Raw genomic sequence first — 57,671 nt, 5'->3', positions numbered from 1 at the left:
ATAGCCCTGGACGACTTCGGCACCGGCTACTCCAACCTGGCCAACCTGCGCCGGCTGCCGGTGAGCGTGCTCAAGCTGGACCGTTCCTTCACGCAGGGCATGCAGCAGTTCCCGGCCGACCCCGTCGATCTGAAGATCGTCGAGGGCATCGTCGCCCTCGCCCACAGCCTGAACCTGGCGGTCACCGTGGAGGGCGTGGAAACCGGCGCCCAGGCCGAACAACTCCGCGTCCTCGGCTGCGACACGGCCCAGGGCTGGTACTACGCCCGCCCCGGCCCCCCGGACCGCCTGCACGACCTGGCCCTGGCGGACACGACGAGTTGACCGGCACCGCCGGTGGCCTTTCGGGGGCGCGGGCGCGACACGGTCGGGGTCCTGCCGACACCCCGTCGGCAGGACCGCGAACGCGTCACTCGAACCCGTCTCACTCAAACCCGCGGCACCGCCGCCACGTCCCTGGGAGCGGACACCGCCTCAGCGCTCCAGCAGCATCCGCTGGAGTTCCCTCGCGGCCCTCGGCGGAGCCACATCGCTGCGGTGGGCCAGCGCGATCGTACGGTGCAGTCCGGGGCGGGCCAGCGGGGTGACCCGCAGGCCGTGGCCTGAGCGCGTCGCGACCATGCGCGGGACGACGGCCACCCCGAGCCCCGCCCGCACGAACCCCAGCACCGCGTCCATCTCGCCGCCCTCGACGGCCAGGTCCGGCTCGAAGCCCTCCGCGCGGCACGCGGCGACCGTCAGCTCCCGCAGGTCGTAGCCGTGCCGGAACATCACCAGGCGCTCACCCTCCAGGTCCGCGATGCCGACCGGGCGCCGGCCCGGTCCGCCGGGCGCCGGCGCCTCCGGCGAGGAGACCACCACCAGGTCCTCGCGCAGCAGCTCCACCGTGGTCAGGGCGGGCGACGGGGTGGGCAGCGGAAGCACGACCAGCGCCAGGTCGAGGGCGCCGCGGGCCAGCTCCCGCACCAGGTCGTGGGAGCCTCCCTCCTCGACCAGCAGCCGGATGCCCGGGTAGCGGTCGTGGAAGGCGCGCAGCACGTCCGGCAGCAGGCCGGTGCACAGGCTCGGGGTGGCGCCGAGCCGCACCCGGCCCCGGCGCAGCTGCACCAGTTCCTGCACCTCGTGCCGCGCCGTGTCGGCGTCGGCGAGGATGCGCCGGGCCAGCGGCAGCAGCGCCTCCCCGGCGTCGGTGAGCGTGATGTTGCCCCGCGCCCGCAGGAACAGGTCGGCCCCCAACTCCCGCTCCAGCGCCTTGATCTGCTGCGACAGCGACGGCTGGGCGACATGGACGAGATCGGCCGCGCGGGTGAAGTGCCGGGTCTCGGCGACCGCCACGAAGTACTGGAGCTGCTGGAACTGCACGAGACCAGCATAGCCAGTCCCTATCGAAACGAGCCGTACCATGTCTTGGACCGATGGGGTCCTTCGGCCCTAGCGTGCTGAGTCATGGCACTGGCAACGGAGACGGACCGACGGCCGTCCATGGCACGCACCGTGTGGGGCTCGACCGTCGGCAAGAAGACCGTGATGGCGGTCAGCGGCCTGATCATGCTGCTGTACCTGGTCGTCCACATGATCGGGAACCTGAAGATCTTCTTCGGGGCGGGCGAGTTCAACCACTACGCCCACTGGCTGCGCACGGTCGGCGAGCCGTTCATGCACTACGAGTGGACGCTCTGGCTGGTCCGCGCGGTACTCGTGGTCGCCGTCGTCGCCCACGCCGTCTCCGCCTACCAGCTCAGCCGCCGCGACATCAGGGCGCGGCCCAGCAAGTACGTGCACGCGAGGCCGAGGGCCAGTTACGCCACCCGCACCATGCGCTGGGGCGGGATCATCCTCGCCCTGTTCATCGTCTGGCACATCCTGGACCTGACCACCGGCACCGTGCACTCCGGCGGATTCCAGCCGGCCCACCCGTACCAGAACGTCGTGGACACCTTCTCCACCTGGTACGGCAACGTCATCTACATCGTCGCCATGCTGGCGCTCGGCCTGCACATCCGGCACGGCTTCTGGAGCGCCGCCCAGACCCTCGGCGTCGGCAGCCGCACCCGCGACCGTGCCCTCAAGACCGCCGCCAACGTTCTCGCACTGCTGCTCACGGCCGGCTTCATCGCCGTCCCGGTGGGCGTCATGACCGGAGTGGTGAGCTGACATGACCTCCTACGCCGACTACGCGACCGGTGCGCCGGTCGCCGACACCAAGGCCCCCACCGGGCCGATCAACGAGCGCTGGGACAAGCGCCGCTTCGAGGCCAGGCTGGTCAACCCCGCCAACCGGCGCAAGCACACGGTCATCGTGGTCGGCACCGGCCTCGCGGGCGGCTCGGCCGGCGCCACCCTGGCCGAACAGGGCTACCACGTCGTCCAGTTCTGCTACCAGGACTCCCCGCGCCGCGCCCACTCCATCGCCGCGCAGGGCGGCATCAACGCGGCGAAGAACTACCGCAACGACGGCGACTCCGTCCACCGCCTCTTCTACGACACCGTCAAGGGCGGCGACTTCCGCGCCCGCGAGTCCAACGTGCACCGCCTCGCGCAGATCTCGGTGGAGATCATCGACCAGTGCGTCGCGCAGGGCGTGCCGTTCGCCCGCGAGTACGGCGGACTGCTCGACACCCGCTCCTTCGGCGGCGTCCAGGTCTCCCGCACCTTCTACGCCCGCGGCCAGACCGGCCAGCAGCTCCTGCTCGGCGCCTACCAGGCACTGTCCCGGCAGATCGCCGCGGGCAACGTCGAGATGCACCCGCGCACCGAGATGCTCGACCTGATCGTCGTCGACGGCCGGGCCCGCGGCATCGTCGCCCGCGACCTGATCACCGGGAAGATCGACACGTACTTCGCGGACGCCGTCGTCCTCGCCTCCGGCGGCTACGGCAACGTCTTCTACCTGTCGACCAACGCCATGAACTCCAACGCGACCGCCGTCTGGCGGGCGCACCGGCGCGGAGCGTACTTCGCCAACCCCTGCTTCACCCAGATCCACCCCACGTGCATCCCGCGCACCGGCGACCACCAGTCCAAGCTCACCCTGATGAGCGAGTCGCTGCGCAACGACGGCCGCATCTGGGTCCCGAAGGCCAAGGGCGACAACCGCCCGCCGAACGAGATCCCCGAGGACGAGCGCGACTACTACCTGGAGCGGATCTACCCCTCCTTCGGCAACCTCGTCCCCCGCGACATCGCCTCCCGCGCCGCGAAGAACGTCTGCGACGAGGGCCGCGGCGTCGGCCCCGGCGGCCAGGGCGTCTACCTGGACTTCGCGGACGCGATCAGGCGCATGGGCAGGGGGAAGGTCGAGGAGAAGTACGGCAACCTCTTCGACATGTACGAGCGGATCACCGCGGAGAACCCGTACGAGGTGCCGATGCGGATCTACCCCGCCGTGCACTACACGATGGGCGGCCTGTGGGTCGACTACGACCTCCAGACCACCGTCCCCGGACTGTTCGCGATCGGCGAGGCCAACTTCTCCGACCACGGCGCCAACCGCCTCGGCGCCTCCGCGCTGATGCAGGGCCTGGCCGACGGCTACTTCGTCCTCCCGGCCACGATCAACGACTACCTGGCCCGCAACCCGCACCAGGAAGCCGTCACCGAGGACCATCCCGCCGTCCAGGAGACCGTCGCCGAGACCGAGGACCGCCTCAACCTGCTCCTGTCCGTCGACGGCGACCGCACCCCCGACTCCTTCCACCGCGAAGTCGGCGAACTGATGTGGGAGTTCTGCGGCATGGCCCGCACCGAAGAGGGCCTGCGCAAGGCACTGGACCGCATCCCGCAGATCCGCGAGGAGTTCTGGCGGCGCATCAAGGTGCCCGGCACCGGCGAGGAGTTCAACCAGTCCCTGGAGAAGGCCAACCGCATCGTCGACTACCTGGAGCTCGCCGAGCTCATGTGCCTCGACGCGCTGCACCGAGCCGAGTCCTGCGGCGGTCACTTCCGCGAGGAGTCCCAGACCCCCGACGGCGAAGCGGCCCGCAGGGACGAGCAGTTCTCCTACGCGGCGGCCTGGGAGTTCACCGCCACGGGCGAACCGCCCACCCTGCACAAGGAAGACCTGGTCTTCGAGTACGTCCACCCCACCCAGCGGAGCTACGCATGAGGCTCACCCTGCGCGTATGGCGGCAGAAGAACGCCGACGCCGACGGCGCCATGTCCACCTACGAGGTGGACGACATCTCGCCCGACATGTCCTTCCTGGAGATGCTGGACGTCCTCAACGAACGGCTCATCCTCTCCGGCGAGGACCCCGTCGCCTTCGACCACGACTGCCGCGAGGGCATCTGCGGCGCGTGCAGCCTGGTCATCAACGGCGACGCGCACGGCCCCGAACGCACCACGACCTGCCAGCTCCACATGCGGTCCTTCAAGGACGGCGACACGATCGACATCGAGCCGTGGCGCGCCGCCGCCTTCCCGGTGGTGAAGGACCTGGTGGTCGACCGCTCGGCCTTCGACCGGATCATCCAGGCCGGCGGCTACGTCACCGCCCCCACCGGAGCCGCGCCCGAGGCCCACGCCACGCCCGTACCCAAGCCGGACGCCGACTTCGCCTTCGAGCACGCCGAATGCATCGGCTGCGGCGCCTGCGTCGCCGCCTGCCCCAACGGCGCGGCGATGCTGTTCACCTCCGCCAAGATCAACCACCTCAACGTGCTGCCGCAGGGAGCGCCCGAGCGCGAGACCCGCGTCCTGGACATGGTGGCCCAGATGGACGAGGAGGGGTTCGGCGGCTGCACCCTGGCCGGCGAGTGCGCCACCGCCTGCCCCAAGGGCATCCCCCTCGTGTCGATCACCAGCATGAACAAGGAGTGGCTGCGCGCGACCCGCAAGGCGTCCAAGCGGTAGCCCATCGCAGAACGTTCGCCGAGGGGGCGGACGGGCGGGGCCGGGAGTGGTGCTCATCCCCGGCCCCGCCTCGAATTCTCCTGAGGGCAACCGCCCGCGCCGTTCAACATCCCCACATCCGTTCTCCCGGCACAGGTCACGCGGACGCAAGCCGGCATCGGAAGAACAGGGACGACGGACCGCACCGCCGGTCCGCCGTCCCTCTTCCGTACCGGGTCCACGACCAGGAGAGAACATGACCGGCGTCTCCACCCTCGAAAGCCCCCCGCAGCCCGCGCCGCCCACCCGTTACACCGTCGCCCTCGCCCGTGACGAGGCGGATGTGCGGGCCGCGCAGCGGCTGCGGCACGACGTCTTCGCCGGGGAGATGGGCGCCCTGCTGTCCACCCCGCAGCCGGGACACGACGTCGATCCCTTCGACGCCTACTGCGACCACCTGCTCGTGCGCGACACGACCACCGGCCAGGTCGTCGGCACCTACCGGCTGCTCCCGCCGGAGCGCGCCGCGATCGCCGGACGGCTCTACGCGGAGGGCGAGTTCGACCTCACCGCGCTGGCCCCGATCCGCCCCGGCCTGGTGGAGGTGGGCCGCTCCTGCGTGCACCCCGACCACCGCGACGGCACGGTGATCGGGCTGATCTGGGCCGGGCTGGCCCGCTACATGGTGGACCGCGGCCACGAGTGGCTGGCCGGCTGCTGCTCCATACCGCTCGCCGACGGCGGCGCCCTCGCCTCCGCCACCTGGGAGCGGGTGCGCGAGAAGAACCTGGCACCTCAGGAGCGCCGGGTGCGCCCGCTGCTCCCGTGGATCCCGCGGACCGACCTCCCGGCCGCCCCCCCGCACCGAGCTGCCCGCCCTCCTGCGCGGCTATCTCCGGCTCGGCGCCCAGGTCTGCGGCGCTCCCGCGCACGACCCCGACTTCGGGGTCGCCGACCTCTACGTCCTCCTCTCGATGCGCCGGGTCAGCCCCCGCTACCTGCGGCACTTCCTCTCCCTCGTACCGGCCTGATGAGCCTCTGGCTGCCCAGCGCGCCCTGCACCCCGAGCGCGTGCGTGGAGACGGAAACGAGGTACACGACAGCCGTACCGCGCGCCGTGGTGCGGCTGACGCTGGTCGTGTTCCTCGTACTCGCCGGGGTCGCGCTGTCGCCGCTGGGCGCCAGGATCCCCGCCGGCTGGGTGCGGCGCTGGTCCCGGGCGGTCGTCAGGGCCTCCGGGGTCCGGGTCCGCATCACCGGCACCGCTCCGCCCACCGGCGGCCTCCTGCTGGTCGCCAACCACATCTCCTGGCTGGACATCCCGCTGCTGGCCGCCGTGCGCCCGGCCCGGATGCTCGCCAAGACGGAGATCCGCGGCTGGCCGGTGGCCGGCGCGCTCGCCGCGCGCGGCGGCGCCCTGTTCATCGAACGGGACCGTCTGCGCGCCCTGCCCGCGACGGTGGCGCACATCGCCGGGGAACTGCGCGCCGGCGCCGCGGTCGCCGCCTTCCCCGAGGGCAGCACCTGGTGCGGCCGCGCCCAGGGCACCTTCCACCGAGCCGTCTTCCAGGCCGCCCTCGACGCCGGGGTCCCGGTCCAGCCGGTCCGCATCCGCTACCTGAGCCACTCCGGGGGAGCGGCCAGCACGGCCCCCGCCTTCGTCGGCGACGACTCCCTGATCACGTCCCTGTGGCGGGTGGCCACGGCACGCGACCTGGTGGCCGAGGTCGACGTGCGCCCCGTGCTTCCCCCGGGCACCTGCCCCGACCGCCGCACGCTGGCCCGCGCGGCGCAGCAGGACGACCCCGGCGGCGAAGACCGGGGTGCCGGCCCGCGCTCCACGGCAACCTGCGAGCACGCGACCGCTGTTCACGTGGCTGCCACCCCGGTGCCCCGGCCCCGAGTGCCGTCGCAGGAGCGGCGCGCGGTGTTCGGGGACCTGGTGTAGCCGAGGTCGAAAATCCCGGGCAGCACCAGCATCCGACCGTGCTCGTCCGCCTCACGTACGGGGGCGTTGACCCTCATGTACGGGGGCGCTGGGCGGCCGGGCCTGGCGCCGGGCCCTCGCCGTTCCGCCGTACCACCCGTGCCAGATAAGGAGCCGTGGCGCTGCCCGCCGCCCGGGCGACCTCGGCCGGCGGGCCCGCCGCCACGATCCGGCCGCCCTCGTCGCCGCCGCCCGGCCCGAGATCGACGACCCAGTCGGCGCCGGCCACGACGGACATGTCGTGCTCGACGACGATCACGGTGTGCCCGGCGTCGACCAGACCGTGCAACTGCCGCATCAGCACCTCGACATCGGCCGGGTGCAGACCGGTCGTCGGCTCGTCGAGGAGGTAGAGGGTGTGGCCGCGGCGGCCGCGTTGCAGTTCACTCGCGAGCTTGACGCGCTGGGCCTCACCGCCGGACAGCTCGGTGGCGGGCTGACCGAGGCGCAGATAGCCGAGGCCGACGTCGAGCAGGGCGCCGAGACTGCGGGCCACGGCCGGGACGTCGGCGAAGAACTCCGCCGCGCTCTCCACCGTGAGGCCGAGCACCTGGCCGATGTTCAGCCCCCGGTACGTCACTTGGAGCGTCTCGGGGTTGTAGCGTGCCCCGCCGCAGTCCGGGCACGGGGTGTACGTGCTCGGCAGGAACAGCAGTTCCACGCTGACGAACCCCTCGCCCTGGCAGGTCTCGCACCGGCCTCCCGCCACGTTGAAGGAGAACCGTCCGACCCCGTAACCGCGCCCGCGCGCCTCGCCGGTGTCCGCGAACACCTTCCGCACCACGTCGAACAGCCCCGTGTAGGTGGCCAGGTTGGAACGCGGAGTGCGCCCGATCGGCTTCTGGTCCACCGAGACCAGCCGCCCGACCCCTGCCAACTCCGGCGTGATCGCACCGATGAGCGTGGACTTGCCCGACCCCGACACCCCGGTGACCGCGGTGAACGCGCCGAGCGGGAACCGCGCCGTCACGGCCCGCAGGTTGTGCCGGGTGACCGGCCCCACCGTCAACTGGCCGCGCGCACGGCGCACTTCCCGCACCGGCGCGGGGGAGCGGTCGAACAGGAACCGGCCCGTCGCCGACTCCGCGACCTGCGCCAGCTCGGCGACCGGCCCGCTGTGCAGTACCCGCCCGCCGCGCTCACCGGCCAGCGGACCGACGTCGACGACCCAGTCGGCACCGCGTACCACGTCGAGATGGTGCTCCACCACGAACACCGAGTTGCCCGCCGCCTTGAGCCGCTGCAACACCGTGAGCAGGGCCTCGGTGTCCGCCGGGTGCAGCCCCGCGGACGGCTCGTCGAGCACGTACACCACCCCGAAGAGCCCCGACCGGAGCTGTGTGGCGAGCCGCAGCCGCTGCAACTCGCCCGCCGACAGCGTGGGCGTGGACCGGTCCAGGCTGAGGTAACCGAGCCCGAGCTCCACGACGGGCACGATGCGTGACCTCAGATCCTCGGTGAGGACGCGAGCGGCCTCGGACGTGCCCCGCAGGTGCCCGGCGAGTTCGGTCAGCGGCAGTGCGGCCAGCTCAGCGATGGTGTGCCCCGCGAAGGTCACGGCCAGCGCCTCGGGCCGCAGCCGGCTGCCGCCGCAGGCCGGGCAGGGCGCGGCGGTGAGGAACCGCTCGGCCCTGGCCCGCAGGGCAGCGCTCTTCGAATCGGCGAAGGTCTTCATCACATACCGCCGGGCGCTCATGTACGTGCCCTGGTAGGGACGTTGGATCCGCTCGGCGTCCCGCACCGGGTGCACGGTCACCACCGGCTGCTCGTCCGTGAACAGGATCCACTCCCGCTGCCCGGCGGGCAGTTCACGCCACGGCCGGTCCACGTCGTAGCCCAGCGCGTCGAGGATGTCCCGCAGGTTCTTGCCCTGCCAGGCACCCGGCCAGGCGGCGATCGCGCCCTCACGGATCGACAGCGAGGGGTCGGGCACCAGCAGCGACTCCTCCGTCCGGTGCACCTGCCCGAGACCGTGGCACTGGGGGCAGGCCCCGGCCGCCGTGTTCGGCGAGAACGCGTCCGAGTCCAGCCGCTCGGCCCCCGGCGGATAGTCCCCGGCCCGGGAGAACAGCATCCGCAGCGAGTTCGACAGGTTGGTGACGGTGCCCACGGAGGACCGCGACGTCGGCGCCGCGCGCCGCTGCTCCAGCGACACGGCCGGCGGCAGCCCGGAGATCTCCCCGACCTTCGGCGCCCCCACCTGGTGGATCAACCGCCGCGCGTAGGGCGCCACCGACTCGAAGTAGCGCCGCTGAGCCTCCGCGTAGATCGTCCCGAACGCCAGCGACGACTTCCCCGACCCCGACACCCCCGTGAACACCACGAGCGCGTCCCGCGGAACGTCGACGTCCACCCCTCGGAGGTTGTGCTCACGAGCACCACGGACACGGACGTACGGGTCGTGAGGGCTGTGCATGGAGGGGCTCCGTACGAGGCGCGGGCGGCAGGGGGGCAAACCCCGCAATTCTATGCAACCCGCGGCCGGCCGCCCGGCAGGGGCGGAAGAAGTGTCGGTGACGTGGACGGGGTGTGCTCGTTGGGCTGTCCGGGGGAGCCGCGAGCCGCCGCACGAAGACGTTGTCAACGGACCTGAGTGATCACGTTGCCGCGAAGAGACCCGTCAGTGAACACCAGCCAAGAAAAGGGAAGTGATGCCGCATGAGCCTGCGAGACGATCTCCGTGAAGCTCGCCCGGTCCGTTCCGTCGGAAGGTACGTTCCCGCCAGAGGAATCTATACGGAGTCGGCTCGGCTTCAACGGCTCGACTGGATCCGCTCCGTGACCGGGACCGGTCTGCCTTCCATGGATCGGACGCGACTCGACGCCGGGAGACTGACCGGGAACATCGAGGGGTTCGTCGGAAGCGTCGAGATCCCGGTCGGCCTGGCAGGGCCGCTGCTGTTCCGCGGGGAGAACGTACAGGGCGAGATCTACGCGCCCATGGCGACCACCGAGGGCGCCCTGGTCTCTTCGGCGACCCGTGGATCGCTGGCCGTCACCATGGCGGGCGGTGTCAGCACCTGTGCCGTCGCGCAGAGCATGACCCGCGCACCGGTGTTCGCCTTCTCCAGGATGCCGGCAGCCAGGCTTTTCGCGTTGACGATCAGCCAGTACCTCAACGATCTGCGAACCGTCGTCCGGCAGGTGTCGAAGCACGCCGAACTCGTCTCGATCGAGCCCGCCGTGCTGGGCAGGACCGTCCACCTGAAGTTCACCTACACCACCGGTGACGCGGCCGGCCAGAACATGACCACTGCCTGCACCTGGCATGCCTGCCAATGGATCCTGGAACAGGGCCACTTGGTGGACAGCCAGGAACTGGAGTCCTTCATCATCGAGGGAAACACCTCCGGCGACAAAAAGGCGTCCTTCCAGAGCATGACGGAAGGCCGCGGAATCCGGGTGACCGCCGACTGCGTCCTTCCCGAAGGCATCGTCAAGCGTGTCCTGAACACGACGCCGGATGAACTGACCATGGGCTACCACCACATCGCGTCCGGGGCCGTCCACGGCGGAGTGCTGGGCTCCACCGCGAACGCCGCCAACATCGTGGCGGCCATTTTCACCGCGACGGGTCAGGACATCGCATGCGTTCACGAGTCGAGCGTGGGGCAGTTCATCCTCGAACGGACATCGGACGGCGGCGTCTATGCCAGCATGACCCTCCCCGGACTGGCGCTCGGGACGGTCGGCGGCGGCACCCACCTTCCCGCCCAGCGCGAACTCCTGGAGATGATGGGCTGCACGGGGAAGGGAAGCGCCGTCCGCCTGGCCGAGGTGATCGCCGGTTTCGCACTCGCCCTCGACCTCTCGACGGTCTCGGCGGCCGTCTCCGGGCATTTCGTCAGCGCCCACGAACGACTCGGGCGCAACAGACCCGGTGCGGTCCCCTGCGCGTAACCGTCCCCTCACGCCCCGCTCGCGCCGCAGGACAGCCCGACGATCCCCGCACGCCGCTGCCCGCCCGTTCCCAGCGTGCGTGGGGCGGGCGCGGGAGACAAGTTGCCGTCCACACCACACTCTTGGAGGGCCGAGTGCCAACCACAAGCTCAAGCACGGAACGGCTCACCCTGGCTCTCGTCGCGGGATGCGCCGGGTCGGGCAAGTCGGAGGCCGGCAAGTTGCTGGCGGCGGCCCACACCCAGTACGACCACTGAGAACAGCAAGCGACAAGGAGCGTCCGGAAGTGGGCGGCACCGTCCGCACACCTGGGTGTTGAGTCAGAAAGTCGACGTCCACCCATCGCAATACTGTGCGAGCGTTGTCGTCAGCCGCCCAGCCCACCCGCGGCGAGCCGGTCGCTCACGTCGCTCACCAGCCGCCGCCCCAGCTGCTCGGCGCGCGAGAGGAGGTCGTCGAAGTCCGTGAGGCGACGGAATGCTGCGGCGTAGGCGGCCTGTTCCGCCAGCGGCAGGGGCAGCACCTGCAGGCGCCGGATGTCCACCCGGGACGAGCTGGAGGCGTGGGTGCCGGCCTGGCGTCCGTTGGCGGGGGCGCGCAGGCAGCCGGCCAGGAAGTGGGCGTCCAGTTTCTCCGGGTCCACCCGCAGCGCGTAGAGCTGCGTGCCCAGTGCCGTCGGCGGCCCCTGGTGCACCCAGGCCTTGAAGGCCCTGATCACGCCAGCGACCACCACGTCGCCCTCCTCGGCCACGGCATGGGCCGACCCTTCGGGGACACGCCCGCTGGGGACGCCGTCCAGGAGCAGGTCGGACACGGTGAGCAGGGGCAGTCCGGCCGCACCGGACGAGGGGGCGCCGTCCGCCGGTTGCTGCCCGGCGATCAGGGTGAGGGCGCCCGCCTTGACGAGGTCACCGACCGTGGCCGTGGTCTGCGGTGTCCGGGGCTGCAGGTCCAGTCCGGCCAGGTACTGTGCGCATCCCGTGAGGTCGGCCAGACGGGTCGTCAGCTCGCGCCAGGAAGCCGCGAGTTCAGCGTGGGAGGGCTCCTTGCCGGAGGCGGCGTAGCGGCCCGGGGTGACGTCGACCTCGTCGTCCAGAAGATCGAGCAGAGGAACCCGTACGGCGCCCTCCGGCGGGTTCCGGTCCGGCTGGTCGACGACTTCCAGGGCGGCGAGGACGAACGATCGGAGGGCCTCCCAGTCGGGTCCGGGCTCGCGCGCACCGGGCCTGGCGAACCGCGTGGCGTCCACCAGGAGGGCGTCCTGCCCGACAGGAGTCGCGGAGGGACTGTCCGGCAAGGCGCGCAGAATCCACAACTGGAGGGAGACGCTGTGCGGTTGCGCGCTCCCGGGCGGCAGCGCCACAACCGCCCGCAGCACACCGGTGCGCAGCAGGGAGGCCCGGATGCGGCGGCCCGCCTTGCGTGAGGCGACGGCGGGCGGCAGGACGACGACCGCCGTCCCGCCGGGCCTGAGGTGGGACAGCAGGTGCTGCACCCAGGCCAGTTCCGGCTCGGTGCGTGGTGGCAGACCGTGCGTCCAGCGCTGGTCCGTTGCCAGTTCCTCGTAGCCCCAGTCGCGCTCGTTGAACGGCGGATTGCACAGGGCTATGTCGGCGAGTGTCCCGGCGAAGCAGTCCTCGCGCAGCGCGTCGGCCGTGGCGACCTCCGTACGGATGTCGCGGTCGTCGGCGATGAAGCCCAGACGGGCGGAGGTCAGCGCTGCGAGCGCCGGGTCCCGTTCGCAGGCGAGCACCGTCAGACCGGTCCCGTCGTACTCGTGGGCGACCGCTGCGGGCAGGTGCCCGGTGCCGCAGGCCGGGTCGAGGACCGTCAGCCCCTCCTCGTCACCGTCGAGCCGGACGGCGAGTGCTGCCCGTGCCATCAGCGCGGCGAGCTGTGCCGGTGTGGTGCTGAGTTGCCGTACATGCGTCTCCAGCCACCGCTGCAGCAGGAACTCGAAAGTCTCGCGAGGGCCCTCCCTGCGCCCCAGCTTGGCCGCCTCGATCACCAACTCACCGGCCTGTGCGGACAGTTGAGGATGAGTGGTCCGCGTCCGGGAGGAGCGCATCCGGCGGGCCGCCTCGGCCACGGCCAGCCCTGACTCGTCCCTGCTGCCCAGCGCCTCGAAACGCGGCCACAGAAGTTCACGGCCGCCGACGTCCTTGAGCTTGCCGTTGTCGCGCAGCCAGTGCTCGACCTCCGCCAGCGAGAACTGCGGACTGACGTCGGTGCCGCCGATACGGGTGGGAAACGAGTCGTGGCGGCGTCGCCAGTTGCTCACCGCGGCGCGGCCGACTCCGGCGATCCGAGCGATTTCGGCCAGGCTGACGGGTACGGCGTCGGTTGTACTCATCGAAGGCTCTCCGGGGTGTGTGGCCGCCGGGCTGGGCGGCGCCCCAGCGGCCGTAGTGCATGGCAGGCTACTACGCTCATTGACTTTGTTCACAGACCGAAGCCCCGAACATCTGTGTGGAAAATGTGGAGGACGGGAAAATGCAGAGCCCCGAGCCGGGAATGGTGCTCCATGACCGCTATCAGCTGGCGTCGATCCTCGGCCGAGGTGTCATGGGCCAGGTGTGGCTCGGTCGCGACGAGCGTCTGGAGCGACCCGTCGCCATCAAGACCGTGGCAGCGGACTTGCTGGCCGTACCGTGGAGCCGTGAGGCGGCCCTGACCCGCTTCCACCGGGAGGCGCGGGCCGCGGCCCGCCTCGACCACGCCAACGTCACGACGGTCTTCGACGCGTCGATCACGGACGACGTCTGCTGGCTGGTGATGGAACTCATCGACGGCACGACGCTGGAGCACCTCTTCGACCAGCACGAGGACGGCCGGCTCGACGTGGCCTCGGCCGCCGCCGTCGCCGCCCAGCTGTGCGCCGGACTGTCCGCGGCACACGCCGCCGGGCTCGTCCACCGCGACCTCAAACCGCAGAACGTCATGGTCCGCCGCGACGGAGTGGTGAAGATCCTCGACTTCGGCCTGGTGAAACTGCTCTCCGACGCCGACCCCCGGCTGACCATGACCGGCGAGGGCGTCGGCAACATCTCCTTCGCGTCGCCCGAGTTGCTGTCCGGCCGCGACCCGCTCGACGGCCGCAGCGATCTCTACGCGGTCGGCTGCCTCCTGCACCACATGCTCACCGGTGACACCCCCTTCGCCACCGACCAGCCGGCCCTCCTCGCCTCCCGCCATCTGAGCGCACCCCCGCCCCTCGTCGCCGACGCGGGCGTCAAGGTGCCCCGCGACCTGCAGGAGCTGATCACGGCGCTGCTCGCCAAGAGCGCGGACGACCGTCCCTCCTCCGCCGCCGAGGTCTACGCGGCCCTGGGCCCCCACCTGCCGGACCCGGACCCCGCACGCGCCACCCGTCCCGGGCTGCCCGAAGATCCCCGGCGCCCGTTCCTGCTCCCGCAGGGTCCGAGGCCCGTGTGAACGATGAGACAATGACCACTCCGGCCGGGCGGCGCCGCGAAGCTCCCGGCCAGGGGCTGGGAGGGGCGCCCGCGGGCGCCGGGACTGGAGACGGGCGCAATGCGGCGAAGCCTGGGACGGTACGAACTCACGCGTGAACTGGGCCGGGGCGGCATGGGGGTCGTATGGGCGGCGTACGACGCCGCCCGCGGCCGCGACGTAGCGGTCAAGGTCCTCGCGCCGCGCGGCCGGGGCGGCGAACCCAGCACCCTGGAGCGCCGCTTCCTCCGCGAAATCCGCCTCACCAGCCGCCTGCACCACCCGGGCATCCCCACCGTCCACGACCACGGCAGCCACGACGGCGAGCTGTACCTGGTCATGGACCTCGTCCCCGGCAGCGCTCTCGACGCCGTCCTCAAGCGGGACGGCCCGCTGCCCGTCGAGCAGGCCGCCGACATCGCACGGCGCACCGCCGAGGTCCTCGGCCACGCCCACGGCCAGGGCGTCGTGCACCGCGACCTCAAACCCTCCAACCTGATGATGACCCCCGACGGGGAGATCAAGGTCCTGGACTTCGGCGTCGCCGCCGCCCTGGAGCCCGAGCCGGGCGAGACCCGCTTCACCGCGCCCAACGCCACGCCCGGCACGGTCATCTACATGGCACCCGAGCAGGCCGTCGGCAGGACGGTCCCCGCGAGTGACCTGTACTCGCTCGGCTGCGTGCTGTACGAACTGCTCACCGGCGCCCCGCCGTTCACCGACGGCAGCCAGTTCGTGCTGTACCACCGGCACGCCACCGAACCCGTGCCGCCACTCACCGACCGCCGCTCCGACATCCCCGACGGGCTGAGGGCCCTGGTGGACCGGCTGTTGGAGAAGAAGCCCGAGGACCGCCCCGCCTCGGCCTTGGAGTTGGCCGCCCTGCTCGCCGCCTGGACTCCCCGGCGGGCTCCGGCTTCCCCCGCACCGCCCGTGCACCCGCGCCTCACCGAGATCGCCGCCGTGCGCCGCTCCGGACGCCCCGCCCGCGCCCTGGAGGAGTACGAGCAACTCATGGCCACACCGGGCCTCGCACCCGCCGACCTCCTCGCCGCCCGTGCCGGAGCAGCCCTGTGCGCCGGCGCGTTGGGCCGTACCCGAGAAGCCCTGAACGAACTGAAGTCGGTGCTGGCCGAACAGCGCAGCCTGCTCGGCCCGGGTGACCGGGCCGTGCTGGACACCCGCTACGAGATCGCCGTACTCCTGGTCCGCACGGGAGAGCGCCACGCGGCCGCGGAACTGCTGCGCAGGCTGGCCGAGGAGGAGGACAGGGTCCTGCCGGCCGAGTCCGGGCCCGGACGCAGTCGAGCCCTGCTGGCCCGACTGCAGCGCATGGCCTGAGCCGACGCCGCCCCCGCACGAACCCCAACTTTGTAATCTCTGTTCACACTTGACGGATCGTGTTACGCTCCGGTCGCACGCGCGTCCGGAGGGGAGACAGGCATTGTCTACGGGCGGCGTGGGAAGACGCCGAGGAGAACAGCGCCCATGACGCCTGCAGTTCAGCGTGCGACCGAACGGACGGGGGCGGAAGTGCTGCCCGAGGAAGGCAATCTGGTCGAGGTGCGTGGCCAGTCCTGGGTGGTCGCCCGCGTCGAACCCTCCCCGGCCGCCGACGGCGAGAAGAACCGCCGTAGCGCGACCCTGGTCCATCTCCAGTCCGTGGCTGACGGCCGCTTCGGTGACACCCTCTCCGTCATCTGGGAGGTGGAGCCCGGCCGCCGCGTGCTGCCCGCGGGTTCCCTGCCCGACGCCTCCACCGGCGCCTACGACTCCCCGAACCGCCTCGCCGCGTTCCTCGACGCCGTGCGCTGGTCCGCCGTCGCCTCCGCCGACGCCAAGACCCTCCAGGCGCCGTTCCGTTCCGGCGTCGCCGTGGAGCCGTACCAGTTGGAGCCGGTGTCGCGAGCGGTCGGCGCGCCCCGCGTCAACCTCCTCCTCGCCGACGACGTGGGCCTCGGCAAGACCATCGAGGCCGGCCTCGTCGTGCAGGAGCTCATGCTGCGCGGCCGGGCCCGCCGCACCATGGTGGTCTGCCCGGCCGGCCTTACCCTCAAGTGGCGCGACGAGATGGCCGAGAAGTTCGGCCTGGAGTTCACCATCGTCGACTCCGAGCACTGCGCCCGCCTGCGCCGCACCCACGGAACGGCGGCCAACCCCTTCCGCGTCCACCCGCTCACCATCGTCTCCCTGCCCTGGCTGCGCGGCCAGAAGGCCCAGCGCCTCCTCGACGAGGTCATCGGCGCCCCCGAGACGAGCCCCGACGGCGAGCGCAAGCGCTTCTTCGACCTGCTCGTCCTCGACGAGGCCCACCACGTCGCACCCGCCGCGCCCAAGCAGGTGTACGCCGTCGACTCCCAGCAGACCAAGCTGATCCGGCGCCTCGTCCCGCACTTCGAGCACCGCCTCTTCCTCTCCGCCACCCCGCACAACGGCTACCCCGAGTCGTACACGGCTCTGCTCGAACTCATCGACGACCAGCGCTTCGCGCGCGGCGTCGATCCCGACGAGGAAGCCCTCAAGGACACCGTCGTACGACGCCTGAAGTCGACGGTCACCAACGCCGACGGCACGCCCCGCTTCCGTACCCGCAGGACCCGCGAACTCCCGGTCGACTACACCCCGCAGGAACGCGAGATCCACCAACTGCTCGGCTCCTTCGCCGAGCTGCGCCGCAAGAAGCTCACCCCGAAGGCCCGGGGAGGCCGCCGCGCCGCCGACCTGGTGACGCTGCTGCTGAAGAAGCGCCTGTTCTCCTCCCCGGCGGCCTTCCTGCACACCGTCAAGGTCTACCTCTCCCACCTGGAGGACACCGGTCCGGCGCGTGGACGTACGGCGGCCGCCGAAGTCCCCGAATGGCTGGAGGAGTTCGCCGACCTCGTCGCCGACCTCGACGACACCGGCCTGGTCGACGCCGAGGACGACGCCCTGACCCGCTCCACCTCCCTCACCCCCGCCGAGGACGGCCGGGAACTGGAACTGCTGCAGGAGATGGAGCGCTGGGCCCTCACCCACGAAGCGGCCCCCGACTCCAAGGCCGAGACCTTCATCAGCGAACTCAAGGCCGTCTGCCGGACCTCCGACGGCAAGCACTGGACCGACGAGCGGGTCGTCGTCTTCACCGAGTACCGCGACACCCAGGAGTGGCTCCACGACCTCCTCCAGCAGGAGGGACTGACCGACGGCGGCCGCGTGGAACGCCTGCACGGCGGCCTGTCCGCCGAGGAACGCGAGCGCATCCGCCTCGGCTTCCAGGCGGACCCCTCGCAGCCCGAGGGCAAGGTACGCATCCTCCTGGCCACCGACGCCGCCGGCGAGGGCATCGACCTCCAGAACCACTGCCACCGCCTCATCAACTACGACATACCCTTCAACCCCAACAAGCTCGAACAGCGAATAGGACGCGTCGACCGCTGGGGCCAGAAGCACGACCCGGAGATAAGCCACTTCATCGGCTCCGGATGGCAGCAGGCGCAGGCCGGCTCCTACGAGGCCGACCTCGAATTCCTCTCCCGCGTCGCCAAGAAGGTCGCGCGCATGGAGCACGACCTCGGCTCCGTCAACGCCGTCCTCGCCGACGCCGTGCAGCGCCGCATGACGGGCGACACCGCCCCCGTCGACATCGAGAACGCCAAGCCCAAGCAGATCAAGGGCCGCCGCACCGGCGGCGAGGTCGCGCCCGAGCAGAACGTCACCGCCCAGACCAAGAGGCTCGCCGACCAGTACGAGGGCACCGTGTCGGCCCTCGGCCTGACCCCGGCCAACATCAAGCGCGTCGTCGAGACCGCCCTCGCCCTCGACCACCAGCCCCCACTGCTGCCGTCCGCGTTCCGCGCCGAGCACTTCGAGCCCGGTGACCTCTTCGACGTACAGCCGCTCTCCGGAAGCTGGGAGCGCGCCACCCGCGGCCTCGCCCACAAACTGCGCGAGGGTGAGCAGCGCCCGCTCACCTTCTCCCCGGTGGCGGCGGCCCAGGCCCGGGACGACGTCGTCCTCGCCCACCTCAAGCACCCGCTCGTCGCCCTCTCCACACGCCTGCTCACCGCCGCCGTCTGGAACGCCGACTCGGTCGGCCTCAACCGCGTCACTGCCGTCGTCTCCGACGACCCGGCCGTCACCACGACCCTGGTCTCCGCCTACGCGCGCTACGTCCTCGTCGGCACCGACGGCACCCGCCTGCACGAGGAAGTCCTGTACGCGGGCGGCTGGTTCGGCGACACCGGACGCTTCCGCCGCTGGGAGTCGGTCGGCGAACAGGGCCGGGTCCTGTCCCAGGCCCTCACCGACGGCACCGAAGCCGCCCCGCACCTGCGCAAGGAACTCACCGAGGCCTGGCCGAAGCTTCGCGACCCCCTCTTCAAGTCGCTGGAGGCCCGCGCCGCCGAACTCGGCCGCCAGCTGGAGAGCCGCCTCGCCGACCGCCGGACCGAGGAGGAGCGCCGCATCACCGCCACCCTCGACCGCTTCGAGGCCACCCTGCGCACCAAGCTCGCGGAGGAGGGCGACGGGGAAGGCGAGCAGCTGGCCCTCCTCTCCACCCACGAGCTGACCGGCCACGAGCGCCGCCAGTTCGAGGACGACCGCCGCCGCTGGCAGGAACGCCTCGAAGGCCTCCCCGTCGAGCGCGAACGCGAACTCGCCGCCATCGCCGCCCGCTACCGCGAACCCCGCTCCCACCTCTTCCCCGCCGCCGTCGTCTTCGTCGTCCCCGCAAAGGAAGCCCGCCGATGAGCCCCCGCCGCACCGCGAGCAGTGGAATAGCCGCCGCCAAGGCCAAGGCCACCGACGGCCGCAGGCAGCACCAGGAGTGGCTGGACCTCACCGAGGTCTCCGGCCCCTTCCTCACCATGCCCGTCCTGCTGCGGACCTGGCCCCAGCTCGACACCCTCGAAAAGGACGAACGCGCCCGCCTGCGCGCCCGCCACGCCGACTGGCAGACCGACACGACGGCGGGCCGCGACGAGTGGGTGGCGTACATCCTGACCCGGCTCCTCGGCTGGAACGACGCCCTGACCCTCCGTGTGGGCGAGACCGAGCACCACGGCCTGGACCGCCTCACCCTGCGCGTGCCCGAGCACAACGCCGAAGTCCGCCCCGACTTCGCCCTCGTCGACCCGGGCACCGACCTGGCGGCCGAACCCAGCACCGAGGCCGCCGCCAAGCGGGTGCGGCTGCTGGGCATGACGGTCCCGGCGGGCACCGCGCCCACCGCGCGGACGGGCGGTGGCGGCGACTGGGCTGCGGCACCGGCCGACCGTCTGGCCCGCCTCCTCCGGCACCACGGGGTGCCGCTCGGCCTGGTGACGGACGGCCGCTGGTGGTGCCTGGTCTGGGCCCCGCTGGGCGGCGTCACCACCACGGCGGTCTTCGACGCGATCGGCTGGAACGAGGCGGCGGAGCGGAACGTCGTCCGCGCGTTCGTGTCGCTGCTGCGGCGCCGCCGCTTCTTCGAGTACGACGAGCCCGAGACGCTGGTGGGGCTCCTCAAGGCCAGCCTCGCGGCGGGCGAGGACGTCACCGAGGCGCTGGGCGTCCAGGTCCGCCAGGCGGTGGAACTCCTCGTCGACGCGATCGGGCGCGCCGACGTCCGCGCCGTCGAGAACGGCGCCGCCGGCCTGCACGCGGACGGCGTCAGCGCGGGTGAGGTCTACCGGGCCTCGGTCGCGGTGATGATGCGCGTCGTCTTCCTGCTGTTCGCGGAGGAACGCGGCCTGCTGCCGGCGGACAACGAGGTGTACGCGCGGTCGTACTCGGCCCGCTTCCTGCGCGACGAGCTGAAGGCGCGGGCGGACGAGGAGGGCGAGACGTCGCTGGAGCACACGACGTCGGCGTGGCACCGCCTGATCGCCCTGTTCCACGCCGTGTACGGGGGAGTGGACCACCCCGGCTCCGGCTTCCGCCTCCCGGCGTACGACGGCTCGATCTTCGACCCCGACAAGTACCCGTGGCTGGAGCGCACGACCCCGCTCCTCCCCATCGACGACCGTACGGTCCTGCACATGCTCCAGGCGGTCCAGGAGGTCCGCGTCGGCAAGGGCAAGGACCGCGAGGTCCGCACGCTCAGCTTCCGCGCGCTGGACGTCGAGCAGATCGGTTACGTGTACGAGGGCCTGCTGTCGTACGACGGCCGCCGGGCGACCGAGCACATGGTGGGCCTGATCGGCCCCGAGGGCCTGGAACACGAGGTCCCGCTGCGGGAGCTGGAGTCGCTGGCGGCGAAGGCGGGCGGTTCGCTGAAGACGCTGGCCAAGTCCATCCACGAGAAGTGGAAGGACCCGAAGCCCCCGGCTACGGCGGGCCAGTTGGAGAAGAAGCTCGCCCCGCTGTCGACGGAGGACACGGCGGAGGCACGCCGCCGCCTGAACGCGGTGACGAAGGACCCGGCGCTGACGGAACGGCTGCTGCCGTTCGTCGGCATCCTGCGCGACGACCTGCGCGGCCTCCCGACGGTCATCCCGAACGGCACGCTGTACGTCGCGGAGTCCTCGCTGCGCAAGAACACGGGCACGCACTACACGCCCCGCTTCCTCGCGGAGGAGGTCGTGCTGCACGCGCTGGAGCCCCTGGTGTATGAGCCGGGCCCGCTCCAGACGGCGGACACGGGGGAGTGGCGACTGAAGTCGGCGGATCAGATCCTGGACCTGAAGGTCGCCGACATAGCGATGGGTTCGGCGGCGTTCCTGGTGGCGGCCTGCCGTTACCTGGGCGACCGCCTGATAGAGGCCTGGGAGAACGAGGGCCGCACGGACGCGATGGTCTACCGGGCGGGGCGCGCTGTCGAAGCCGTCACGGCGGCGGACGCGGAACAGGACCCGGTGGTGGTGGAGGCCCGCCGCCAGATCATCGAGCACTGCCTGTACGGGGTGGACATCAACCCCATGGCGGTGGAGATGGCCAAGCTGTCGCTGTGGCTGGTGTCGATGGACCCGGAACGGCCGTTCACGTTCCTGGACGACCGGTTGGTGGCGGGTGACTCGCTCCTGGGCGTGCACAGCATGGACCAGATCCAGGGCGTGCACATGAAGCCGTTGCAGCAGGCCGACATCTTGGCCGAGCAGGCACGTGAGCTGGTGGACCAGCTGACGCGGGAGCGGTTGGCGATCACCGCCATCAAGGGCGTGGACCTGCCGGCGCTCCAGAAGAAGCGGGAGCGCCTGGAGGAGGTCAACCGGCATTCGCGGCGCCTGCGGTTGGTGGGTGACTTGATCGCGGGGGCGGCGCTGGCTACTTGTGCTTCGGGACGGGTGTCGTGGTACGAGGAGGATGGCGGGGAGCGAGTCAGGGACCTGTTCCCGCAGGCGGCTTGGATCGTCCAGCGGATCATGGAGGACGGGGTCGAGGACGACTCCGAAGCGGTGGGCGGGGCACGGGCCAGGGTGGAGGAGTGGCTGGGAGCTGAGCTGCCGGAGGGGGCGCTGGAGCGGCGGCCGGTGCATTGGCCGTTGGTGTTTCCGGAGGTGTTCTCGTTGCGGGGTGGGTTCGACGCGATTGTGGGAAACCCTCCGTTCCTCGGGGGACAGAAGCTCACAGGCGCGATGGGTGAGGCGTACCGCGAGTACATGGTCGACTACCTTGCGAGCGGTAAGCGCGGCAGTGCCGATCTGGTCGCGTACTTCGAGCTGCGGGTACATCAGCTGTTGAACGCTGGTGGGCAGACGGGTCTGATCGCGACGAATACCCTGGCTCAGGGGGACTCCCGTGAGGTTGGTCTTGACAAGCTAGGCTCGGCGGGGATCACCATTCGCCGGGCCATTAAGAGCAAGCCGTGGCCGTCCAATTCGGCGGTTCTTGAGTATTGCGCGGTGTGGACCAGTAAGGTGCCAGTGGCGGATTGTGCCACTTATGTCCTGGGCGATGCGGTGGTGCCAAACGGTATTTCGACGTCGCTGAACCCTGCAACTAGGGAGGCGTCGTGGGGAGAGTCTCTGAAAGGAAACGGCGGAGTTTCATTTATCGGTTCGTATGTGTTGGGTATGGGTTTCACGCTGGCAGAGTCAGAGGCGCGTGAATGGATTGCTGAGGATCGTCGATACGCGGACATCCTTTTCCCCTATCTCAATGGCCAAGACGTTAACCAGCACCCCGGCCATGGTACTGACCGTTGGATTATTGACTTTCAGGCGCGTTCTCTAGAAGACGCAAAGTGCTATGAAAGGGCCATGACTAAAGTTATTCGCGAGGTGAAACCCGAGAGGGAAAAGAGCAAGGATAAGAGTCGGCGTGAGATCTGGTGGCGATTTACTCGCCCCGCTCCGGAGATGCGTAAAGCCATCGAACCTCTTGGCCGCTGCATGGTCATCACTCGGCATACGCACGTCGTGATGCCCGCTATGGTTGCGACAGGTCAAGTATTTAGCGATGCCACGGTTGTGATTGCGTCTGACGACACTGCGCTGTTGGCTGTTCTGTCAAGTGCGCCACATTACTGGTGGGCCCTTGACCGTGCCTCCACCATGAAGGGTGACCTTCGGTACACTCCCACGGACGTCTTCGAAACTCTCGTCCGCCCCTCGCTTACTGACCGCCTCCGCGCTGCCGGTACTCGCCTCGACAGCTACCGCCGCGACCTTATGTTCTCCCGGAACATGGGCCTCACTGCCACCTACAACCTGATCCACAGTCCCGACTGCCAGGATGAGGAAATTATCGAACTCCGCCGCATCCACGAGGAGATCGACAAGGCGACCGTAGAGGCATACAGCTGGCACGACCTCCTGGACGGTTCCGGGCAGACCCCGCCCGCAGACCCAACCCACGAGACGTTCCCCCTCGACCACGGCTTTCACGAGACCGAACAGGGCACCCGCTACACCATCGGTCTCCTCGCCCGAACCGAGATCATCGACCGCCTGCGCCAGTTGAACCACCAGGCGTACGCCGACGAGGTTCACCTCGGTCTCCACAAGGGTGTGACGGAGAAGAAGGCGAAGGAGAAGCACCCCGACCTGCCCCCACCGTCTCTTGAGGTCGTCCGGAAATGCGAGGAACAGCTCGCCGCGCGAGGCGGGTCGGATTTCGGTGAGGGCACCGAGGGTGCCCTGTTCTGAACCGACAGCATGACAATGGGCTCGCTCACCTCACCCCGGGTGACGTGAGCGAGCCCATTGATCCGCTAAGCAGACGTACTCGGCCCTACTCCACCGCGAGCGCCACGAACGCCGCCCACTCGCCCCGGCCGACCCGCAGCACCGGTCCGCCGCCCGCAGCCTTCGAGTCGCGTACGTACACGGCGTCCAGGCCAGCGGCGACCTCCACGCAGTCGCCACCGTTCGTCCCGCTGTAGCTGCTCTTGAACCAATCCAGTCCAGCGGCCTCATTAGTGTGCTGGTCGGTGCTCATAGCTCCCCTGCCATGCGCTCGATGAGATGAGAGGACTCCTCAGTGTTGAGGGCCTGCGTGCGCAGCATCCCATACCGCAGCCAGAATTCGCTGACCTCGTCCTCGTCGGACCTGACAGACACCACACCCTGCGCATCGACATAGACGTGCCGCCTGCGGTCCATCGACTCCAGCAACACCATAGGCCCGTTGAGCCCACTATGGACACCTCGTGCGGTCGGCATCACTTGAAGCTCGACGTTGCGCATCTGCGCACACGTCAGCAGGTGCTTCAACTGCTGACGCATGACTGCGTTGCTGCCCACGAATCGTCGGAGCGCGCCTTCCTCCACGATGAATACGAAGACCATGGGCGGGCTCTTGCGGGACAGCAGGGCCTGACGAGCAAGCCGTGCTGCCACATGTTGCTCGACGATCTCCTCGTCCAGGGGCGGGAAGTGTGCTTCGAGGAGCGCCTGCGCGTAAGCCTCGGTCTGCAACAGCCCGGGGATGAGCAGGGGATCGTACGAGAATCGGCTCAGGGCCTCCGCCTCCAAGAGCGCCACGTTCCGGAAGAAACGAGGCAACTTCGCCCGGTCCACCTCGTCCTGGAGCGCTTCCAGGACCCCGCCCGCCTCCAACACCCGATCCGCCGCCACCGTGAACGCCGCCTTCGCCGGCCGCCGCCCCTGCTCCACTGAGGCGACCTGCTCCAGCGAGTACCCGATGGCGTCCCCGAGCTGCTGCTGGTTCAACCCCGACCGCTTCCGCAGATACTGGAGCAGCACCCCGTAAGCCGCCCACACGCCCGGCAGGTCGGGCCCCTCACCCTTCGGCTTCGCCACACGACTGTTCCGCGCACCCCGTACCGCCTTCACACTCCCACACCCTTCCGTCCCGGAACGCACACCCCGCCCAACCGCATTCACATCGGCGCTCGACCTCACCGCCAGAACCCTGTTCAACGCGATCTGTGTTAACCGGGACACGACGCTGCCCCGTACAGCGCCCGTACAGCGCCCGTACAAAAGCACGTACAACTCCGGCTCCCAGACCAGTAAGGTGGTGATCTTCGGGAGGCGTAGGCCCCTGGAGTCCCATAGGTGAACGTTCCTGATGAAACGTCAGCGAATGAATGACCACTCCGACATCGCTGTGCAGGAAGCGTGGAGCCTGCCCGCTGCCGATGCCGCCCGAGGACACCAGGCTCTGTGGTGGAGTGCCGGGCCGGCCGGGGAACTCGCGGTCATGCTCGTCCACCGGCGCTACCTGGAGCGCATCCCCTACATGAAGGGATGGCCCGGATGGCGGCTGAGGGGTCCGTTCACGGGCGAGCTGGTCACCATCACAGGGCAGGGGGAGCGGCGCCTCATGGTGGAGGACGTCCAAGTCCGGCCCAGCCACCTGGCCCTGCTCCCCGACTCCCGGTTCCTGCTGGTGAGCGGCCGTACGTTTCGTAGCGAGACCGACGGCCCCTGGACACCCAACGCCGTGGTGTTCTCCGCATCGGGGACACCCGAGAGAGAGTTCTGCATCGGCGACGACATCCCCGCTCTGATCACCGACCGCCACGGAGGGATCTGGACGGCCTACGGGGACGAAGGCATCTACGGCGGTCATCCCGAGTCCGGCGCCGGTCTCGCGGCCTGGGACACCGAAGGACGTGCGACGTGGGCCCCGGGGGATCGGCTGCCCGCCTACCCGTTGGAAGGCTGCACGGCAGCGACGGAGGGCGACCGGGTGTGGCTGGTCTGGTACGCCGGCGGTGGACCTGGCACCTTCCTGACCCGGATCACCCCGTCCACCGGCGAAGTGATCAGCTACCCCAGCCCCGTCCCCGATCCGGACGGCTTCGCGGTCCGCGACAACCGGGCCGTGCTGACCCGCCGCGACCACAACCGGCGGACCGTCGAACTCACCCGCGCCGAGCTTGACGGCGCCACCTGGACGGTGACCGACCGCCGAAGGCTCGACGTACCCGGACGCGTCGTCCTGCGCTGCGGCCAGGGTCGCGACGGAATCCTCTGGCTCCGCACGGGCGACACCTGGCTGTGCATAGAGGCGTGAGCCTTTCCAACACCCCGCTCGTCCGGGGCGTGAAGCAGGTGGATGCGGTGGATCGGCCACGCCCTGCGCGCGGAGGGCGACATCGCTCGTGACGAGACACCGCGTGCCCCGGCCTCGCGGCCGGGGCACGCGGTGTCGTCGCTCCACGACGGCTGTACCGCCTAGTCGTCGATCGCCGCCCCGTACAGCGCGTCCGTCCGCAGGCCGCCGAACGCGCTCAGGCTGTAGGTCCAGGAGCCGGAGGTGGTCAGGCCCGACTTGCCCGCGGAGAACACCCAGACGTAGCCGTCGTTCGTGTTCTCACCGGGTGCCGAGACGAGCAGGCCGAAGCGTCCGTCGCGGTTCGGGTCGGTGAAGGAGACCTGGCCGCCGAACTTGTCGCCCTTCTCGACGGCGCCCGGGACGTTCTTGGTGCCCTGGTTCACGGACAGTGCGCCGGTGGACGTCAGGCCCTTGGCCGAGCCACGCAGGACCGTGACGGCGCCCGCGTCGGCGACGGTGCCGATGTCCTCGCCCGCGACACCGATCGCCACGTCCGCGTATCCGTCGCCGTTGCTGTCGCCGACGGAGAGGTCGGTGCCGAAGCCGTCGCCCCGCTCGTTCACGCCCGGCACGCCCGCCGAGTTCTGGGTCCACCACACGGGAGGGGTACCCGACCCCTCGCGGCCGGCGGGGCCGTCCGCACTGCCGTAGTAGACGCCGACCATGCCGCCGGTCATGTTCTCGCCGCCGTCGTCCGGGCTGTGCGGCTCGCCGGTGACCAGGTCGTCGTAGCCGTCGCGGTTGATGTCGCCGGACGCGACGACCGGGCCGCCGCGCACCGCGGTGATCGGCAGCGGCTCTTCGTTCGACGCGGTGCCGGGCAGGATGTACGACCAGCCGTAGCCCGGCTCGTTGCCCACGCTGGTGCCGGAGACGACCAGGTCGGCGAAGCCGTTGTTGTCGTAGTCGCCCGTGGTCATCGCCTTGGGCCGGATGCCCGGCGCGTCGGCGGCGGAGGCCTTGCCGAGCGTCTTCCGCGAGGGCGAGGTGAGCGTGGTGCGCGACTTCTGCACCGGCCGCCGCGCCTGCGCGTCCCCGCCCTTGGCGGCGGCCTGGGGGGCGGGCTCGAAGGTGTAGATCGTCAGCCCGACCGAGTCCATGACGGCGAGGGAGTCGCCCGGAGTGGTGTCGTCGAAGCGGGCCGCGGCGAGCGCGGCGCCGAACCTGCCGCCCTTGGTGAGGTCGTCGGACTGCAGCCAGTTGCTGACCGATCCGGTGAGGCCCTTCGGCGTGCCCCACAGGACGACCGCGCCGCCCGCGTCGGCGACGGCGCCGAGGTCCTCGCCGGGGATGCCGATGATCGCGTCGTCGTAGCCGTCGCCGTCGAGGTCGCCGGTGGCCAGCGACTTGCCGAAGTTGTCACCGGTCTCGGCGGCGCCGGGAACGCCCGCGGAGTTCTGGCTGAAGGCCTTGCCTCTGGTCGTGCCGATGCCCTTGGGGCCGCCGTACTGCACGGTGACCATGCCGGCGCCCTTGTGCCCGCCGACCTTCGCCCCGGGGGCGCCGATGAGCACGTCGTCGTATCCGTCGCCGTTGAAGTCGGTGTTGCGGTCGTTGGCGTGGGTTCCGCCGGGTGTTCCGGCGTAGGCGCTCGGAGCGGTCGCGATGACCGCGCCCGTCACGAGGAGAAACGAGGTCGCCGCGACGGCGGCCGAGCGGTGCATACGCATGAGCGGCTCCTTGGCTCAGATACGACCGGCTGGCTCGGGGGCGCGGGGGGTGTCCGGACAGGTCCGGGTCCCATGTCCGGTGCCGTGTTTGACACCGCATGGGGAGGAAGGGTTGTACAGGAGGCATGTCTCTTTTGTTGGAGAAGATCACCTCTTCGCCGAAGAGGATCGTTTCGAGTCGGGCACCCGGGACGAGGGCAGCCCGCGTGCCCCGTGTCGCCTTCACCCACGCCCCTCCAGCCCCCTGAGTCGCCGCCCCGCCCACACTCACGGCTGCGCTCGTCATCCGCACGCCATCAGGGTCATGTCCAACGCGACCCGCAGGAACGAGGACACGACGTACGGCCCGTACAGCACCCGTACAAGCCCCCGTACAACAAGGGCACCAGCGAACCGCCCCGGCCGTACGACAGGCCCGGCGTACGGCCGACGTACCTGGTCAGCCTCACCCTCACCCGTCCACGCTGACTCCGTGACACAGCATCAGATCACCGACGAGGCGCAGCCGGAGCGGTCCCGCACCCCCGCCACCCACCAACTGACCCTGCGCTTCAGCGGCACCAGACGGGGCGCCCGGCTGGCCCGGCGCCTCGCCGTCCAGCAGCTCACCGAGTGGACCGGCCTCCCGCACGACGCCGAACCCGCCCGGACCGTCGCCCTCGTCACGGCCGAGCTGGCCTCCAACGCGATCCGCCACGGCAGCGTTCCCGGCCGCGACTTCCGGCTGACGCTGATCCTCCTGCCGCACGGCCTGCGGATCGAGGTGACGGACACCCGCCCCGAGCGCCTGCCTCCACACCCCGCCGCCCCGCCTCCGCCCGCCGACGCGACGTCGGGCCGCGGCCTCCTGCTCGTCGAGGCGTACGCGGACCGCTGGGGCTGCACCGCCCACGACGCGTACATCAAAACCGTCTGGGCCGAGGTCTCTCCTCACTGATCGTTTCAGAACGCGCTTGCGGGATGGCCTTCTTGGCGTGGGGCGTACGTCTCCGCGTACTACCTGTCGCGCTGGGGCAACGACGAAGCGCGTGACAACAACGGCACCGTGATCCCGAACTGCTGACGCGGCACCGCTGAACATGCCGGGCCCGGCCGCTCCCCGCGTGAGCGACCGGGCCACCGGTTTGCCGTGGACCGGCCTCCCGCACGCCGCCGAACCCGCGCGGACCGTCGCCCTCGTCACGGCCGAGCCGGCCTCCAACGCGATCCGCCACGGCAGCCTTTCGGGCCGCGACTTCCGGCTGTCACTGCTGCTCCTGCCGCACGGCCTGCGGATCGAGGTGCAGCCGTCACCGCGGCCGTGTCACCGCGTCAGGGCGAGTGCGACGACGAGCAGGGCGACGACGGAGACCGCGCAGAAAACGAGGTGCGAGGCCGGGTAGTCGTATTTCTCGCGTCGCACTCCGTGCTCGATCTCATGGGCCCACACCGTGAACCGCTTGCGGGTCGGGAACATCCCGATCGTCAGCCCGATGAGCGCGAACGTGTACCCGGTCACCATGGCGGCCAGGGAGAAACCCCGCCACTGGCCGAACAGGACCGCGCCGACCCCGCATCCGGCCATGATGAAGGGGTACGTCATCCAAAATTTCCGGAGAGGGATCCACCTCGCCATGGCGTAGGAATGGATCACAAAGGCCGCTGCGGCCATCAGCCACAGCCATCCTGTGGCAACGGATGCGAGCACGAACGCGGTGTCCTTCCGGCGGGAAATCCATCGAGAGGTGAGAAAACCGGTGAAAAGGCGCAGAGGGCCGACGGCGGACGTGGGCCCTCTGTCGATCGCTCTACGAACTGGTTCCTATCGTCCGCCGTCGACCGTCGGGCGGCAGCCTAGCCCTTCGAGTCCGGCTTCCAGTCCTGGACGAGGAGCCCGAGTAGCACCTCGTCCAGGAACTCGCCCATCACCCAGGCCGAGGAGCGCAGCACGCCCTCGCGGACGAAGCCGTTGCGCTCGGCGGAGCGCAGCATCGCGGCGTTGTCCGACAGCGTCTCGATCTGCAGCCGCCGCAGGCCTCGCACGACGAAACCGTAGTGGCACAGCACCGCGACCACGTCGGTGCCGTAGCCCTTGCCGCGTGAGGACGGCAGCAGCCCCAGCCCGATGTGCGCGGACCGGTGGTGGTTGTCGATGCCCCACAGCGATGCGGCGCCGACCAGCGTGCCGCCGTCCAGCTCCACCACGGAGAAAGGGACGTGCCGCTGTTCCTTGTCGTCCACCGCGAACGGCGAGTCCTTCGAGCCGGGTGTGATCGGCCGCCACGGCCGGCCGTCGGCCCGCGAGGTGTTGACCACGTCGTCGTGGAGCTCGGTCTGCAGGATCGGGATGTCGTCCTCGTGCCGGGCCCTGAGCCCGACCTTGCTTCCCCTCAGCATGCGAGCTTCCTATCCGACCGGGCCGGCCGGCGGCAATTCAATAAACGGCGGACACCTCTGCTCGCCATCGGCGATCGGGACTCTCCGCGACGCGGAGATCACAGCTCCCCGCGCGACCCCGGCCGTGGCAGAAACCGCTGCCAGCAACAACGTGATCCTGCTGTACTCGGGCATCTCCCGCAGCAAGTCCCTCAACGGCGGCAACACGGGCGACTGGAACCGCGAGCACGTGTGGGCCAAGTCCCACGGTGACTTCGGGACATCCACCGGTCCCGGCACCGACCTGCACCACCTGCGCCCCGAGGACGTCCGGGTCAACTCGATCCGCGACAACAAGGACTTCGACAACGGTGGCAGCTCGTTCACCGACAGCGGCGGCAGCCGGACCGACTCCGACTCCTTCGAACCCCGCGACGCGGTCAAGGGCGACGTGGCCCGCATGATCCTCTACATGGCGGTCCGCTACGAGGGCACGGACGGCTGGCCCGACCTGGAGCCCAACGACTCCGTCACCAACGGCAGCGCTCCGTACCACGGCCGTCTCTCGGTCCTGAAGCAGTGGCACGAGCAGGACCCGCCGAGCGCGATCGAGAAGCGCCGCAACGACGTCATCCACACCTCCTACCAGCACAACCGGAACCCGTTCATCGACCACCCGGAGTGGGTCGAGGCGATCTGGTAGCGGTCCGGTTCCCGTGGTGCCCGGCGACACCGCGCCCGGCACCACGGGACGGCGCCGAACACGGCGCCGACGCCGATGCCCACCCGCACCGCGATACCGCTTCCGTACCTGGCCCGGGTACTGTCCCCGACTCGGCGTCCCGTACGCGGGTGTCTTGCCCCGCATCCGGCGCTGGGCCGCCGTCGAGACCGAACGGGCCTTCGCCGCGTACACGGTCCCACCGCGCGTCATGCCACCACGGCTCTCCCTCACGCCGACTCGGCCCGTGGCGAACGCGAACCAGTCGGGGAAGAAGAGGAAATCCAAGTCGAAGTCGCCGGGTTACGCCGAAATCGACCGCGTGTGGGGGCTCGACAACAGGGGGCGCCGCGCCGGAAGAGAAGCCGGTGACGGCACTCGAAGGGCTGCGGAAGAGTGCCCGGCCGGACGCGGGGACGCGTGGTGCTTCACCGCAGTCGTTTGCCGTGTCGGAACAGCGCGGCCTCGACCTGGTCCGGCAGGACACCCGCCCGGTCTGCGTGGTCGTGGGCGAGGGACAGGTACCGCTCGTACCGCGGCGCCGTCCAGCCGCCACCCGGCCACTTCACGTCGGCGTCCGCGGACCGCAGCGCGCGTGCGACGACACTGTCCAGGATCAGCGGCCGCCACGGCCCGACGGGTCGCTCGTGGCCGGCGAAGTACAGCACTTTGGTGAAGAACGCCGGTCCGAGGTACTTGATCCGCTGGCCGTTGTTGAAGGCGAAGTACGCTGCGACGGCTCCTTGCTCCCGGAGGGTGGCGAGAGCGGTTTTCAGGCGTCCGTCGATGTCCTCTGCCGAGGACTCCCCGAAGACGCGGGCGTGCCGGGCGACCGACCGGGCTCTGGTCCCGGTGCCCCAGACCAGGGCGGCGGTCAGGAGGTGCCGTCGGCCTTCGGCGGTGTCCGAACGACGGGCTATGCCGAAGACGGTGGAGCGGTCCACTCGGGGCCGGCCGGCCACCGTCGGGCAGTTGTCGAGTTCCGCGGGCCACCAGGTGGGATCGGGCAGCAGGGGCACCCAGCGAGCCCGGTCGAACGGGATCGCCTGACCGAGCACCTCCTCGCGGTCGGGGAGGGGAGTCCCGGTGGGCAGTATGGGCATCGCGGCGCTCCTGATGGTCCGAGTCCGAAATCCCGTCGAATTCGGCGAAGCCGGGAGCCTACTCTGGCGACATGGGCCACGCGATGACTTCCTACGTCTGCCTGCCGTGCCGGGCTTCGTACAAGAAGCCGTACGGCAGGGACAGCCCGCAGCGGCTCTGCCCGCGCTGCGCGGAGCCGATGATCCACGTCGGATCCGCCTTCGCGCCGCCCCGGCGCCGGGACACCGCGGCCTGGCGGACCCTGTCCGTCCTGCTCCACGCGGGCGTCCGCTTCCACAAGAGCTGCTGCGACGGGCCCGGATATCGCCCGCGCAGCCTCCGCGAGGTCCGTGAGCGGATGGCATACGCTCGGCGCAGCGGCGAGCCGGCCACCAAGGCGCTCGTACGACCCGAGGTGCCGTGACTCCAGCGGGACATGCGTTGCGGGCCATACTGAAACCATGCTCGTTCCCACTGGCCAACTGCCGCCGCTCCAGCAACGCCTGTTGCGGGAACTCGACCTCTGCGACCTCCCGGCTCCCGAAGCGGCGCCGGAGTCCTACGTGGCCCGGGACCTCGACACGGACGAGGTCCGCGACGCCCTGCCCGCGCTGCTGTGGGCCGGGCTGGTGGAGCAGCAGGACGGCGACCACGGCACGCTCAGACTCACCACGGCTGGAGCGGCGGCGTTGCGCACGGCGGAGTGCGACGAACTGTCAGCTCGGCTGAGCGCCGTGGCCTCCTTCGCGGACACCGTGGCGCGTGGTACGGCACCCCACGCCACCGGTTACGCCCTGCAGCGGCTGGCGGAGGGAGCCTGGAGCTTGGATCAAGCCGAGGCCCACGTACGAGGTGCCGGCGGCGAGTAGCGGCGGTTCATGCCTGCTGCTCCGGTCCGTCGAAGTCCAGGACGACGCGCCGCCGGGCGCGGCTTGCTCTGGGCTGCGGTGGGAGAACGCCGGCTGAGGTGAGGTCGACGGTGGTGACGACCGGTGAGTTCAGGATCTTCGTGGTGACGGCCTGCTGCGCCGGGGCGAGGTCGACCAGCCTCCGCAGGGCGGACAACAGGTCGATCAGCTCCTTGGTCCACTCGCTCGGCCAGGACGTGACGTGGGTGTCGTCCAGCGGGCTGGTCTTCCGGCTGGTGGGGGAGGCCTTGCGGTAGCCGAACCACTTCTTCACGACGCGCATGCCGCCGACTTCGTAGGCCCAGACGCCGGGCGGGACTCCCGTGAAGGTGCCCGGCCCCACGTGGAGGGTGTTGTTCTCCTCGTCGTACGTCAGCGCGTCGGGCACGGCGGAGCCGATCGGCGTCATGTACCGCACCTGTCGCGGATCCCCCGGGGAGAAGCCGGCACCGTCCTGCTCGGATGCCGAGGCGTCGGGCGGCACGCCGCTCTCGCCGTAGGTTGCCGCCCACAGGAATTCCTGACCTACGCGGACCGCCTCGCTCCACAGGTGCGGATCACGGGTGAGGGGCAACCGGACGCCCGGGGTGAGCAGTTCCTCAGCGAAGTGCTCGGTGAAGGCGCTGTGCCCGGCGACGGCCACGGCGTAGGCGGCGAGGTCGTGCGCCGTCACCTCGTCCAGTCCGAGAACGCCCGCCAGGTGCCGGAGCAGGCCGGTGGGTACGTTGGCGGTGCCGTCCGGGTGGAGAACGGGGTGTATCCTTCCGCCCCGGCCGTTGAAGTGGTGTGTGTCCGGCAGCAAGGCAGTTGCCATCAGCGCCGGACCGCTGCTGATCTCGTGGCTGCTTTGCTGGTTGAGGAACACCTGCCCTGGCTGCAATGACGCCCACAGATCGGGCCGCGGAAAGTCGAGTACTCGATTGTCCGCGATGAGCCACTGGCGATCGAAGCTTCGTAGGGCGATGCGCAGGCGTCGTGGGTGGCTATGGGGCTCCTCGTCGATGGTTCGGTTGGGGTGTGGAAACCCAGGAAGGCAAGCCGCTCGCGAGTCGAGCCGGCGATCACGGGTCTCTTTGAACAACCGAGCCTTGGCCTCCACGTCTTGCTCTCCCACGAGTCGAGCCCATCGCTGGAGAAGTGATTTCTCCGAGGGAGAGCTCACCCAGGACCTGTTCGTCGTGATGCCCAAGCTGCCCCACGGGAAAAGCACCTCCAGCGCCGGATACTCCTCCCACCCCGACAAGGTGGCGGGCGTGAACGGCCGTACCCCCTCCCCATGTGTCTCCCGCCAGCCGTCATCATCCATACGCACCGCCCGGAGCTGCACGAACTTCTCCGCCCGCTTGCCGTGCAGAGCCCGGTAACGGATGCGCGCCGACCTGCCGGAGTCGTGGTCAGCGCGCCGCACGAAGACGCAGATGGACAACGGCTGGGCCATCGTGCGGAACAGTTGCTCCAAGGGGCTTCGGATGGCCGCCTCGCGGTCACCGGGCCCCGCCAGGCTCCGTTTGCATTCCGCGCCGTACACGGACACGGCGTCCTGCAACCACTGAAGGCATGCGTCGGCCACGGTCCCCCCAGACCTCGGGCTCCGGGTGTGACACGGAGCCGTCCCCTCCTGATGCGCAGTATGAGGCAGTCTTTGACCAAATGGCAGAGCACGTAGGGAAGCTGATGCACCGGCTTGAACGCCCGCAAGGTTCTGAACCTGCTCCATAGCCGCATTCGCGGCCGGGGGGACACTCTCCAGGAGGGCAGCCGGGTCACTCGAGCGCCCAGTGCAGGGTCGAGCGCTCCGAGCGCCGTTGTGTCCCGGTCCTGCCGTCGGCAACCAGGACGAGCGGCGTAAGAGCGGCCGCCCCGACGGCGTTGGTCAGCCAGGAGGTCGGGCCGCTGTTCCGGTTACCTCCGGTCGAGCTCCACGCTTTTTGCTGCGACCTCCACGTCCGCTCTGAGCAGGACGTTGGTGTCGAGGACCACCATTACAGCGGCGCCGCACCCGCACGCGCCCGGTCCCGCAGGATGTCGACCACGACGTCCAGCGCCTGCTCGTACTCCAGCGTGTCCAGCGTGGAGTTGTGAACTCAGTGCACAAACCGCATACCGGGTCGGCAGTTACCGCCGAGCGATATCCGATTCGCCACCGGTGGGGCACCTTGCCGGGCTTGACCGGTGGGCAACGGGCCGTGCCCGTGTCCGCACGACGGGCCACTCTCATCTTGCGACGTCCCTGGGGGTTCACCATGCGCATCACCCGCATCTCCGCAGCCACGGTGCTGCTGCTCGCCGCGCTCACCGCCTGCGGCCCGACCGCCGACACCGGTGCGGGCGACGCCGCGTCCACCGCCCCGCCGACTCCCAAGGCGCCGGTCACCGGCACTGGCGAGGCGACCGAGGAACCCCCGGCCGACACCGAGTCCACCGCGGCCCTGCCGGGCATGGTCGGCAAGGGGCTGCAGAGCGCCCAGGACGAGGCGCAGGCCGCCGGCTTCTACCACCTGACGTCGCACGATGCGCTCGGCCGGGGCCGCAACCAGATCCTCGACCGGGGCTGGAAGGTCTGCGCCCAGACCCCCGCGCCCGGCTCGCACTCGACGGACATGAAGGTCGACTTCAGTACCGTCAAGCTTGAGGAAAGCTGTCCCGCGGGTGGTGACCAGGCCGAGCCCGAGAAGGCCGGCTCCACCATGCCGAACTTCGTGGGGAAGGCCGTCAAGGTCGCCCGCCAAGCGCTCGACAGCTCCACCAGCATCACGGTCGACGACGTGTCCGGCCAGGACCGGATGGTGCTCATCGAGTCGAACTGGAGGGTCTGCTCGACCGACCCGGCGGCCGGGGAGAAGCTCGACGGACAGCCGGTGACGATCGGGGCCGTCAAGTTCGGCGAGAGTTGCTGACACCGGCGGGCTCCAGCGCCCGCCTCGGAGACTCGACCCACTTCGTACTCCGGGCGCGCCCTCTTTTCTGCCCCTGTCCAACGAAGACTCCACAGGTCGCCCTGTGATCTGACTTGCTCACGGCAAGCTCCGCGGTCCACCGTGCGACGACGGGCACAACCGACACCCCTCGAAGCTGGAACGGCAGGCTCTCCGGGTGAACACCGCCGATTTTCTCGCCGAACTGAGTTCGGCACCCATGGAGTTGGCGGCGGTGAAGGTTAAATTCTGGTGACCAGCCGCGCGTGCAGGCCGACCAGGAGGCGCACGGGGCGCGCAGGTCTCCTGAGGGCCGCGCGCGGTGGGGATCACGGCGCGCCGGAGTGCCACTACGCGCCCCCTTGCGGGGGAATGCCGGAAATGCCCGCCGGGCAGTGACTCAGGCGTAACTGAAGCGCTCAGGAAAGGAGCCACTGCTCATGAGGTCATATACGGCCCGTCCCGCCGCACTCGCCACTTCGGCCGCACTGCTCGTCGGAGGCTTGCTGGCGGCGACCGTACCCGCCGCTACCGCCGCACCCGCGAAGTACTCGCAGGCGGCCGCCGAGCAGCAGCTGAAGCGGGCGGGTGTCACGTGGGTCTCGTCGGGCGGGTGCAGCAACCGGGACAACAGCAGGTGCACCTCCTTCGAGCAGATCAACAAGAGCACCGTCGATGGGGTGATCGACTTCAAGAAGGCGAGCAAGTGCGCGGTGACGCTCACCGCCGGCACGGAGAAGGGGCACGCCTCCGGTACGTACAGCCACTGGAACGGCTACAAGGTCGACGTCAAGCTGACGTCGTGCGTGAACTCGTACATCACCCGCACGTTCCGCTACGTGGGCGAGCGCAGTGACCGCGCGAAGCAGTACAAGGCGCCGTCGGGGAACATCTACGCCCGCGAGGGCTCGCACTGGGACGTCACCTACTACCGCGGCAGCCGCTGACGCGGAGCGATGGCGGGGCCGGATCGTCGGCCTCGCCACCGCAGGGAGTCGTGCGTTGGGCGTCCGTGCCTCGACCCGGCCGATGGTTCGTCAATCGACATGCCTTTCCCTGGAATTGTCTACGAGTCGAGTGCCGACCACCCCTTCATCAAGCAGGGCGTGCAACGCCTTCTCAATCAGCGGAAGCTGAGCGGACAGGTGAGGACACGGGACCTCGGTACCGGGCCCGGTGACGCGGTGGACGGGCACCTGCCCGACAGTCGGCGTCGACTGCGCTTCCAGCTCAGCACGGGCGACTAGCGCACCTGGCGCCGGACCGAAGACGAACTCGCCGAGGACGCCGACGACATCGACTGGATCTTTGCCTCCGAGGTCCCAATCGCTCAGCACCTCATCGGCCGCCACGGCTACTGCCTCAGGTGCGCTGAGAGACGGTCGGCGGTGAGCGACGCGTCCATATAGGCGCCGAGGCACGGAACCGCAAGGTGTCCTGGACACCCCTGGAGGACTGCGTGCTGACGCCGGGGCTGCCCCACGGAAAGAGCTCGTCCAGCGCGGGATGTTCCTCCCACCCCGGGCCGCTTCAACTCGATGTAGCCAGTGACGTTCCTGTCGACGCGTACGGCGTAGTCGGGTCGGACTCCGAGGTGCGGGATACGGGTCTCGGGACCCAATTGACCTCGGGTATGGCGTGCTTCGCGGCCATGGTGCGCAACAACTGGTCCAGAGGGCCGCGGATCGCCGCCTCACGGTCGCCGGGCCCGGCGAGAGCCCGTTTGCATTTCCGCGCCGAACACGGACACGGCGTCCTGAAGCCACTGAAGGCGTGCGTCAGCCATGGTGCCCCCCAGCCCACGGGCCCCGGACATGGCACGGGGCAAACCCCTCTTGCTGGGGAGTATGGGGCAGTCATGCTCGAAATGGCAGGGCGCGTACCGGAGTTGCTGTGCCACACCCGTGCGCCCCGAAGCGGCAGGAGTGCCGGGGCGGGGAGGCGACGGCCCGGCGTCGCCCGTCCGCGACCCCAAGGCGGTCGGGCTCACCGACGCTAAACGTCAAGCTGAGTACCTGTCTCAGTCCGGTACCCGGCGGGTGAGCGGCGCGTTCTTCCGCGCCGCACACCCGCCCACGGCCGGCCTCACTCCTGGTCGTCGAGGCGGACCGGCATCAGCAGAGAGAATGTGTGCTCGTCGTCAGGGCGGCGGATCACGAGGGGGGCCGTGGGGGCGCCGAACTCCAGGAGCAGTTCGTCCCTGGCGCCGGCGGTGAGGGCGTGCAGCAGGAACTCGCGGTTGACGGCGACGTGGTTCCGGTCGTCGTCGCCGTCCTCGCGGACGGTCACCGTGCCGTCGTTCGCCACGGCGAGCACGCTGAGGTCGTAGGACACGCCGTCCTGCTCGCGCGTCCTGTCGTGACGGACGGGGCCCGTCTCCAGAGCCTTGCGGAGGGAGGCCACGTCGATGACCGCCCGGCGCCCGGCGGGCAGGTCGACGAGGCGCCGGTAGTCGGGGAAGTCGTGGTCGAGGCACTGGCCGACCGTCTGGCGGTCCCCGGCCTCCAACGTCACACGGCCGGCGTCCACGGCGAGGTGGACGGGTTCCCCGCCGTCCAGCAGCGCCCGCATCGCGTCGACGAGCGGGAGGGGCACGATGGCCTGCGCGCGGGGGCCGTCGTGCCCGGTGGTGCGGGCCTGGGCGACGGCCATCCGGTAGCGGTCGGTGGTCACGACACGGAGTACTTCGCCCTCGATGTCGAACAGGACCCCGCCGAGCATCGGCAGTTCCGGGTCGGTACTGGCGGCGAAACGGACCGCGTCCAGTGCGGCAGCCAGCTCCAGAGCGGGGACGGACAGCCGGACGGTGGCGGTGCGGAGCGAAGACATCGGGTTCTCCCTGTGATCGAGTAGTGCTCTGAGCGTGGAGAACTCGCCGCGTGCATCGGACAGTCCCAGTTCGAGACGGCGCAGGTGCGCCTCCAGCAGCCCGCGCACCAGGTCCGTGTCGGAGCTGGACCAGCCGGCCAGCACCAGTCGGATGTCGGCGAGCGGCATGCCGGCCCGGCGCAGGCGGGCCAGCAATCCGGCCTCGTCGCACTGTTCGGGGTCGTACCAGCGGTAACCGCTCACCGGGTCCACCCAGGCGGGGACCAGCACACCGGCCCGGTCGTAGAACCGGAGCGCGCTCACGCTCAGTCCGCTGTCCCGGGCCATCTCCCCGATGCTGCGCATGTCGTTCTCCACACCCGGAACTCTGGGCCCTCCACAAGGTCGAGGGTCAACCCCGGTTCGTTCTCGATCACACGGTGGCGCGGAGCCCGAGCAGGAGCGTGCGGCAGGTGCGAGGCCGCCGAAGGGCATTCGGCGTCGGGCGAACGGCACAATACTCTGTGTGAACGCACATGACGTAGATCTGGCCGACGCCCTCGGGACCCGTGAGACCCCGACCCTCGAGTTCAAGCGGACCGCCAAGCGGGAAGGCAAGCGCGGTGATGCCATCGGCAATGCCGTCTGCGCGATGGCCAACGATCTCGTCGGCACGGGCGGAGGTGACATCCTCATCGGCGTCGCGGACGACGGGACCCCGGTCGACGACGTGGACGTCAGCGACCGGGCTCTGCTGGCCCTCACCGACCTCCGGGACGACGGCAGGATCCTGGACCGGCCGTCCTTCACCGTCCGGGCGGCGACCTACCGGGGCAAGCCCGTGGTGCACATCCACGTGGAGGCATCCGCCGCCTTGCCCGTGCGCTTCGACGGAGTCGTGTGGGTGCGGCCCGGTCCGACCACCCGTAAGGCCACGCGTGAGGACGAGCGAGTCCTCACCGAGCGTCGGCGGGCCGGAGACGGTCCCTTCGACAGCAGGCCCGTGCCGTGCGCGACCCTCGACGACCTGGACCTCGAACTCTTCCGCAGCGACTACCTGCCGTCCATGGTCGGACCCGAGGTCATCGAGGAGAACGGGCGCCCGGTGCACCAGCAGCTCTCCTCCCTGCACCTCACCACCCCGGACGGTCGGCCGACCGCCCTCGGACTGCTCGCTGTCGGGCTCGACCCCGGCAGCCTGATCCCCGGGGCGTACGTACAGTTCGTCCGGTACCAGGGCGTGGATCTCGACGCGCCCGTCACCGACGACCAGGAACTGCGCGAGAACCTTGTGGGCATGGCGGCCAGACTCGAACCGCTGCTGCGCAGCAACCTTCGTACGCGTCTGGTGGAGGAGGGATTCCGGGAGACTCCGCAGCCCGACTATCCGCTGGAGGCGCTGCGGGAGGTGTCGATGAACGCCTTGATGCACCGCAACTACGAGACCTCGTACGCCCCCGTGCGCATCGCCTGGTTCGACGACCGGATCGAGGTGACCAATCCCGGAGGACCCTACGGTCAGGTCCGGGACGACAACTTCGACCGGGTGAACGACTACCGCAACCCATCCCTGGCCGCAGCGATGAAAGGGCTCGGCTATGTGAACCGGTTCGGGCGGGGGATCGGACGGGTACGGGCATCGCTCGCGCGCAACGGGAATCCCCCCGCCGAATTCCAGGTCGACGCGTCGTCGTGGGCCGTCATCCTCCGGAGGGCCTCATGAAGCGGACGTCGATCGCGCTCTTCAACAACAAGGGCGGGGTGGGAAAGACGACCTTGACCTACCACCTGGCCCACATGTTCCGCAGGCTCGGTCTGACGGTGCTGGCCGTCGATCTCGACCCCCAGGCGAACCTCACCTCGATGTGCCTGGACGAGACCGAGATCGAGGAGCTGTGGGACAACCAGTCCGAGTTGATCGCTCAGGGCGCTGTCGCCTCCGCGCTGCCCGGCACAGGCCGGGTGCGCAACGGGCAGACGATCGCCGACGCGGTGCGGCCCATCCTGGAGGGCACGGGAGACGTCGCCCCCATCGAGCCGGCCGAACTCCAGCCGGGGCTCTGGCTATTGGCCGGAAGCCTTGATCTGAGCCGCTTCGAGGACAAGCTGTCCAACGAGTGGTTCAAGACCTTTGCCGGTGACATCGCGGCGATCCGCACCACCACGGCCTTCCACCGCGTGGTGGAGCAGGCGGCCGACGGGATCGACGCCGACATCGTCCTGATCGACGTGGGGCCCAACCTCGGAGCGATCAACAGGGCTGCGCTCATCGCGGCCGACAATGTGCTGATGCCGCTCGCCGCCGACCTCTTCTCCCTCAAGGGGCTCAGCAACCTCGGCCCCACCCTGCGCGATTGGCGCAGGGACTGGCAGCAACTCGTCCTGCCCAGGGTTCCCGCCGGTTTCTCCGCGCCGCGCGCGGAGATGCGCCCCCTCGGCTACGTGATCATGCAGCCGGAGATGAGGCTGGACAGACCCGTGAAGGCGTACGAGCGGTGGCTGCAGCGCATCCCCTGGGTCTACTCCGCGGCCGTACTGGGCGAGGGAGCGCCGGAGCAAGGTGGCGACCGGCACCGCATCGCCACCTTGCGCAACTACCGCAGTCTCACGCCGCTCGCGCACGATGCGCGGAAACCCATGTTCGACCTGAAAGCGGCCGACGGCGCGCTCGGCAGCACCCAGAAGTACGTGCAGACCTGCTACCGGGAGTTCCGTGAGCTGGCGAAGGAGGTTCTGGCCCGAGCCCGGTAAGTGGGCAGCGCGTGAACGGCGGAGACAGAGACGCCTGAGGCCGCGCGACCGTGACCACGGCTGCGCGGCCTCACAGAAACGCGCTTCAGCTGTCGTCGGGAGACAGCCAGCCGACGTGACGCAGAACGGGTGCGACGCGGAAATGGACGTAGGCGACCACTGGGGTCTCGTCGTCCTCCACGGGGAAGAACAGGGCGTGCTGAAGCCGCTTTTCGTCCTGCGGGTCGTCCAGGTCGACCGGTGGCAGGTCCAGGCGCGGCCGGTCGAAAGCGTGGTCCAGCTCGACGCCCTTCCGTGCGGTCAGTTCGCGCAGGTGATGCAGGCCCAGGTGGCCGGAGAGCTCGGCCGTGGTGAGCGACTTCTTGACACGTGGTCGCTCGCGGTCATCGACACAAGCGGGGTACACCATCAGACGCCTCTCCTCATGCCGGCGGCCGACGGTGATACCGGAGCGCAGCCGGTCGTGCAGTTTGGACAGAGCGGCCGGCATCTCGGGTACGACAGTGGGCTTGTGGAGGACCAGGTCCCGCTCACCGTTCGCCCAGCGATTGTCGTGCAGGGTCAGCCGCGGACGTCCGGGGAGACGCAGCTCCCATTCGACGGCGCTCGCCACGGATTCCTCGCCCGTACACGTCCTGCCCACCTTGTTCGTGACCGGATCGTCGTTGCGCACCAGTGTCAGATCGTGCAGAAAGTCCATGTCTCTGAGTGCCCCTCTCACTCGATGATCTGTCTTCAGTCCCGCCGCGCCAGATCCAGCGCCGCCGTCCCCACGAACCAGTCCAGCACCTCGCAGATCTCGTCACTGTGCTCCGCGAAGACCCGTACCGGGAAGGACGGGCGCAGCTCCAGCTTCGCCTCGGGCAGATCGATGCCGTCGATCTTGTTGAGGCGGTGCAGGAACTCGCGGCGCTGCTCCGTGTCGTCGAACGGGCTACGGGACTTGAGGTACTGGAAGACCACCTCGACCGTTCCGCTGACCGGGTAGATGCCGACCGGCCAGAGCAGGTGGGGCCGTCGGCTCGTCCCGGCGTCCAGCATGGGGAAGCAGCTCGTCTCCTCGTACCGGCCGTAGTTCACGTGGCCACCCTGGTGGCGCCAGAACTCGAGAGCCGCCAGGACGCCGGCGGACGCCTCCGGCCAGTGTTCCTGGAGCTGCGCGCGGAACCGTTCGGCCGCCGCCGCGTCCTCTCCGTCGGGCAGCGGATCGTGAGCGGTCGGCTGCGTGACGTCCTTGCCGAGGAGTGTGGCCAGTTCCGCGGCCGTCAGGCGCTGCGCGCGATCGGCCCGCCCCGACGGGTCGAACTTCACTCCCTCGCTCGCCAGCAGTTCCCACGGCGGAGGCCGGTCGCTGCCGTCGGCCCAGCGGAACGCGGGCGAGACCTTGCCGTCTGCGGTCAGGACGCGGTAGGCGCCGATCACCGACGGGTTGGAACCGAGATACGTGCCGACCGGCACCGGGTGGCTGCCGATCAGTTCGGCGACGTCCCCGTAGGTCGTCCACGTCCCGCTCGGCATCGCCACCAGAGCCGCGCGCAGCTCGGCCCAGCCCGGCCACTCTTCGCCTGCGGGCTTGACCCCGCTGATCGGCCCCGGCCACAGCTCCACGGCCCGCTCGGTCAGCCGGTCGGCGCGGTCGAGGATCTCCGCTTTGCCCCAGCGCTTCGCGGAGGCGATCTCGAGGTTCATGCGCAGGGCGCTGGATTCGAGGATCTGCTGCTTTCGTTCGAAGGGGTGGTTGGAGAGCTTCGCGTTGTCGCCGGTCAGGGTCAGGTTGCCCAGGGTGTGCACGAGCAGGTCGTGGAGTTCCTGGGGTGTCTGGTTCGGGTCGGTCTCCTCGGCGAGCAATTCGAACCATGTCGGGGCCGGACGCTGCGGGAGGATGTGCTCCACGCTGAGGGAGGCCTTGGCGAAGTCGACGGGCTCGGAGGGGCTGAAGCTCTCCTCCAGCCGGCGCAGGATGTAACTGCGCTGCGGGGGACGGCCGCTCCAGTAGAACGGCTTGCTGCGGATCGCCTCGCGCAGCTCCTCGTCGCTCGGCCAGCGTCTGCGCCGTCCGGAGAGGAACCGCCGCACCGCCTCGGCCGCGGGCCGGTCGCTCTCCAGCTCCTTGGGAGCCTCCATGAAGATGCGGTTGAGGCCGGTGGTCGGCGTCTGGCAGATCAGACGGCGCACGAGGTACGACTCGACGTGGAGCAGGGCCTTGGCCGCGTCCCCAGGTGTCGTGCTGCCGGAGTCGACCAGATCCAGCAGGTGCAGCGCGAGCGGGTAGTGGGTCTGTCCGCCCCAGCCGGCAAGGCGCTCAAGAACCGCGCGCAGGGCGGGGGAGGGCTCGCGGCCGGGATCGACGATGCGCAGGAACCGGCGTCCGCGCTCGGCCAGTTGCGCGATCTCGCGCTGCAGCGCGTCCTCGTCGCCGGCCAGGGGCTGAAGCCGCTTCTGCTGCTCCCGGTAGATCTCGCTCTGCTTCGTCTTGTAGTGGCCGCGAACGATCAGGTCCAGCCAGACCAGCAGCTCGAGGTTTTTCGGGCCGAGGCTCTGCTGCATGGGCAGCCACAGTTCCTGGTAGACTCGTTCACCGCGCTTGGGCAGCAGCATGAACACGTAGTTGCGCAGCAGGTCGCTCTGGCTGAGGCCGACACCCGTGTTGTTGATCGATTCGAAGATCCGGTACACGTTGTCGCCGGACTCGGCAGTGATTTCGACGATTGAGAGCAGGTCTTTCAGGACGGTCTCGACGGTGCCGATCCACCGCTCCTCGCCCGCCTCTTCCCGGCCTTCGGCCAGAGAACCGCGGAAGAACCGGTAGGCGGCGCCGATGTTGTCGCTCCCGCCCGCCTCGGCCCGGGACTGGACGCACGCCGTGTAAGCGTCCCGGTCCGCCTGCGTCGGCAGTAACCGGTAGTGGTCCAGTCCCTCGTGGAACTCGTTGACCAGGACCTGGCGGTGCACCCTGTCCGCGCCGCGCTCGTCGCCCGTCTCCCTGAGATGGTCGCGCAGCGCGGTGAACGCGAGCATGAGCGTGGTCAGCCGCTGCTGACCGTCCACGACCAGCCACCGCTGTACGCCGCCGGCCTGGATCTGCCCGGGCGCGAGCACCACAGATCCAAGGAAGTGTGGCGCCGCCGACTCACCGCTCACATGCTGGTCGACGAGTTCCCCCACGTCCTCCCACAGTCTCTTCAGCTGCTCCCTGCCCCAGCTGTACGTGCGCTGGTAGAGCGGGACTTGGAACTGTTTGTCTCCCTGGACGAGCTTGAGGAAGGTGATTTCCTGGGCGCGCATGCGCCTCCTTTCCTAGCGGTCTTCCCCAAAGGGTGCACAGACCTTGCCGGTTCATGTCCGGCGCTCTTCGCGCTGCGGGACAGCTGTCCGCTGAATCTAGTTCTTTTCAGGCGCCGTTGTCCGAAGATGTCAATGCCGAGCGGATGGAGATGCGGGGCATCGTCTCGTTGGGGGAGCGACGCAGCAGTTTGATGCTTCGGCCCTCTACCCAGGCGTTCCACGCCTTGAGGTAGTACAGCAGGTGCTCCCGCGAGTCGTCGCGGCGCCGGTGCGCGTTGCCGAGGGCGAGGTTGAGCATGGTGTTGCGCAGGGTCAGACGCGGGTCGCCCGGTTCCAGGCGCGCGCCGGTGACAACTCCCTCCTCCCAGGCGGACTGCTCGATGTCGGGCCGCGCCTCGCTCGTGACGTACCAGCCGATGGTTGCCGCCGTGATGGTGATGCGGCATCCACGGTTCAGCGCGATGCCGTGGTGCAGGGCGTCACGGATGCCGGGGTGCTTACCGAGCAGATCCAGGAGCTGGTCGTTGCTGGTGACCGACGATCCGCCGCTCCACGACGAGTTCGGCGCGTGCAGGTACAGGTGCAGTCCGCGCAGCGCTGCGGCCAGGTGCGTCGCGTTGGCCTCACCGGCCAGCGCGAGCGCGTCGCGGCCGGTGCGCTTACGTCCCGTGTCCATCACCGTGAACGCGGTCCTGGGCACACCGTGTGTGACCGTCAGCGGAACCGCGAGCCCTGCCTTGACGATGGCGGCCAGACGGTGCTGACCGTCGATGAGTACCTGATCCTCGTCGAAAGCGATGCCCTGATGTGTCAGCTGCCACTCACCCCGCTGGATCCGACCCGCGAGCTGTTGGACCGTGCTTTTGCTCAAGGGCCGGTTGTTGGTGTTCCGAGTGAGCCACTCGGCCGCCAACTGCGGTGATACGTCGACCACTTCCATGCGCATGGGTTTGCCGGCCCTTCTGACGGTGTAAGCGAGTTGCATTCGATCTGATGATGCGCCAGCAGTGTGAACTCTGTCAACGCGGAACCTGTCGTGGATCGCATCCTGGCTCTGTTTTCATGTGGCGCCTTCCGGGCCGTCTCGGGCGGGGGGGGGCGTTGATGTGGTCAGTCGGCCTTGAGGGGGTCGGAGGTCCTGCTACCCTCTGCGCGTGTGCTCAGTTCACACCCAGCGGGCGTGTGGCCGGGGCGGGGATTCACAAGGCGGGCCACCGTTGTGGCCCTCGGCAGCAGTGGGGGTGGCGTGTGAGCCAGGGTGAGAGCGGCCTGGGCGACGGAGTGCAGCCGGTCGGGTCCGTGTTCCAGTACGACGACGGGCTGCACGTCAGAGTCGATGACGTGGTGCCGTACGAGCTGGTCGATCCTGAAGACTCGCATGGGTATCGACAGGGCGACGACCTGGTGCGATGCACCTTGTACCTGAGCAACGGCACCGACCGGGCCATCGACGTGGACGGCATCGACCTCCTCGTCCGGAGCGGGCCGTACGGCAAGGCGGGCCGCCAGGTTCGGGACTACGGGACCGAGGTGCTCGACGAGTCACTCGAAGGCGTGCTGCGCAAAGGCCGCCGGATATCAGTGACTTGGGCCTACAGCATTCCCGCCGGTACCGCCGACGAGTTGGACATCGAGGTCCGGTTCGCGTACGGGCACGAACGCGAGAGCATCACCTTCACCACAGCCGCGGCCACCACGCCGGCTCCCGTCGACCCCCGCCTGGCGATCGCGCACACCGTGCCCACGCGCCCCACGCCCGCACCGACCCAGCTCCCTGACCAGGCAGCACTGTTCGGGGAGCGGCAGGAGTCCCTGTTCGCGGACGCGGATCCGGAATCCACGGGCGACCCTGGCGGCAAGGCCGAAGCGGATGTCTCCCGGCTCACGGGCCGACCTGTACTGCAGGCCGTGCCTGCGCAGCTGACTGGTCCGGACCAGTCGGCCATGCCGCACGCCGCACCCGTCCGGACGCAGGGGCTGTCCCCGAACGAGCTCGACGCCACCCGGGTCCGCCAGATCTTCCGGTTCCTCGCCGAGGCGGAGGAGTCGAAGACCCGGCCGGTCCGCACGCTCGACGGCGCCGCCGGCACCGTGTGGTTCGACGAGCTGCCGGATGCCTCCGAAGTCGCGGTGATGCTCGACGGCGTGCTCTCCACCGACGACCCGGCCTGGCTCACCGTTATTCGTCCCGAACGCGAGGACGCTCCGCAGCCCAAGCCCCTGCTCGCACCCTGGGTGGACGAGACGTGTATCCGTGATTTCAAGCAGACCCGCGCCCCCCACCTGCGGCGGCGGATCGAGCCCGAATTCCCCGACTGGTCCCGGGGAATCCCGCTCGAGAAGACCTATCACGAGCTGGACGAGCATCCGAAGCAGGAGAAAATCGAGAAGCAGTACGCGGCTTGGGAACAGGAGTGGCTCGCGTGGGCGGAGCGACGCCGGGCGATCGACCCCGTCGTCAAGCTCTACGACCACCTGCACAAGATGCACGAGGACGCCGCCAACCTCGGCGAGGCGTACGAACTCGTGCTCGGAATCGGGCGCCTGACCTGGCAGACAGCCGGGGCCCAGCGCGTGGAACGGCATCTGATCACGCACCGGGCCACCATCCAGCTCGACCCCGCCACCGGTACGCTCACCGCTGCCCCGGACCCGACCGGCGTGGGCCTGGAGCTGGAAGAGGGCATGCTGGAGGGTGCCCAGCACGTTCCAGGGACCGTACGCGAGGGAATCGTCGAGGTGCTGGAAAGCGCCTCCGACGTGACCGACCCCGACCACCTCGACGCCGTACACACCGCGCTGCGCAGTTGGGTCAACGCCGCGCACAGCGCCGGCGGCTACTTGCCCACCGTGGAGCGCGCCCGGCCGCGCAGCCTGGAGGTGCCGCAGGTCGGGTTCACCCCCGCACTCGTGCTGCGGGAGCGCAACCGCCGTTCGACGCTCGACGCACTCAAGGCCATCGCCCGCCAGATCGACGCGGGCACCCCTCCCACAGAGCTGCTCGGTTACATCGCCGGCCGTGGCGGAGCCCTGACCGCCGCCGATCTCGCGGCGGCCGAGGACGACGGAACGGAGACGGGCACCGGCGAGATGTACTTCGCGCTCCCCGCCAACGAGGAGCAGCGCACCATCGCCGAACGTCTGCGAGCCAACCGGCTCGTCGTCGTGCAGGGTCCGCCCGGCACCGGTAAGACGCACACCATCGCCAACCTGGTCACGGACCTGCTCGCGCAGGGCAAGCGGGTCCTCATCACCAGCCACACCCCGCGCGCCCTGCGTGTGCTTCGGGACAAGCTGCCGGAGACCGTTCGCGACCTGTGCGTGAGCCGGACCGAGGACGGTGCGGCCGCCCAGCGCGAGCTCGAAGGGTCCGTGCAGAAGATCCTGAGCGAGTACGCCGGGTACGACACGAAAGCCTCCCAGAAGGAGATCCGCACCCTCCAGGCACGGCTCGCCTCGGCCCGGTCCGCCCAGCAGACCATGCTGCGTGACCTCGCGGTACTGCGCGAGCAGGAGACCCACCGCTTCGAGGCGGAGATCGGCGACTACACCGGCAGCCTCCAGGAGATCGCCGGGCGCCTCACCGCCGAGCGGGAACGGCACGACTGGCTCGGCGAGGTCCCGCACGAGCAGCCAATCCTGGGGCCCGACGACGCGCTGCGGCTTCTGCACACCACCCGCGCCTACACCCCGCACCACCAAGCCCTGGCGGCCGAAGTGCCCGGCCCCTCCGAACTGCCCGGCCCCAGCGACTTCGAGGAGGCTGTCACCGTCGTACGGTCGGCCGAGGAAGCGCACGAGGCGGTGCGGCAGGACCCGTTGAGCCGGCAGTACGACACAGCCGTGCGGGGCCTGAGCGAAGCCGAACAACAGCGGCTGACGACGGCGCTCGACGCGTTCTCCGCCGCCCGGGCCCGCGCCGCCTCGCTCGCGGCCGCCGCCGGTGAGTGGGCCGGGGCGCTCCTGAGGGAGGTCAGCGCGGGGCAGGACTGGCAGGCGCGCAGCCGGCAGGCCGCCGTCAGCGACGCCCTCGCGGCGGTCGACGCCTCGCTCGCCACACTGGGTACCGCGATGGTCAGCGGTTTGGAGCAGTACGATCCGGCCGGTGCGCTGGGCCAGGCCACCACCCTGCACGACGGGCTCGCCCAGGGACAGAAGCTGCGCGGGCCGCTCGGCACGCGCACGAAACTGGCCAAGGCCGTCGGCGCGTTCGTTGACGCTGTACGGGTCGAGGGGCGGGCCCCCGAGGACACCGCCACCGCGGCCGTCGTCGTCGCCCGCGTCCAGCTCGAACTGCGTCTGGCCCAGGTCGAGGCCGAGTGGGGCACCCCGGCCGGCGCCTGGCAGGGACACGGTCCGCGCCTGGCCCGCCTGCGACAGGACGCCGAGGTACTCCAAGCCCTTCGCGCCGTTGCCACCGCCCGCACCGATGCTCTCACCGCCGCTGCCACCTCACCGGAACTGGCCGTCGCCACCTGGCACGACACGTCCGTCGAGAACGCCGTACGCGCCCTGCTGCGCGCGGCGACCACCCTGCGCGCCGCCGAGCGCTCCCGCCGGCTCATCGCGGACACCGAGGAACTGCTGCGTTCCTGGAGCGACCGGCCCGGCGTCTCGTCCGCCGTCGCACGTGCCCTTCACGCCGTGCGGGCCCAGGACCCCGACGGCTACCGTGAGTTCAGCGACGAGATCGCCGAGGTCCGCGAGGCCGCCGGGCTGCGGGCCGAGCAGCACACCGCGCTCACCGAAGTCCGTGAGGCGTTTCCCGCGCTCGCCGAGCGGATCACCGAGGCGCCGGAGGACACTGCCTGGGACACACGGCTGCCGACGCTCACCGAGGCCTGGGCCTGGTCCGCATGGCACGACCGCATGGAACGGCTCACCGACCCGGAGGCCGAACGCACCCTGCGCCGACGGCTGACGGAGGCCGACGACGAGGCCCGCATCATGCTCGCCCGGCTCGCCGCCGCACGCGCCTGGCACCGGTGCCTCGGCCTGCTCACCGGTGACCAGTCCCGTGCGCTCAGCGCCTACCAGCAAGCCGCCCGGCGCATCAAGGGCAAGTACCAGCACCGCTACCGGCGCGACGCCCAGGCCGCGCTGCGCAAGGCACAGACGGCCGTGCCGGCCTGGATCATGCCGCTGCACCAGGTCGCCGAGACCGTGCCCATGGACCGGCCCGGGATGTTCGACGTCGTCATCGTCGACGAGGCCAGCCAGTCGGGGCTCGAGGCCATGCTGCTGAGCTGGCTCGCCGACCGGATGGTCGTCGTCGGCGACAGCAAGCAGGTCAGCCCTTCCAACGTCGGCCTCAAGCAGGACGAGTACTTCCATCTCAGGGACCGGCTGCTCACCGCGCTGGAGCCGGACGTGCGCAGCCTGTTCGGCCCGGACTCCAGCTTCTTCGACCTCACCGAGGCGCTCTCGGCGGGCCGCGGCACGCTCATGCTCAAGGAGCACTTCCGCTGCATGCCGGAGATCATCTCCTTCTCCAACGAGCTCTGCTACAACCGCCGGCTCCAGCCCCTGCGGCAGTACGGCGCCGACCGGCTGCCCCCGGTCCGTACGGTGTACGTCGAGGACGGCGAGGCCTTCGGCAGCAACGACCGGCTGGTCAACACGGCGGAGGCCCAAGCACTCGTCGACGCGGTCGTGCGCTGCTGCGCCGACCCCGCGTACGAGGGGAAGACCATGGGGATCGTCAGTCTCCGGGGCACCAAGAGCCACCTGACGGAACTGGAGAACCTGCTCGCCGAACGCCTCGACTACGAGCAGCGCGAGGAACGGCGTATCCGGGTCGGTGACGCCGAGGACTTCCAGGGCGACGAACGGCACGTCATGTTCGTCTCCTGCGTCAACTCGGCCACCACCGCGGCCGGTACCGTACCCGGCGGGTTCAACGGAAAGACGTACGAGCAGCGGCTCAACGTCGCGGCGTCCCGAGCACAGGACCAGGTGTGGGTGTTCCACAGCGCCCGCACGGAACAGTTCCACGAGAACGACCTGCGCCGGCGGTGGCTCGACCACCTCACCCGGCCCGCGGAGGAGGACACCGTCGCGGTCGACGGCGAGGTGCGGCCCGACGTACGGCACGAAGCGTTCGACAGCCTTTTCCAGCAGAAGGTGTATCTGGAGCTGACGACCCGCGGTTACCGAGTGCGGCCCGGCTACCGGGTCGGCCGGCACACCATCGACCTGGTCGTGGAGGGCGGAACCCGCAGACTCGCCGTCGCCTGCGACGGTGACGCCTTCGCGGAGGGTGAGGACGCGCCCACGGCGGCCGCCCGGCAGCGTGACCTGGAGCGCGTCGACTGGACCTTCGTCCGCATTCGCGGCAGCCGGTTCCACCTCGACCGTGAGCAGGCGCTCGCGCCGCTGTGGGCGGAGCTGGAACGGCTGGGGATCGAGCCCGTCCCGGAGGAACCGGAGGTGCCCGCGGTCTTGCCGGCCGCAGACGATGGGCAGCCCGAGGACTCGTCAGCCGGCGAACCGGACGGCGGGGACGAGGAGTCGGGACAGTCCGTGGAGCGAGAGGTCGCGGGCCACCCGGTCCCGGCGGCCGAATCCCAGGAAACCGCAGGCGCTCCGGAGAGCCCGACGAACCTTCTCGCCCACTTCCCGGAGCAGCGTGGCACGGCGCCCGTTCGGGCTGAGAACGATGTACTCGCGTCGGTTCCTGCGCGAGATGCCGCTCCCTGGGCGTCGTCGCTTGCGGGGAATGCGGCGGCTCGCGTCCCCGCGGGGCGCGCGCCATCGCCCTCCGCTCGTCCTGACGCGGCTCCGCGTCCCGTGCCCGCGAGGAACACGGCCCCGGCGCCCGTGCACCCTCCGGTGTCGCCGACCGGGGCCGCCAGGCAGGGCGCGCTTCCCGTCCAGGAGATTCCCCCCGCTGCCTTTCAACGACTGGTCCGGGAGATGCAGCAGCTGCAGGCCGCCGTCGACGCTCCGGACGAGACTCCCGACGGCGTGGACGCGGCGAACCTCGTCTTCCTCAGGAGGACGCAGGCTGATCAGCGTCACCGTCGTACGCAACGCCTCAATTTCCTAAGGACGTTCATCGACGCCGTCCGCGTCGGGGGAGAGACGGATGTGCCTGGGGTCGTGTTCCCCGGTGCGCTGCTCATGCTTGGGTTCGACGGACAGACCGAGGGTGAGACGCTCTACACGGTCACGGAACTGCCCACCGGCGAGGCGGACATGGTCTCTCCCTCGTCGCCGCTCGGGCACGCGCTGATGTGGCAGCCGGTGGGGCGTCAGATCTCCTACGAAGCCTCGCAGGGGCGTTCGCGTACGGTCGTGGTCCGGGAGATCCGGGTCTGAACGCACGCGGTACGACCGGACTGAGTTTGCCGCGGCCCCGCCGTACGACCCGTGCTTCGGGTACCGGGCGACGGGGCCGCGCGCCACTCACCCGGTGACCGGATCCAGCATGCGGCTGCGCTCGCCGCTCCACGAGATCGCCAGCGCGTCCCGGGCCCGCGTGGACGCCACGAACAGCAGACAGTGCTCGGCAAGCAGATCCGACTGGTGCTGGACGGGGTCGACGTCGGCAGGCGTCACCTGCGGGGCGAACGGCAGGACGCTCGAAGTCACTCCCACGACGGCCACACACCGGAACTCCAGCCCCTTCATCGCGTGCATGGTGGCCACGCGGACTCCGGACGCGTCGGGACCCGGATTGTCCTTGACCGCGACCGCCGCTATGTGCTCCCGGCGCAGACGTGTGATGACCGCGTCCACGAGCGTGTTGAAGCGGGCGCACACCGCCACCTCGGACGGCTTGACACCGTCCTGGTCGATCCAGGTCCGGATCTGTTCGACCAGGGCCCGCAGTTCGTCGTCCTGGCTGCCGTGTCCGCGGGCCACCGGAACTCGCCCGTGCAGCTCGGAGCGGTAGCCCCGCAGCGAGTCGCGGCCGCCGTCCTCCTCGTCGTCCTCACCGAGCCGGCCCACCGACTGACCATTGAGAAGCGCGGCGGACCAGCGCAGGATCTCCTCGGTGCTGCGGTAGTTGACGCGCAGTCGTGCCGTACGCCCCCGGACGCCGATGCCCAACGACCGCAGCGAGACCCGGGAGTCGTAGATACGCTGATGCGGGTCGCCCACGAGGAACATGTCGTCGGACTGGGGAGCCACGCAGGCGCGGAGGACCCGCCACTGTGCCGGATGGAGATCCTGGGCCTCGTCCACGACGACGTGGCGGTAGCGCGGACCGCCCTCGGTCAGAATCAGGGCTGCCTGGTCGCACAGCTGGGTGTACGTCGCCGAGTCACGCGAGGCGAGGTCCACCGTGAACCGTTCCATGACGCGCCACAACCGCGCCCGTTGCACCCGCCCGACCTGGGTGCCCCGACCCCTGCGTACACAGCGCAGATACTCCTCGGGGGTGCGCAGCCCCTGGGCCAGAACGACGTTGCGCAACTCCTGGGACAGGAACTGCTCGGTCCAGGGGAGTTCCTCGCGTCCGATGGCGCGGGTCCAGGCGCTCTTCTCCGCGGCGGAGGACAGGGGCTTCGGGGCGCTGCCGCGCGCCTCCCGGACCACCCGGGCCGCCAGGGAGTCCACCGTGGTGACATCGACGCGGTCCAGCAGGTGCGCGTCGGTGTCGCCGAGGAGGAGCGCCAGGTTGTCCCGCAGGGCAGCGGCCATGGCGTTGGTGAAGGTGGTGAGCAGAATGCGCTCGCCCTCAAGACCGGTACGCAGCAGGTGCCGTACCCGGTGCAGGGCGACCACGGTCTTGCCGGTGCCGGGGCCGCCGGTGACCTGGGCGGGGCCGTTGAAGCCGGGGTGGTAGGCGTGGCGTCGCTGTGCGGGATGGAGGAAGACACGCCAGCGGGTGAAGTCCTCGACGAGGATGCGCTCCAGTTCGCCGGGACCCGTCACCTCCACGATGCGGTTGGGCGTGTTGAGGATCGCCTCGCTGAGAGTGACCGCGGGACGCTCCTCAGCCGTGCGGACCGTCTGCCCGCGGGGAGCGATCAGTTGCTCCCAGACCGCCTCGGCCGACCAGCCGTCCGCAAGGAACCACAGCACCTCGTACTGGTCGGCGGGCATCATGGGCGGTGCCATGACCGACAGGTCCTCGGCGGTGACACAGACCCGGGCGAGGCGCAGGACCTGCTCGTCGATGCCGAGATCGCGCAGCACGGTGTCGGAGTGTTCCGCGAACAGACGCGTCGGAGCGGCGACCGCCTTCATCTCGAAATAGGTCTCCATCTGTTCGAGAGCCTCAACGTTGCGCACCTCCACGGCTCCGGTGGCGCCGTTGACCGAATAGGCGCGTTTGCAGGCCCAGTTGATGGCCTCGTCGTGCGGAGCGACCCTGAGCAGGGTGAAAAGTTCGCTGCCGTCGTCGGGGGCCAGCAGGACACCGCGATAGAACTTGGTGATGCGGATGGTGCGGATCCGGGGGTCCCGCGACCGTTCGAGCTTCTCCAGGTGCATGCCCTTGCTGGCATGGAGCTGGGGAACCGTCATGCTCCGGAACATCTGGATCGCGTCGCCGACTTCCTTCTGGACGGGTCTCTGCAGGGAGATGAGGTCCGCGACGAAGTCGTCGGAGAGGGCGAGACGGGGCATGGGCATCCTCGGGTCGCTGACGGACGGCGGTCGGGGTCCAGACTAGAGACCCGGTTCGGAGTCGAGCCATGGAGCCTTCCCTAATCGTTGTGTGAACTGAGTCAACGTCCTATATTGCTCATGGCTTCGGAGTAATCCGCGATCGCGCCCATCGGACCCGTCCGGAAGGATCCTTCTCATGCCGGCCCAGCCAGCCCAGGCCGCTGTCCCGCACCCGCTGGACGAAGTTCCCCAGACGTTTCGCGCCGGGGACTCGTACACGGTGCGGGACGGACTGGTGACCTACATTCGCCGCGACCTGCTCGGGCCCTGGGACGGAGAGACGGAGACCCTGCCGGGTGCGTCCTCCGGACCGCGCGACCGCTACCTCGCAGGCATGCTCGGGCCCCGGCCCGACACCGTCACCGCCGACCGGATCGCCCGCGCGGCCGCCCAGAGCGCGGACAGCGACTCGGGCGACGAGCAGGAAGGCGACGACACCGGCCTCCAGGACCGGCTCAGCCCACAGGCCGCCGGCCACATTTGGGCGTCGTCCATGGGGCTGTCCTTCACGGTCCCGGCCTCGGTCGGCACGCTCACCGTCGAGGTCTGCTGGGGGCGTTACACGCAGTCGGAAGAGGCGACGGACCGGGGCACGACCCGCCGGGTCTGGTCGCGCGAGCCCGTCCGGCATGTGGTGGACGTCGATGTGACCGGCACGGGGAACCGGACACGTGAACTCGAGGGCGACGCGGTCGTCCTGGACGTACAGGTACGACGACACACGGGCCGGACCGGAGCCGAGGGCCTGCGTGTTGTCGAACTCGCTCTCGTGAACCGGCAGCAGGACAGTCGCGAAGCCCGCGACGCTCACTGGCTGTTCCAGACCCGGATCGACGTCACCGCGTTTCCGGACGACCAGGCAGCCGTCTTCCTCCCCGTCGACGACCCACTCGATCAGGCCAACCGCCAGAACGCGCCCGAGGACGCCGAGGAGCGACGGCTCCGCCTCCTCTACCGGGACAGCCTCAGCCACGCCAATGGCCGCAACGTGTCCGTGCACGCCCACGTGCGCGACGGCGAGCGCAACGCTCACCGCCTGACGACCACCTGGCTCCCCGAGTACGACATCCGGGCCACCACCGCACCGACCCTGGAGGAGCAGGACCTGCTCCGCGGGCTCGAACTGGGCATGGACGAACTTGCCGCCCTCGCGGTGCCCACCCGCCGGACCGAACTCAGCGCCGCTCTCGCCCCGCTGGCCGACGGCTACGGCACCTGGCTCGAACAGCAGCGGCGCAACGCCCGTTCGCTCCCCGAGGACCTACGGGAATCGGCCGAAGTCGCCATCGAGCAGGCGCTGGAGATCTGCGACCGGATAACGCTCGGCATCGACCGGCTCGTGGCCGACGACACCGCCCTCGACGCCTTCCGGTTCGCCAACCGGGCCATGGCACTCCAACGTCGCAACACCGCCGTAGCCGCCTCCCGAGCCGGTCGTGAGGACGATCCCACCTCATACCTGGAGGCGTACGAGGAGATCCACGCCAAGGGCAAGGCGGCGGCGAGCTGGCGCCCGTTCCAGCTCGCCTTCGTGCTGCTGAACCTCGACTCCCTCAGCCGTCCCGGGCACCCGCACCGCGGGACCGGCCGCGAAGCACTCGTCGACCTGTTGTTCTTCCCGACCGGTGGTGGCAAGACCGAGGCATACCTCGGTCTGGCCGCCTACACCTTCGCGCTGCGTCGCCTGCAGGGCACGGTCGGCTCCGGAGCGCAGGCCCGAAGCGGTGAGGCAGGCGTGGGTGTCCTCATGCGCTACACCCTGCGCCTGCTGACCGCACAGCAGTTCCAGCGCGCCGCGGCCCTGGTCAGCGCGTGCGAGGTGCTGCGCCGGGAGGAGTTCGTACGGGACGTCCGCTGGGGCGCCACCCCCTTCCGCATCGGGCTCTGGGTCGGAACCTCCGTCTCGCCCAACTGGTTCGACGAGGCCAAGGAACAGATAGCCGAGGCCCGGGAGAGCGCGAGCGACAAGCACGCCCGGGTGCTGCAAGTGCTCACCTGCCCGTGGTGCGGGACCGGGCTCACCGCCCGTGCGCACATGGAGTACGACGAGGGACGGCGCCGGGTTCTGCTGTACTGCCCGCGCGGAGAGGGAGAGGACCGCTGCCCCTTCTCGCGGCGCGAGGCGCCCGGTGAAGGCATTCCCGTGCTCACCGTCGACGAGGAGATCTACCGCCTCGCCCCGTCACTGCTGATCGCGACGGTGGACAAGTTCGCCCAGCTCCCGTGGAACGGGTACGCCGGGCTGCTGTTCGGCAGGGTCACCGAGCTGTGTCCCCGGCACGGCTACCGCCACGACGACCTCGACGCGAAGACCGGATGCGGCGGCCGCCACAACGCCAAGGGCAGCCTTCCCGGCGTCACCGCCCAACCCGTCACCCGTCTGCGTCCGCCGGACCTGATCATCCAGGACGAGCTGCACCTCATCTCCGGCGCGCTCGGCACCACCGTCGGTCTCTTTGAAGCCGCCGTCGACCAGCTGTGCACCTGGAGCTTCACCGACGCCCGGGGAGACCGCCACGAGGTCGGGCCCAAGATCGTCGCATCGACGGCGACCACCAAGCGGGCCGCCGACCAGGTGCTGGGCGTCTTCGGCCGCAAGGTCGCCGTCTTCCCGCCGCAGGTCGTGGACGTCGGTGACACGTTCTTCTCCCGCCAGGTGGAGCTGAGCCGTGAGAACCCCGGCCGCCGCTACCTGGGCGTCTGCGCGCACGGCACGCGCCTCAAGGCCGCGGAGATCCGGGTCGCCGAGATCCTCCTGCTCGCGGCGCAACAGCTCTTCGACGACTACGGCAGACCGGCCGACCCCTACATGACCCTCGTCGCCTACTTCAACGCCACCCGCGAACTCGCCGGCATGCGCAGGTACATGGATGACGACATCACCACCCGCGTGCGCTCCAACGGCAGCCGCAAGGGCCAGGACACCCTGGCCGAACGCATCGTCAGCAAGGCCGGCATGCTCAACATCCAGGAACTGACCTCACGCATCTCCTCCGCCGACATCGGCGCCGCGCTCAAACGCCTGGAAACCGAGTTCGACCCCGAGCACGACACCTCCGTGCGGCGCCGCGCGTTCCTCCGCGAGTACGCGGTCGCCATGAAGGAGAAGCGCGAACCGCGCGTCAGGATGACTCCGAGCGCCCGACAGGCCGTCGACGTCGTCCTGGCCACCTCCATGCTGCAAGTCGGTGTCGACGTCTCCCGGTTCGGCCTGATGCTGGTCGTCGGCCAGCCCAAGAACACCGCCGAGTACATCCAGGCGTCCTCGCGCGTGGGCCGTGACGCTGCCCGCCCCGGTCTCGTCGTCACCCTCTACAACTGGTCACGTCCGCGGGATCTCGCCCACTTCGAGGACTTCGAGCACTACCACGCCACCTTCTACCGCCAGGTCGAGGCCTTGTCGGTCACCCCGTTCACCCGCCGCGCCCTCGACCGGGGCGTCGCCGCCACATACGTCGCCGCGTTGCGGCAGGCCGCGTACGACGTCTCCCGCAACCTGGACGCCCACACCGTCGATCTGGACGGGCCGATCGCCCAGGACGTCGAGCGCCGGTTCCTGGAACGAGCCGAACGCGTCGGCAACGACCGCGCCCGGCAGTACCTGAGCGAACGACTGGAACGACTCAAGGACGAATGGCGGCGCAAGCGTGACGAGAGCAGTTCCTCGCTCGGCTACCGCAGGGAGAAGCACAAGACCACGACTGTGGACGGACTGCTGAAGCGGGCCGACGGCACCCGGTGGACCGAGCTGACCGTCGGCATGTCCATGCGCGAGACCGAGAACGAGATCAACCTTCTCGTTCCCGGTGGCGGCTTCCTTGACGAACCCTCGGGAGCCGGCCCCGACTGGAATTTCGGCGCGTCCGAGACCGGCCCGGACACCGATCACGACATGGAAGCCGTCGTTGACAGCGACGAATACGGCTCCACCGCCGCCCCGGCCAGGAAGGCACAGCG

Annotated in this window: 38 protein-coding genes and 2 pseudogenes (2 of these 40 cut by a window edge); 25 read left to right on the top strand and 15 right to left on the bottom strand. The window is 69.9% G+C overall.

Annotation, left to right across the window (positions count from 1 at the left end; all coding sequences use genetic code 11):
* Positions 1-324, top strand: partial view of a putative bifunctional diguanylate cyclase/phosphodiesterase gene (locus tag ACIOWN_RS05330; protein WP_401980520.1) — the final stretch only. 1,818 nt of this gene lie to the left of the window's left edge; 324 of the gene's 2,142 nt are visible here — the last part of the coding sequence; the start codon falls outside the window, past its left edge; it ends in the stop codon at positions 322-324.
* A 150-nt stretch (positions 325-474) separates the two neighbouring features.
* On the opposite strand, the gene ACIOWN_RS05325 is transcribed toward ACIOWN_RS05330, so the two are convergent.
* Positions 475-1,362: a LysR substrate-binding domain-containing protein gene (locus ACIOWN_RS05325; protein ID WP_362348262.1), complete on the bottom strand. Its 888-nt coding sequence runs from the start codon at positions 1,360-1,362 to the stop codon at positions 475-477.
* A gap of 120 nt (positions 1,363-1,482) precedes the next feature.
* Here ACIOWN_RS05325 and ACIOWN_RS05320 point away from each other — a divergent pair, with 120 nt between their 5' ends.
* The 5 genes and pseudogenes from ACIOWN_RS05320 (at position 1,483) to ACIOWN_RS05300 (ending at position 6,778) form a co-directional block, all read left to right on the top strand.
* The gene (locus tag ACIOWN_RS05320) at positions 1,483-2,154 is read left to right on the top strand and encodes a succinate dehydrogenase (protein ID WP_401980648.1); all 672 of its coding nucleotides are present in this window, start codon (positions 1,483-1,485) and stop codon (positions 2,152-2,154) included.
* 1 nt (position 2,155) lies between these two features.
* The gene (locus ACIOWN_RS05315; RefSeq protein WP_362348264.1) at positions 2,156-4,105 is read left to right on the top strand and encodes a fumarate reductase/succinate dehydrogenase flavoprotein subunit; all 1,950 of its coding nucleotides are present in this window, start codon (positions 2,156-2,158) and stop codon (positions 4,103-4,105) included.
* The gene (locus ACIOWN_RS05310) at positions 4,102-4,851 is read left to right on the top strand and encodes a succinate dehydrogenase/fumarate reductase iron-sulfur subunit (protein WP_362348266.1); all 750 of its coding nucleotides are present in this window, start codon (positions 4,102-4,104) and stop codon (positions 4,849-4,851) included. Before ACIOWN_RS05315 ends, ACIOWN_RS05310 begins: the two co-directional genes overlap by 4 nt.
* Positions 4,852-5,086: 235 nt before the next feature.
* Positions 5,087-5,861 (top strand): annotated as a pseudogene (locus ACIOWN_RS05305) (GNAT family N-acetyltransferase).
* Positions 5,861-6,778, top strand: coding sequence for a lysophospholipid acyltransferase family protein (locus tag ACIOWN_RS05300; protein WP_362348269.1), 918 nt, complete (start codon positions 5,861-5,863; stop codon positions 6,776-6,778). Before ACIOWN_RS05305 ends, ACIOWN_RS05300 begins: the two are co-directional and overlap by 1 nt.
* A gap of 73 nt (positions 6,779-6,851) precedes the next feature.
* Here ACIOWN_RS05300 and ACIOWN_RS05295 read toward each other — a convergent pair whose 3' ends face one another.
* Positions 6,852-9,233 carry an excinuclease ABC subunit UvrA gene (locus tag ACIOWN_RS05295; RefSeq protein ID WP_362348271.1) on the bottom strand — a complete coding sequence of 794 codons (2,382 nt, stop codon included), beginning with the start codon at positions 9,231-9,233 and terminating at the stop codon, positions 6,852-6,854.
* 386 nt (positions 9,234-9,619) lie between these two features.
* Here ACIOWN_RS05295 and ACIOWN_RS05290 point away from each other — a divergent pair, with 386 nt between their 5' ends.
* Both ACIOWN_RS05290 and ACIOWN_RS05285 read left to right on the top strand, forming a co-directional pair.
* Positions 9,620-10,717 (top strand): hydroxymethylglutaryl-CoA reductase, encoded by a 1,098-nt coding sequence (locus tag ACIOWN_RS05290; protein WP_401980515.1) that lies wholly within the window; start codon positions 9,620-9,622, stop codon positions 10,715-10,717.
* A 134-nt stretch (positions 10,718-10,851) separates the two neighbouring features.
* Positions 10,852-10,974 (top strand): hypothetical protein, encoded by a 123-nt coding sequence (locus ACIOWN_RS05285; protein ID WP_362348275.1) that lies wholly within the window; start codon positions 10,852-10,854, stop codon positions 10,972-10,974.
* Between the two features lie 110 nt (positions 10,975-11,084).
* Here ACIOWN_RS05285 and ACIOWN_RS05280 read toward each other — a convergent pair whose 3' ends face one another.
* Positions 11,085-13,070 carry an N-6 DNA methylase gene (locus ACIOWN_RS05280; RefSeq protein WP_401980512.1) on the bottom strand — a complete coding sequence of 662 codons (1,986 nt, stop codon included), beginning with the start codon at positions 13,068-13,070 and terminating at the stop codon, positions 11,085-11,087.
* Between the two features lie 140 nt (positions 13,071-13,210).
* Between ACIOWN_RS05280 and ACIOWN_RS05275 the strand changes: the two genes are divergently transcribed.
* The 4 genes from ACIOWN_RS05275 (at position 13,211) to ACIOWN_RS05260 (ending at position 23,217) form a co-directional block, all read left to right on the top strand.
* Positions 13,211-14,152 carry a serine/threonine-protein kinase gene (locus tag ACIOWN_RS05275; RefSeq protein WP_362348278.1) on the top strand — a complete coding sequence of 314 codons (942 nt, stop codon included), beginning with the start codon at positions 13,211-13,213 and terminating at the stop codon, positions 14,150-14,152.
* 99 nt (positions 14,153-14,251) lie between these two features.
* Positions 14,252-15,511, top strand: coding sequence for a serine/threonine-protein kinase (locus ACIOWN_RS05270; RefSeq protein ID WP_362348280.1), 1,260 nt, complete (start codon positions 14,252-14,254; stop codon positions 15,509-15,511).
* A gap of 147 nt (positions 15,512-15,658) precedes the next feature.
* On the top strand, positions 15,659-18,901 hold the full coding sequence (drmD, locus tag ACIOWN_RS05265) for a DISARM system SNF2-like helicase DrmD (RefSeq protein WP_362348281.1): 3,243 nt from the start codon (positions 15,659-15,661) through the stop codon (positions 18,899-18,901).
* Positions 18,898-23,217: an Eco57I restriction-modification methylase domain-containing protein gene (locus ACIOWN_RS05260; protein WP_401980509.1), complete on the top strand. Its 4,320-nt coding sequence runs from the start codon at positions 18,898-18,900 to the stop codon at positions 23,215-23,217. The genes drmD and ACIOWN_RS05260 overlap by 4 nt, the downstream gene beginning before the upstream one ends.
* Before the next feature lie 85 nt (positions 23,218-23,302).
* On the opposite strand, the gene ACIOWN_RS05255 is transcribed toward ACIOWN_RS05260, so the two are convergent.
* Together ACIOWN_RS05255 and ACIOWN_RS05250 are read right to left on the bottom strand one after the other, a co-directional pair.
* Positions 23,303-23,509 (bottom strand): DUF397 domain-containing protein, encoded by a 207-nt coding sequence (locus ACIOWN_RS05255; RefSeq protein ID WP_401980507.1) that lies wholly within the window; start codon positions 23,507-23,509, stop codon positions 23,303-23,305.
* Positions 23,506-24,333, bottom strand: coding sequence for a helix-turn-helix transcriptional regulator (locus ACIOWN_RS05250; protein WP_401980505.1), 828 nt, complete (start codon positions 24,331-24,333; stop codon positions 23,506-23,508). Before ACIOWN_RS05250 ends, ACIOWN_RS05255 begins: the two co-directional genes overlap by 4 nt.
* A gap of 286 nt (positions 24,334-24,619) precedes the next feature.
* On the opposite strand from ACIOWN_RS05250, the gene ACIOWN_RS05245 reads away from it, so the two are divergent.
* Positions 24,620-25,555 carry a hypothetical protein gene (locus tag ACIOWN_RS05245; RefSeq protein ID WP_401980503.1) on the top strand — a complete coding sequence of 312 codons (936 nt, stop codon included), beginning with the start codon at positions 24,620-24,622 and terminating at the stop codon, positions 25,553-25,555.
* 161 nt (positions 25,556-25,716) lie between these two features.
* Here ACIOWN_RS05245 and ACIOWN_RS05240 read toward each other — a convergent pair whose 3' ends face one another.
* Positions 25,717-27,267, bottom strand: coding sequence for an esterase (locus tag ACIOWN_RS05240; RefSeq protein ID WP_401980500.1), 1,551 nt, complete (start codon positions 27,265-27,267; stop codon positions 25,717-25,719).
* Positions 27,268-27,739: 472 nt separating this feature from the next.
* Between ACIOWN_RS05240 and ACIOWN_RS05235 the strand changes: the two genes are divergently transcribed.
* Together ACIOWN_RS05235 and ACIOWN_RS05230 are read left to right on the top strand one after the other, a co-directional pair.
* Positions 27,740-28,204 carry an ATP-binding protein gene (locus tag ACIOWN_RS05235; protein ID WP_401980498.1) on the top strand — a complete coding sequence of 155 codons (465 nt, stop codon included), beginning with the start codon at positions 27,740-27,742 and terminating at the stop codon, positions 28,202-28,204.
* Positions 28,205-28,240: 36 nt separating this feature from the next.
* Positions 28,241-28,330: pseudogene (locus ACIOWN_RS05230) on the top strand (M23 family peptidase); the annotation flags it as partial.
* Positions 28,331-28,570: 240 nt separating this feature from the next.
* Here the strand turns inward: ACIOWN_RS05230 and ACIOWN_RS05225 are convergent.
* Positions 28,571-28,849, bottom strand: coding sequence for a hypothetical protein (locus ACIOWN_RS05225; RefSeq protein ID WP_362348292.1), 279 nt, complete (start codon positions 28,847-28,849; stop codon positions 28,571-28,573).
* A gap of 251 nt (positions 28,850-29,100) precedes the next feature.
* The gene (locus tag ACIOWN_RS05220) at positions 29,101-29,643 is read right to left on the bottom strand and encodes a GNAT family protein (protein WP_362348294.1); all 543 of its coding nucleotides are present in this window, start codon (positions 29,641-29,643) and stop codon (positions 29,101-29,103) included.
* Here ACIOWN_RS05220 and ACIOWN_RS05215 point away from each other — a divergent pair.
* Positions 29,642-30,325, top strand: coding sequence for an endonuclease I family protein (locus tag ACIOWN_RS05215; RefSeq protein WP_401980495.1), 684 nt, complete (start codon positions 29,642-29,644; stop codon positions 30,323-30,325). The two genes, ACIOWN_RS05220 and ACIOWN_RS05215, sit on opposite strands and share 2 nt — an antisense overlap.
* A gap of 446 nt (positions 30,326-30,771) precedes the next feature.
* Here the strand turns inward: ACIOWN_RS05215 and ACIOWN_RS05210 are convergent, their stop codons facing one another.
* The gene (locus ACIOWN_RS05210) at positions 30,772-31,446 is read right to left on the bottom strand and encodes a hypothetical protein (protein ID WP_362348296.1); all 675 of its coding nucleotides are present in this window, start codon (positions 31,444-31,446) and stop codon (positions 30,772-30,774) included.
* A 71-nt stretch (positions 31,447-31,517) separates the two neighbouring features.
* Between ACIOWN_RS05210 and ACIOWN_RS05205 the strand changes: the two genes are divergently transcribed.
* Together ACIOWN_RS05205 and ACIOWN_RS05200 are read left to right on the top strand one after the other, a co-directional pair.
* On the top strand, positions 31,518-31,850 hold the full coding sequence (locus tag ACIOWN_RS05205) for a deoxyxylulose-5-phosphate synthase (protein WP_362348298.1): 333 nt from the start codon (positions 31,518-31,520) through the stop codon (positions 31,848-31,850).
* A gap of 37 nt (positions 31,851-31,887) precedes the next feature.
* Positions 31,888-32,295: a hypothetical protein gene (locus ACIOWN_RS05200; protein WP_362348300.1), complete on the top strand. Its 408-nt coding sequence runs from the start codon at positions 31,888-31,890 to the stop codon at positions 32,293-32,295.
* A gap of 7 nt (positions 32,296-32,302) precedes the next feature.
* Here the strand turns inward: ACIOWN_RS05200 and ACIOWN_RS05195 are convergent, their stop codons facing one another.
* Complete coding sequence (locus ACIOWN_RS05195) at positions 32,303-33,640, bottom strand: type ISP restriction/modification enzyme (protein ID WP_401980646.1); 1,338 nt, start codon at positions 33,638-33,640, stop codon at positions 32,303-32,305.
* A 937-nt stretch (positions 33,641-34,577) separates the two neighbouring features.
* On the opposite strand from ACIOWN_RS05195, the gene ACIOWN_RS05190 reads away from it, so the two are divergent.
* From ACIOWN_RS05190 to ACIOWN_RS05180, 3 genes are all read left to right on the top strand, one after another.
* Positions 34,578-35,231 carry a hypothetical protein gene (locus ACIOWN_RS05190; protein WP_362348303.1) on the top strand — a complete coding sequence of 218 codons (654 nt, stop codon included), beginning with the start codon at positions 34,578-34,580 and terminating at the stop codon, positions 35,229-35,231.
* Positions 35,232-35,689: 458 nt separating this feature from the next.
* On the top strand, positions 35,690-36,196 hold the full coding sequence (locus ACIOWN_RS05185) for a hypothetical protein (protein WP_362348305.1): 507 nt from the start codon (positions 35,690-35,692) through the stop codon (positions 36,194-36,196).
* A 99-nt stretch (positions 36,197-36,295) separates the two neighbouring features.
* A complete protein-coding gene (locus ACIOWN_RS05180; RefSeq protein WP_401980490.1) occupies positions 36,296-36,496 on the top strand; it encodes a hypothetical protein in 201 nt (66 codons plus the stop codon).
* A gap of 838 nt (positions 36,497-37,334) precedes the next feature.
* Here ACIOWN_RS05180 and ACIOWN_RS05175 read toward each other — a convergent pair.
* Positions 37,335-38,423 (bottom strand): MerR family transcriptional regulator, encoded by a 1,089-nt coding sequence (locus tag ACIOWN_RS05175; protein WP_362348307.1) that lies wholly within the window; start codon positions 38,421-38,423, stop codon positions 37,335-37,337.
* Positions 38,424-38,583: 160 nt separating this feature from the next.
* Here ACIOWN_RS05175 and ACIOWN_RS05170 point away from each other — a divergent pair, with 160 nt between their 5' ends.
* Together ACIOWN_RS05170 and ACIOWN_RS05165 are read left to right on the top strand one after the other, a co-directional pair.
* Complete coding sequence (locus tag ACIOWN_RS05170; RefSeq protein ID WP_326805526.1) at positions 38,584-39,780, top strand: ATP-binding protein; 1,197 nt, start codon at positions 38,584-38,586, stop codon at positions 39,778-39,780.
* The gene (locus ACIOWN_RS05165; RefSeq protein ID WP_362348309.1) at positions 39,777-40,808 is read left to right on the top strand and encodes an AAA family ATPase; all 1,032 of its coding nucleotides are present in this window, start codon (positions 39,777-39,779) and stop codon (positions 40,806-40,808) included. The genes ACIOWN_RS05170 and ACIOWN_RS05165 overlap by 4 nt, the downstream gene beginning before the upstream one ends.
* Positions 40,809-40,893: 85 nt before the next feature.
* Here ACIOWN_RS05165 and ACIOWN_RS05160 read toward each other — a convergent pair whose 3' ends face one another.
* From ACIOWN_RS05160 to ACIOWN_RS05150, 3 genes are all read right to left on the bottom strand, one after another.
* Positions 40,894-41,508 carry a hypothetical protein gene (locus ACIOWN_RS05160; protein WP_362348311.1) on the bottom strand — a complete coding sequence of 205 codons (615 nt, stop codon included), beginning with the start codon at positions 41,506-41,508 and terminating at the stop codon, positions 40,894-40,896.
* A gap of 35 nt (positions 41,509-41,543) precedes the next feature.
* Complete coding sequence (locus ACIOWN_RS05155) at positions 41,544-44,093, bottom strand: DUF262 domain-containing protein (protein WP_362348312.1); 2,550 nt, start codon at positions 44,091-44,093, stop codon at positions 41,544-41,546.
* A gap of 106 nt (positions 44,094-44,199) precedes the next feature.
* Positions 44,200-44,964, bottom strand: a complete 765-nt coding sequence (locus ACIOWN_RS05150; protein ID WP_362348314.1) for a hypothetical protein — start codon at positions 44,962-44,964, stop codon at positions 44,200-44,202.
* Positions 44,965-45,341: 377 nt separating this feature from the next.
* Here ACIOWN_RS05150 and ACIOWN_RS05145 point away from each other — a divergent pair, with 377 nt between their 5' ends.
* A complete protein-coding gene (locus ACIOWN_RS05145; RefSeq protein WP_401980485.1) occupies positions 45,342-51,413 on the top strand; it encodes an AAA domain-containing protein in 6,072 nt (2,023 codons plus the stop codon).
* 87 nt (positions 51,414-51,500) lie between these two features.
* Here the strand turns inward: ACIOWN_RS05145 and ACIOWN_RS05140 are convergent, their stop codons facing one another.
* Positions 51,501-53,672: a UvrD-helicase domain-containing protein gene (locus tag ACIOWN_RS05140; RefSeq protein ID WP_401980483.1), complete on the bottom strand. Its 2,172-nt coding sequence runs from the start codon at positions 53,670-53,672 to the stop codon at positions 51,501-51,503.
* A 178-nt stretch (positions 53,673-53,850) separates the two neighbouring features.
* Between ACIOWN_RS05140 and drmA the strand changes: the two genes are divergently transcribed.
* Positions 53,851-57,671, top strand: partial view of a DISARM system helicase DrmA gene (gene drmA, locus ACIOWN_RS05135; protein WP_401980481.1) — the 5' portion only. The gene runs 4 nt beyond the window's last position; the window shows 3,821 of its 3,825 coding nt (coding positions 1-3,821); the start codon lies at positions 53,851-53,853; its stop codon lies off the right edge, out of view.

The organism is Streptomyces sp. NPDC087787, assembly GCF_044743035.1.
In the GTDB taxonomy this organism is placed as follows: Bacteria; Actinomycetota; Actinomycetes; order Streptomycetales; family Streptomycetaceae; genus Streptomyces.
This window is presented reverse-complemented; position numbering and strand designations above follow the sequence as displayed.

Coding starts and splice junctions, on each gene's coding strand:
- ACIOWN_RS05295 (WP_362348271.1), bottom strand. CDS start 9,233: ATGCACAGCCCTCACGACCCGTACGTCCGTGTCCGTGGTGCTCGTGAG.
- drmD (WP_362348281.1), top strand. CDS start 15,659: ATGACGCCTGCAGTTCAGCGTGCGACCGAACGGACGGGGGCGGAAGTG.
- ACIOWN_RS05200 (WP_362348300.1), top strand. CDS start 31,888: ATGCTCGTTCCCACTGGCCAACTGCCGCCGCTCCAGCAACGCCTGTTG.
- ACIOWN_RS05165 (WP_362348309.1), top strand. CDS start 39,777: ATGAAGCGGACGTCGATCGCGCTCTTCAACAACAAGGGCGGGGTGGGA.
- ACIOWN_RS05260 (WP_401980509.1), top strand. CDS start 18,898: ATGAGCCCCCGCCGCACCGCGAGCAGTGGAATAGCCGCCGCCAAGGCC.
- ACIOWN_RS05185 (WP_362348305.1), top strand. CDS start 35,690: ATGAGGTCATATACGGCCCGTCCCGCCGCACTCGCCACTTCGGCCGCA.
- ACIOWN_RS05290 (WP_401980515.1), top strand. CDS start 9,620: ATGGATCGGACGCGACTCGACGCCGGGAGACTGACCGGGAACATCGAG.
- ACIOWN_RS05270 (WP_362348280.1), top strand. CDS start 14,252: ATGCGGCGAAGCCTGGGACGGTACGAACTCACGCGTGAACTGGGCCGG.
- ACIOWN_RS05160 (WP_362348311.1), bottom strand. CDS start 41,508: ATGGACTTTCTGCACGATCTGACACTGGTGCGCAACGACGATCCGGTC.
- ACIOWN_RS05245 (WP_401980503.1), top strand. CDS start 24,620: ATGAATGACCACTCCGACATCGCTGTGCAGGAAGCGTGGAGCCTGCCC.
- ACIOWN_RS05205 (WP_362348298.1), top strand. CDS start 31,518: ATGGGCCACGCGATGACTTCCTACGTCTGCCTGCCGTGCCGGGCTTCG.
- ACIOWN_RS05175 (WP_362348307.1), bottom strand. CDS start 38,423: ATGCGCAGCATCGGGGAGATGGCCCGGGACAGCGGACTGAGCGTGAGC.
- ACIOWN_RS05240 (WP_401980500.1), bottom strand. CDS start 27,267: ATGCGTATGCACCGCTCGGCCGCCGTCGCGGCGACCTCGTTTCTCCTC.
- ACIOWN_RS05210 (WP_362348296.1), bottom strand. CDS start 31,446: ATGCCCATACTGCCCACCGGGACTCCCCTCCCCGACCGCGAGGAGGTG.
- ACIOWN_RS05300 (WP_362348269.1), top strand. CDS start 5,861: ATGAGCCTCTGGCTGCCCAGCGCGCCCTGCACCCCGAGCGCGTGCGTG.
- ACIOWN_RS05220 (WP_362348294.1), bottom strand. CDS start 29,643: ATGCTGAGGGGAAGCAAGGTCGGGCTCAGGGCCCGGCACGAGGACGAC.
- ACIOWN_RS05280 (WP_401980512.1), bottom strand. CDS start 13,070: ATGAGTACAACCGACGCCGTACCCGTCAGCCTGGCCGAAATCGCTCGG.
- ACIOWN_RS05215 (WP_401980495.1), top strand. CDS start 29,642: ATGCGAGCTTCCTATCCGACCGGGCCGGCCGGCGGCAATTCAATAAAC.
- ACIOWN_RS05315 (WP_362348264.1), top strand. CDS start 2,156: ATGACCTCCTACGCCGACTACGCGACCGGTGCGCCGGTCGCCGACACC.
- ACIOWN_RS05195 (WP_401980646.1), bottom strand. CDS start 33,640: ATGGATGATGACGGCTGGCGGGAGACACATGGGGAGGGGGTACGGCCG.
- ACIOWN_RS05140 (WP_401980483.1), bottom strand. CDS start 53,672: ATGCCCCGTCTCGCCCTCTCCGACGACTTCGTCGCGGACCTCATCTCC.
- ACIOWN_RS05255 (WP_401980507.1), bottom strand. CDS start 23,509: ATGAGCACCGACCAGCACACTAATGAGGCCGCTGGACTGGATTGGTTC.
- ACIOWN_RS05225 (WP_362348292.1), bottom strand. CDS start 28,849: ATGACGTACCCCTTCATCATGGCCGGATGCGGGGTCGGCGCGGTCCTG.
- ACIOWN_RS05180 (WP_401980490.1), top strand. CDS start 36,296: ATGCCTTTCCCTGGAATTGTCTACGAGTCGAGTGCCGACCACCCCTTC.
- ACIOWN_RS05190 (WP_362348303.1), top strand. CDS start 34,578: ATGCGCATCACCCGCATCTCCGCAGCCACGGTGCTGCTGCTCGCCGCG.
- ACIOWN_RS05275 (WP_362348278.1), top strand. CDS start 13,211: ATGCAGAGCCCCGAGCCGGGAATGGTGCTCCATGACCGCTATCAGCTG.
- ACIOWN_RS05320 (WP_401980648.1), top strand. CDS start 1,483: ATGGCACGCACCGTGTGGGGCTCGACCGTCGGCAAGAAGACCGTGATG.
- ACIOWN_RS05310 (WP_362348266.1), top strand. CDS start 4,102: ATGAGGCTCACCCTGCGCGTATGGCGGCAGAAGAACGCCGACGCCGAC.
- ACIOWN_RS05155 (WP_362348312.1), bottom strand. CDS start 44,093: ATGCGCGCCCAGGAAATCACCTTCCTCAAGCTCGTCCAGGGAGACAAA.